The sequence below is a fragment of the Haemophilus sp. HMSC066D02 genome (genome assembly GCF_001810545.1).
Taxonomy (GTDB): Bacteria; Pseudomonadota; Gammaproteobacteria; order Enterobacterales; family Pasteurellaceae; genus Haemophilus_D.
Genome location: NZ_KV801808.1, coordinates 58084 through 110333, shown reverse-complemented (window position 1 = coordinate 110333; position 52250 = coordinate 58084). Strand labels below are relative to the sequence as shown.

Annotated in this window: 51 protein-coding genes (1 of these 51 running past the window's edge); 16 read left to right on the top strand and 35 right to left on the bottom strand. The window is 39.4% G+C overall.

All coding sequences use genetic code 11. The features are described 5' to 3' along the window. Positions 1-146 precede the first annotated feature (146 nt). The 3 genes from HMPREF2750_RS05950 to HMPREF2750_RS05940 all read right to left on the bottom strand — a co-directional run bounded on the left by HMPREF2750_RS05950 (position 147) and on the right by HMPREF2750_RS05940 (position 3292). The gene (locus HMPREF2750_RS05950; RefSeq protein WP_049383223.1) at positions 147-1139 is read right to left on the bottom strand and encodes an amidohydrolase family protein; all 993 of its coding nucleotides are present in this window, start codon (positions 1137-1139) and stop codon (positions 147-149) included. Positions 1140-1329: 190 nt separating this feature from the next. Further along, positions 1330-3072: a DUF3413 domain-containing protein gene (locus HMPREF2750_RS05945; protein WP_070583045.1), complete on the bottom strand. Its 1743-nt coding sequence runs from the start codon at positions 3070-3072 to the stop codon at positions 1330-1332. A gap of 1 nt (position 3073) precedes the next feature. Next, complete coding sequence (locus HMPREF2750_RS05940) at positions 3074-3292, bottom strand: YejL family protein (protein ID WP_005698664.1); 219 nt, start codon at positions 3290-3292, stop codon at positions 3074-3076. Between the two features lie 139 nt (positions 3293-3431). Between HMPREF2750_RS05940 and yejK the strand changes: the two genes are divergently transcribed. The 4 genes from yejK to cpxA all read left to right on the top strand — a co-directional run bounded on the left by yejK (position 3432) and on the right by cpxA (position 7098). Continuing rightward, on the top strand, positions 3432-4448 hold the full coding sequence (yejK, locus tag HMPREF2750_RS05935) for a nucleoid-associated protein YejK (RefSeq protein WP_070583044.1): 1017 nt from the start codon (positions 3432-3434) through the stop codon (positions 4446-4448). Between the two features lie 62 nt (positions 4449-4510). Beyond that, positions 4511-4924 (top strand): outer membrane protein assembly factor BamE, encoded by a 414-nt coding sequence (gene bamE, locus HMPREF2750_RS05930; protein ID WP_070583043.1) that lies wholly within the window; start codon positions 4511-4513, stop codon positions 4922-4924. 63 nt (positions 4925-4987) lie between these two features. Then, entirely contained in the window at positions 4988-5695 is a 708-nt protein-coding gene (locus tag HMPREF2750_RS05925; RefSeq protein WP_070583042.1) for a response regulator, read from the top strand. After that, a complete protein-coding gene (gene cpxA / locus HMPREF2750_RS05920; protein ID WP_070583041.1) occupies positions 5695-7098 on the top strand; it encodes an envelope stress sensor histidine kinase CpxA in 1404 nt (467 codons plus the stop codon). The genes HMPREF2750_RS05925 and cpxA overlap by 1 nt, the downstream gene beginning before the upstream one ends. Positions 7099-7137: 39 nt before the next feature. On the opposite strand, the gene HMPREF2750_RS05915 is transcribed toward cpxA, so the two are convergent. Next, positions 7138-9306 (bottom strand): heavy metal translocating P-type ATPase, encoded by a 2169-nt coding sequence (locus tag HMPREF2750_RS05915; RefSeq protein ID WP_070583040.1) that lies wholly within the window; start codon positions 9304-9306, stop codon positions 7138-7140. Beyond that, positions 9293-9502, bottom strand: a complete 210-nt coding sequence (locus HMPREF2750_RS05910) for a heavy-metal-associated domain-containing protein (RefSeq protein ID WP_049356372.1) — start codon at positions 9500-9502, stop codon at positions 9293-9295. The genes HMPREF2750_RS05915 and HMPREF2750_RS05910 overlap by 14 nt, the downstream gene beginning before the upstream one ends. A gap of 80 nt (positions 9503-9582) precedes the next feature. Between HMPREF2750_RS05910 and cueR the strand changes: the two genes are divergently transcribed. After that, positions 9583-9969: a Cu(I)-responsive transcriptional regulator gene (gene cueR, locus HMPREF2750_RS05905; protein ID WP_070583039.1), complete on the top strand. Its 387-nt coding sequence runs from the start codon at positions 9583-9585 to the stop codon at positions 9967-9969. Between the two features lies 1 nt (position 9970). Here the strand turns inward: cueR and metJ are convergent, their stop codons facing one another. Further along, entirely contained in the window at positions 9971-10288 is a 318-nt protein-coding gene (gene metJ / locus HMPREF2750_RS05900) for a met regulon transcriptional regulator MetJ (RefSeq protein WP_005696757.1), read from the bottom strand. A gap of 226 nt (positions 10289-10514) precedes the next feature. Between metJ and aqpZ the strand changes: the two genes are divergently transcribed. Beyond that, entirely contained in the window at positions 10515-11204 is a 690-nt protein-coding gene (aqpZ, locus tag HMPREF2750_RS05895) for an aquaporin Z (RefSeq protein ID WP_070583038.1), read from the top strand. Positions 11205-11318: 114 nt separating this feature from the next. On the opposite strand, the gene galU is transcribed toward aqpZ, so the two are convergent. From galU to HMPREF2750_RS05855, 8 genes are all read right to left on the bottom strand, one after another. Continuing rightward, positions 11319-12206 carry a UTP--glucose-1-phosphate uridylyltransferase GalU gene (gene galU / locus HMPREF2750_RS05890; protein WP_070583037.1) on the bottom strand — a complete coding sequence of 296 codons (888 nt, stop codon included), beginning with the start codon at positions 12204-12206 and terminating at the stop codon, positions 11319-11321. Positions 12207-12428: 222 nt separating this feature from the next. Continuing rightward, positions 12429-12620: a carbon storage regulator CsrA gene (csrA, locus tag HMPREF2750_RS05885; protein WP_049363188.1), complete on the bottom strand. Its 192-nt coding sequence runs from the start codon at positions 12618-12620 to the stop codon at positions 12429-12431. Between the two features lie 78 nt (positions 12621-12698). Beyond that, positions 12699-15323, bottom strand: coding sequence for an alanine--tRNA ligase (gene alaS, locus HMPREF2750_RS05880; protein WP_070583036.1), 2625 nt, complete (start codon positions 15321-15323; stop codon positions 12699-12701). A gap of 187 nt (positions 15324-15510) precedes the next feature. Further along, positions 15511-15936 carry a universal stress protein UspA gene (gene uspA / locus HMPREF2750_RS05875; protein ID WP_005698692.1) on the bottom strand — a complete coding sequence of 142 codons (426 nt, stop codon included), beginning with the start codon at positions 15934-15936 and terminating at the stop codon, positions 15511-15513. Positions 15937-16039: 103 nt separating this feature from the next. Continuing rightward, the gene (gene pepP / locus HMPREF2750_RS05870; protein ID WP_070583035.1) at positions 16040-17332 is read right to left on the bottom strand and encodes a Xaa-Pro aminopeptidase; all 1293 of its coding nucleotides are present in this window, start codon (positions 17330-17332) and stop codon (positions 16040-16042) included. A gap of 12 nt (positions 17333-17344) precedes the next feature. Continuing rightward, positions 17345-17893, bottom strand: coding sequence for a YecA/YgfB family protein (locus HMPREF2750_RS05865; protein WP_049368931.1), 549 nt, complete (start codon positions 17891-17893; stop codon positions 17345-17347). 111 nt (positions 17894-18004) lie between these two features. Continuing rightward, on the bottom strand, positions 18005-19651 hold the full coding sequence (gene groL / locus HMPREF2750_RS05860; RefSeq protein ID WP_070583034.1) for a chaperonin GroEL: 1647 nt from the start codon (positions 19649-19651) through the stop codon (positions 18005-18007). A gap of 22 nt (positions 19652-19673) precedes the next feature. Then, positions 19674-19964 carry a co-chaperone GroES gene (locus HMPREF2750_RS05855; protein ID WP_005629492.1) on the bottom strand — a complete coding sequence of 97 codons (291 nt, stop codon included), beginning with the start codon at positions 19962-19964 and terminating at the stop codon, positions 19674-19676. Between the two features lie 169 nt (positions 19965-20133). On the opposite strand from HMPREF2750_RS05855, the gene ureA reads away from it, so the two are divergent. The 8 genes from ureA to aspA all read left to right on the top strand — a co-directional run bounded on the left by ureA (position 20134) and on the right by aspA (position 27002). Further along, positions 20134-20436: an urease subunit gamma gene (gene ureA, locus HMPREF2750_RS05850; protein WP_070583033.1), complete on the top strand. Its 303-nt coding sequence runs from the start codon at positions 20134-20136 to the stop codon at positions 20434-20436. 51 nt (positions 20437-20487) lie between these two features. Next, on the top strand, positions 20488-20793 hold the full coding sequence (gene ureB / locus HMPREF2750_RS05845; RefSeq protein ID WP_005629499.1) for an urease subunit beta: 306 nt from the start codon (positions 20488-20490) through the stop codon (positions 20791-20793). Between the two features lie 11 nt (positions 20794-20804). Further along, on the top strand, positions 20805-22523 hold the full coding sequence (gene ureC / locus HMPREF2750_RS05840) for an urease subunit alpha (protein ID WP_070583032.1): 1719 nt from the start codon (positions 20805-20807) through the stop codon (positions 22521-22523). 69 nt (positions 22524-22592) lie between these two features. Continuing rightward, a complete protein-coding gene (gene ureE, locus HMPREF2750_RS05835; protein ID WP_070583031.1) occupies positions 22593-23150 on the top strand; it encodes an urease accessory protein UreE in 558 nt (185 codons plus the stop codon). Next, positions 23135-23842 (top strand): urease accessory protein UreF, encoded by a 708-nt coding sequence (locus tag HMPREF2750_RS05830; protein WP_070583030.1) that lies wholly within the window; start codon positions 23135-23137, stop codon positions 23840-23842. Before ureE ends, HMPREF2750_RS05830 begins: the two co-directional genes overlap by 16 nt. 82 nt (positions 23843-23924) lie before the next feature. After that, positions 23925-24560 (top strand): urease accessory protein UreG, encoded by a 636-nt coding sequence (gene ureG / locus HMPREF2750_RS05825; protein WP_070583029.1) that lies wholly within the window; start codon positions 23925-23927, stop codon positions 24558-24560. Positions 24561-24610: 50 nt separating this feature from the next. Continuing rightward, positions 24611-25423: an urease accessory protein UreD gene (locus tag HMPREF2750_RS05820; RefSeq protein ID WP_070583028.1), complete on the top strand. Its 813-nt coding sequence runs from the start codon at positions 24611-24613 to the stop codon at positions 25421-25423. 160 nt (positions 25424-25583) lie between these two features. Then, complete coding sequence (gene aspA, locus HMPREF2750_RS05815) at positions 25584-27002, top strand: aspartate ammonia-lyase (protein WP_070583027.1); 1419 nt, start codon at positions 25584-25586, stop codon at positions 27000-27002. A gap of 67 nt (positions 27003-27069) precedes the next feature. Here aspA and HMPREF2750_RS05810 read toward each other — a convergent pair whose 3' ends face one another. The 14 genes from HMPREF2750_RS05810 to pyrH all read right to left on the bottom strand — a co-directional run bounded on the left by HMPREF2750_RS05810 (position 27070) and on the right by pyrH (position 40739). Beyond that, positions 27070-27669, bottom strand: a complete 600-nt coding sequence (locus tag HMPREF2750_RS05810) for a DJ-1/PfpI family protein (protein ID WP_070583026.1) — start codon at positions 27667-27669, stop codon at positions 27070-27072. 35 nt (positions 27670-27704) lie between these two features. Continuing rightward, the gene (gene rnhB / locus HMPREF2750_RS05805; protein ID WP_070583025.1) at positions 27705-28307 is read right to left on the bottom strand and encodes a ribonuclease HII; all 603 of its coding nucleotides are present in this window, start codon (positions 28305-28307) and stop codon (positions 27705-27707) included. Beyond that, positions 28300-29469 (bottom strand): lipid-A-disaccharide synthase, encoded by a 1170-nt coding sequence (gene lpxB, locus HMPREF2750_RS05800; protein ID WP_070583024.1) that lies wholly within the window; start codon positions 29467-29469, stop codon positions 28300-28302. The genes rnhB and lpxB overlap by 8 nt, the downstream gene beginning before the upstream one ends. A gap of 95 nt (positions 29470-29564) precedes the next feature. Then, positions 29565-30353 carry an acyl-ACP--UDP-N-acetylglucosamine O-acyltransferase gene (gene lpxA, locus HMPREF2750_RS05795; RefSeq protein ID WP_070583023.1) on the bottom strand — a complete coding sequence of 263 codons (789 nt, stop codon included), beginning with the start codon at positions 30351-30353 and terminating at the stop codon, positions 29565-29567. 23 nt (positions 30354-30376) lie between these two features. Then, positions 30377-30826, bottom strand: a complete 450-nt coding sequence (gene fabZ, locus HMPREF2750_RS05790) for a 3-hydroxyacyl-ACP dehydratase FabZ (protein WP_075875086.1) — start codon at positions 30824-30826, stop codon at positions 30377-30379. A 96-nt stretch (positions 30827-30922) separates the two neighbouring features. Beyond that, positions 30923-31948, bottom strand: a complete 1026-nt coding sequence (lpxD, locus tag HMPREF2750_RS05785) for a UDP-3-O-(3-hydroxymyristoyl)glucosamine N-acyltransferase (protein ID WP_070583022.1) — start codon at positions 31946-31948, stop codon at positions 30923-30925. 12 nt (positions 31949-31960) lie between these two features. Next, positions 31961-32569 (bottom strand): OmpH/Skp family outer membrane protein, encoded by a 609-nt coding sequence (locus HMPREF2750_RS05780; protein ID WP_070583021.1) that lies wholly within the window; start codon positions 32567-32569, stop codon positions 31961-31963. A gap of 103 nt (positions 32570-32672) precedes the next feature. Continuing rightward, positions 32673-35051: an outer membrane protein assembly factor BamA gene (gene bamA, locus HMPREF2750_RS05775; protein ID WP_070583020.1), complete on the bottom strand. Its 2379-nt coding sequence runs from the start codon at positions 35049-35051 to the stop codon at positions 32673-32675. A gap of 26 nt (positions 35052-35077) precedes the next feature. Continuing rightward, positions 35078-36409 (bottom strand): sigma E protease regulator RseP, encoded by a 1332-nt coding sequence (rseP, locus tag HMPREF2750_RS05770; RefSeq protein ID WP_049365659.1) that lies wholly within the window; start codon positions 36407-36409, stop codon positions 35078-35080. Between the two features lie 8 nt (positions 36410-36417). Beyond that, a complete protein-coding gene (locus HMPREF2750_RS05765; RefSeq protein WP_005696781.1) occupies positions 36418-37284 on the bottom strand; it encodes a phosphatidate cytidylyltransferase in 867 nt (288 codons plus the stop codon). A gap of 11 nt (positions 37285-37295) precedes the next feature. Next, positions 37296-38015 (bottom strand): polyprenyl diphosphate synthase, encoded by a 720-nt coding sequence (gene uppS / locus HMPREF2750_RS05760; protein WP_070583019.1) that lies wholly within the window; start codon positions 38013-38015, stop codon positions 37296-37298. A 39-nt stretch (positions 38016-38054) separates the two neighbouring features. Beyond that, the gene (gene ispC, locus HMPREF2750_RS05755) at positions 38055-39254 is read right to left on the bottom strand and encodes a 1-deoxy-D-xylulose-5-phosphate reductoisomerase (protein ID WP_070583018.1); all 1200 of its coding nucleotides are present in this window, start codon (positions 39252-39254) and stop codon (positions 38055-38057) included. 89 nt (positions 39255-39343) lie between these two features. Continuing rightward, entirely contained in the window at positions 39344-39901 is a 558-nt protein-coding gene (gene frr, locus HMPREF2750_RS05750; RefSeq protein WP_005696784.1) for a ribosome recycling factor, read from the bottom strand. Positions 39902-40025: 124 nt separating this feature from the next. Beyond that, the gene (gene pyrH, locus HMPREF2750_RS05745) at positions 40026-40739 is read right to left on the bottom strand and encodes a UMP kinase (RefSeq protein ID WP_005696785.1); all 714 of its coding nucleotides are present in this window, start codon (positions 40737-40739) and stop codon (positions 40026-40028) included. 125 nt (positions 40740-40864) lie between these two features. On the opposite strand from pyrH, the gene HMPREF2750_RS05740 reads away from it, so the two are divergent. Next, on the top strand, positions 40865-42424 hold the full coding sequence (locus tag HMPREF2750_RS05740) for a phosphoethanolamine transferase (RefSeq protein WP_070583017.1): 1560 nt from the start codon (positions 40865-40867) through the stop codon (positions 42422-42424). A gap of 73 nt (positions 42425-42497) precedes the next feature. On the opposite strand, the gene tsf is transcribed toward HMPREF2750_RS05740, so the two are convergent. From tsf to mtr, 4 genes are all read right to left on the bottom strand, one after another. Next, entirely contained in the window at positions 42498-43349 is an 852-nt protein-coding gene (gene tsf, locus HMPREF2750_RS05735; protein WP_005699805.1) for a translation elongation factor Ts, read from the bottom strand. Positions 43350-43482: 133 nt separating this feature from the next. After that, positions 43483-44205 carry a 30S ribosomal protein S2 gene (rpsB, locus tag HMPREF2750_RS05730; RefSeq protein WP_005698638.1) on the bottom strand — a complete coding sequence of 241 codons (723 nt, stop codon included), beginning with the start codon at positions 44203-44205 and terminating at the stop codon, positions 43483-43485. Positions 44206-44374: 169 nt separating this feature from the next. Next, on the bottom strand, positions 44375-45148 hold the full coding sequence (locus tag HMPREF2750_RS05725; protein WP_070583016.1) for a class I SAM-dependent methyltransferase: 774 nt from the start codon (positions 45146-45148) through the stop codon (positions 44375-44377). A 65-nt stretch (positions 45149-45213) separates the two neighbouring features. Continuing rightward, a complete protein-coding gene (mtr, locus tag HMPREF2750_RS05720) occupies positions 45214-46470 on the bottom strand; it encodes a tryptophan permease (protein ID WP_070583015.1) in 1257 nt (418 codons plus the stop codon). Between the two features lie 121 nt (positions 46471-46591). Here mtr and HMPREF2750_RS05715 point away from each other — a divergent pair, with 121 nt between their 5' ends. Next, positions 46592-47371, top strand: a complete 780-nt coding sequence (locus HMPREF2750_RS05715) for a M48 family metallopeptidase (protein WP_070583014.1) — start codon at positions 46592-46594, stop codon at positions 47369-47371. A 126-nt stretch (positions 47372-47497) separates the two neighbouring features. On the opposite strand, the gene HMPREF2750_RS05710 is transcribed toward HMPREF2750_RS05715, so the two are convergent. The 3 genes in view from HMPREF2750_RS05710 to HMPREF2750_RS05700 are tightly spaced (at most 30 nt apart) and all read right to left on the bottom strand, a layout consistent with a single transcriptional unit that may run on beyond the window. Next, positions 47498-50602 carry a multidrug efflux RND transporter permease subunit AcrB gene (locus tag HMPREF2750_RS05710; RefSeq protein WP_070583013.1) on the bottom strand — a complete coding sequence of 1035 codons (3105 nt, stop codon included), beginning with the start codon at positions 50600-50602 and terminating at the stop codon, positions 47498-47500. A gap of 13 nt (positions 50603-50615) precedes the next feature. Next, a complete protein-coding gene (locus tag HMPREF2750_RS05705) occupies positions 50616-51812 on the bottom strand; it encodes a multidrug efflux RND transporter periplasmic adaptor subunit AcrA (protein WP_070583012.1) in 1197 nt (398 codons plus the stop codon). Between the two features lie 30 nt (positions 51813-51842). Next, positions 51843-52250 carry the 3' portion of a TetR/AcrR family transcriptional regulator gene (locus HMPREF2750_RS05700; protein WP_070583011.1) on the bottom strand. The gene runs 171 nt beyond the window's last position, so 408 of the gene's 579 nt are visible here — the last part of the coding sequence; the start codon falls outside the window, past its right edge; it ends in the stop codon at positions 51843-51845.

Here is a 52250-nt window from a genome sequence, read left to right as displayed (position 1 = left end):
CTGGTTCGAGACCGGTATCGCCCACCACTTTTCTTGAAGTCCTTTTTTAAATCAGTCAAATTAGCATTAGTTCTGTTTTATCTTATAAATAAAAACGGCCACAAAACTTTTCATTTTATGACCGCACTTCTATCTAATTTTTTGGATTAAACTGGCTCTAAACCTAGCACTTTACGTCCATTGATACTTGCTATATCAACCATTGCATCAAGATGTGGGAAGCGACAGCCAGCAGCAAGCAAGCTTAACTCTTGCCATAAATCCCCTTCACAAAGTGGCACCATATAATCACAGATATTATCCGTACCTAACGCGACTGTAATCCCTTCTGGAATCATTTCATCTGCCGGTGTCAAGGCATTATGGAAAGGCATCAAATCTTCTTTTCGGTTACTATCAATCCACGCCATTGGACAAGCAATCATCATCATTTTTGCCTGACGCATTTTTTCATAAAGTTTATAGCGGTATTCTTTGCTATGTGCACCAATGGAAATACCATGGATCGCCACGACTCTACCTTCCATACCATGTTCGATGGTTTTGTCACAAAGCTGCTCAGTTTCTTTTTCTTTCGGAGAATTGAATTGATCCACATGCACATGACACATAATGCCGCGAGATTTAGCCGTATCAAGTAAAATATCCATTGCTTCAAGACCGCGACCATAATCAAGCTCATCTCGATAAGGCAAGCCTCCAATCATATCCACCATATCTGAGCCAATATCAAACCATTTGCGTGCTTCTGGCTCAATGACCCCTTTTAAGGTCTGATTTGCAAATTTCAAAATGATGTCATGTTTATAGACTTCGCGAGCTTTGTGCGCAGCAATGATGGCTCGGTCTTCACAAATCGGGTCGATATCCACAAAAGTACCAAATGCCGTCACCCCTTGGGAAATCATCAGCTCAATCGATTGACAGAAACGGGCGTAATAATCATCAACACTTGATGTACGTTTAACTTCGTCCACTAAATCCCATTTTTGTTGAAGATTACTATTGTGATAAATGCCAATTTTTTCAGGTGTCATTGTAAAAGCACGATCTGCGTGAGCATGGGCATTAACCCAGCCACCTTTTTTAATGATTTCGTCTCGAATAAACGTTTTAAAGCTACGAACGTGATTTCTCATAATAACTCCGCCAAAAAAGAAAGGAAAAGAGAGACGAGAAGTGTATTAATTGAAAAGCAAACCCAATAAGGATCTGGTCTATTGTGAATTGTTTGCAATGTTATGAAAAATTCGCAGATTTTAATTAATAACATCTTTTCAGTCTTTCAACTGGGTGCAAAGTATAAAATTTTAAGCACAAAAAAGCTATCTATTTATTGACAAAAGAACGTTCTTGTTTAAAAACATCCAAGAACAACCCGAGTGGTGGACGGCTAGAAGATTGCTCAGTATAAGTGCGGTCAAATTTCTTATAGTTTCCTTTGCGATCAATATGATACTGTGTGCCATCCGGCTGAATAATGACATTCCAACGGAAATTCGATGCCAACACCCAAGGATCGCCATTAAGCTCAAATAAATTACGACCTTGCGCATAATCTGAAACAGGATTTTTCACTTTAAAGATCGACGACATCAATGCTGGCAATAAATCGGTATGACTTGTTAATTTTGTCACTTCTTGCACCGGTAAATCTTTCCAGTAAACAATAAACGGCACTTGGATTTCATCACGACCAAAATAATTTTCTTGTGCTTTTTCATCCAGCTTATTAAACGTTGTACCATGCTCTGCTGTAATAATAACAATGGTATTATCTAAAGAGACTGATGCTAAAGTGCCATCAATTTGTTGATCAATATCTGCAAGCGATTTGGTGTAATTTTCTTCCGTTTGATCTGCAATATCTAAATCCATATAAGCAAACCAAGGTCTATCCTCTTTTAAGAGAGATAAAACACCATTTATCTCTTCTTTTGGCGAAGAGGCTTTCACTTTAGGTAATTTCACATTACGGAACAAGGCTTGTTTAAATAAACTGTCTTTAAATGCCGTAGACGAATAAGCGACAAATTGATATTTCTCATCTTGTAACTTCTTAATTAATACCGACGACGTATGATTACTCAAAATACTGTCTGTATAATTCGCATTCAGTCCATAGAATAAGCCCACTAAGCCCGCATTGTTTGTATTGCCACTACTGTAATGATTCATAAATTGAGTCGAGCTTGTGGCAAATTCAAACAATTTAGGCATTTTCTCACCAGTCAGGGCATCATAACGTAAGCCTGAAACGGTAATCACGAGGATGTTTGGTTTGTTCTCAACTTGCTCAAACTGAAGGTCTTTTTTCGGATAATCAAGTTTTAATGCATCTAAACGCCCTTCTTGCTCTAAGCGCTGAGAGTATATTTCCGCATTAATGAACCCTTGTTTTTCCAAAAAGGTTCGAGCAGTCATTGGATAAGAAAGCGGGAAATTTGAGCGTTGCATGGTAATCGGACGATATAAAAATGCATCCGCCCAAGCGTAAATTAAATGTGTTGCAACAAAAGTAGATGTCAGCATTAATCCCACTTTCTTCAGCCATTTCTGACGCTCTAAACTACGTAATTTTTCCCAACTCCAACGGGAGAAAAGCATTTGGATTAGCAAAATAATCGGCATCGGTGCAAAGAAAATTTGCCAATCCCGTGAAAGATCGCCCTTTTCAGGGTTCACTAACAAATTCCAAACAATAGAAGAAAGGTGGATATTAAAGCGATTAAATACTTCTGTATCAAACAGCAGTAAAGTGGTGCAAATTGTCGCGATAATCACCGTTAGCCCACGGAAAGTACGGTGATTCTTTATGATAAAACTCAGCGGAAATATAACCAGCAAATACAAAGCAAAAACACAAAAGCTGAAATGGCCTAATAAGCTGATGAAAAAATAAATTTTGCCGAGTAAGGTGTCCGGCCAGTCAATGAGAAAAGCGTAACGACTGCCAATAAGAATTGCGATAATAATGTTAAAAAAAGCAAACCAGTGTCCCCACGAAATTTTTCGTGAGGTTTCTTCACGGTATTCACGTCCGTTGAATTTGCTCTTTTTAAACCAAAACATTTTATTTTATTTTTACCGAATTCATTAGAGAGTTGGCAAAGGCTTGTGCTAATGCTTCACGCTGTGCAGCTGGCACACTAGTGGTCAATAAATTACTGGCCATATTGCCTAAAGCGATAAGAGAAAGATCAACGGGCGCTTTGTGAGTTTCAAGCACGCTAATCATATCGTTAATGATGGCATTAACTTGCCCATCGGAATACTTTGAATGTTGAGCCATTTGGAATGTTTAAGCCTGTTCTAAATACAAAAAAACTTCTCATATCATACCCGATAATTTGCTCAATCTGAATAATTTCTTTTTTCTTGCATAAAAAGTGCGGTTATAATTTAAGGCAAATTTTATGAAGGAAAAAATTATGAGCATTACGGTTAATCAAATCGTGCTACATCAATTAGTTAAGCACGCTGAAAATGAAACCACTACGATGGAAAGCGTGTTGCGTGATGAGCTTCTCACCATTACGCCAGAAGTCGAACAAATGATGTTGCAATTACATCAAGGTTATCAAAATAAAGGCAAAGCTTTTGGTGTCTTCCAAGAGAACTCTATTTTTGCGCAAGATCTGAATCGTTTATTAGAAAATGAAATCAACTTTTTAAATTTCAGCCAACAATCTACGAAATTATTAGCGCAAGAATTGGGCAAATATAATTTTGCAGACAGCGGTACGCTTATCCTATGCCAATATAATTTTTTAGCGACGGATTATCTATTCATCGCCCTGTTAGATAGTCGTATCAGCATGTTAGTTGACGAAAATCTTGAAATTCACCGTACAGAATACTTAGATATCACACAATTTGATATTGCGGCATGTATCAACTTAACGGATTTACAAGTAAATGCAAACTCAAACCGCTACCTTACCTTCATTAAAGGTCGTGTTGGCCGTAAAATTAGTGACTTCTTTATGGATTTCTTGGGTGCAGAAGAAGGGTTAAATCCACAAGTTCAAAATCAATGCTTATTACAAGCAGTCAGTGACTACTGTGAACAAGGTGAACTAAATAAAGAACAAACCCAAGCAGTCAAAAAACAGGTATTTGAATACTGTAAAGGTCAATTAGCAAGCGGCGACGAGATCGCATTAACTGAACTTTCAGCTAATTTGCCGACTCTAAACGAGCGCCCTTTTGTCACCTTTACAGAAGAGCAAGATTACGGCTTGGAAGAAACGATTCCACCAGTACGTTCAGCCTTAAAAACATTAACGAAATTTTCAGGTTCCGGTAAAGGGGTGACATTAAGTTTTGATGCGGATTTATTGAATAACCGTATTGAATGGGATCCACTTACAGATACTTTAACAATCAAAGGGATACCACCAAATCTGAAAGATCAACTTCAAAAAGCATTAAAGTGCGATAATTAATTTGGCAAGATCATAAAGTTTCGGTATCATTCGACATAACTTTGCAGTAAAAGGTAAAAAATATGCAATTAAGAACATTTTTAGGTGCAGTTGTTTTAGCATTAAGTTTAACTTCTTGTTCAACAGTGCAAAAAGTCGTTTATCGTATTGATGTACCACAAGGTAACTATTTAGAAGCGACCACTGTGGCACAAGTAAAACCAGGCATGACAGCCCAACAAGTACAATATTTACTTGGCACACCGGTTTTAATTGATCCTTATAGTAACTTAACTTGGTATTACGTGTTCTTACAACAACACTCTTACCAAAAACCTGAACAGCACACATTTACAGTGAAATTCGATCAAAACGGTTTAGTGAGCAGTGCAGAATTAGATAAACCATTACCTGAAGTGGCAAAACAAGACGAAAATAATACTATTATCAGCACACCTGAAAACGCAGGCAAGAAAAGCTGGTGGAAATTCTGGTAGTCATAAAAAAATAGTACCTGCTTGTCATATCAAGCAGGTTCGTTGTATTACAAGGGAATAAAAATGTCAAAAATTCTATTAGTTGATGATGATATTGAACTAACAGATTTGCTTGCAGAAGTTTTACGACTGACTGGTTTTGAAGTCGAAATTGCAAATAATGGTCAAGAAGCATTAGACAAGTTAAATTCAAGTCACCAGTTAGTTTTATTGGATGTCATGATGCCTGTATTAAACGGCATTGAAACACTCAAGAAAATTCGTCAAACATCAAACGTCCCTGTAATGATGCTTACTGCACGTGGTGAAGAAATCGATCGTGTGTTGGGCTTAGAACTTGGTGCCGATGATTATTTGCCAAAACCATTTAACGATCGTGAATTGGTTGCCCGTATTAAGGCTATTTTGCGTCGTGCCGCTCCATCAGAAAAAGAAACACAAAATTCGACCACACTTCCATCTGAAGAAAATACATTGGAATTTGCTGGCTTAGTGCTTCACTCTGGTCTTCAGCAAGCCTCTTATAAAGGCCAAGATCTCGGTCTAACTGGCTCTGAATTTGCACTACTCCACAAACTCATACTTCGTCCGGGACAAATTGTCTCTCGTGAAGAATTAAGTATGAATGTGCTTGGCAAACACCTTTCTCCTTTCGATCGCTCGATTGATATGCATATGTCAAACTTGCGCAAAAAACTTCCAGAAAGAGACAATGGCTTACCATGGCTGAAAACGCTACGTGGTCGTGGTTATTTATTGGTTTGTGAATAATGCTTATTAAGAAATTCAGCTTAAATCAGCTCACTATACGCACATTCACTGTCTTTTGGTTAGCATTCTTTGCCATGACCGCGCTTTTGGTTGCCCTCCCTTATTTTGATAGCCGCTTATACTCAGATTTAAATCAAAATGAAATATCGAGCTATCAAAAGAAACTCGTCGAATCGATTCGTAACAATAGAATCAATGGTATCCTCGCAGGCGTTCCTGTGCTTCCAACTGATAAATTCGACTCAGCTCGTCCTGTTATCATGACGCCGGAAAAAGAAATCTTCGGCGCTTTAGGCGAAGAAAGAATGCATATTGCTCAGTTCGCACAAGAGTCAAGTAACTTTGCCCAACCACAACGTAAAACCTTTAAAGATATTCAAATTGCAGGACCTTTTAAAGTCTATATTGGTGACGCTGAACAATCCTCCGAATTATTCTTTGTATCTCGTGCAAACGGCCAACAAGAAATTCTACGGTATATGCTTGACCATCCCTGGGTCTTATTACTCTTAACCTTAATTATTACAACGCCTTTACTTTGGTGGTTTACACATACTATCGTCAAACCGATTACTAATTTACAAAAGGCGGCTAATAGCGTGGCATTAGGAAACTTTAAAGTTGATAATGAATTAGCAAATCATGGTCCATCAGAATTACGAGAAGTAGGTCAAAGCTTTAACAAGATGTCGATTGCGATTGATAATCTCATTTCTAATCAACACAATCTACTCTCCTCTATTTCTCATGAATTAAAAACACCACTGACACGTTTACAACTTTCCACAGCCTTGGTTCGCCATCAAACGGGTGATATTGAGCCAGTTAAACGCATTGAGAAAGAAATCCAACGAATGGACAAAATGATTAGCGAGTTGTTACTCATTTCTCGTCAACAAATGCATTCTCAAATGGAGCATAATTTATTCCCTATTAATCAGCTTTGGGATGATGTGATAAAAGATGCCTTATTTGAAGCTGAGCAGCGCCATATTACCTGCGATATCAATATTTCTATTTTACATCCTGAAAAACATATGATTTATGGCAACCTAAGTTTGCTCACCAGTGCGATTGAAAATATCATTCGAAATGCATTGAAATACACGAAAGATCGTATTTTCTTAACCATTGATTTACATAAAAATGAACAGGATGATAATTGTCTGCAAATTCGAGTAGATGATAATGGCTTGGGATTACCACCAGAAGAATTTGATAAAATCTTTAAACCATTCTATCGAGTTGATGAAACCAGAACACGAGCCACTGGCGGAACAGGACTAGGTTTAACAATTGTCTATAATGTAGTGAATGAACACAATGGAAAAGTATGGGCAGAATCCAGTAACTTAGGTGGACTTGCCGTCACGATTCAACTCCCATTATGGAAACAACATTAATCCAAAAATAAAAGGCGATATTTTCATATCGCCTTTTTCTTATTTAATTTTCACTCGTTTTAACCGCAATGCATTGAATAGCACCGAAAGCGAACTCATTGCCATCGCTGCCCCTGCTAAAACAGGACTTAAGTAGCCTAATGCCGCAAGTGGAATACCTAGTACATTATAAATCAAGGCAAAGAATAAATTTTGTTTTATATTCTTTAATGTTGCTCTGGAAATCATTAATCCATCAACTAACTGATCCACCGAATGCTGCATGAGTGTCGCCGATGCAGTTTGTTCTGCAACATCAGAACCCGATTTCATCGCAAAGCTTACGTTAGCCATTGCTAATGCTGGTGCATCATTCACACCATCACCAACCATTGCGACCACTTTGCCTTGCTGACGTAATCTCTCAATATAAGCCGCTTTGTCACGTGGACTGCAATTACCCTGTGCAGTTTTCACACCTACTTGCTGGGCAACATAATCAACGACAGATTGTTGATCACCACTCATCATCACCACATCAATATTATGTTGGTGTAAGCGTTGAATCGCTTGCAAACTATCCTCTTTTAGACTGTCTGCTAGCGCAAATGCACCGATTGGACTGTTATCTACAGATACCGCAACAACACTCGCGATTTGCCAAATTTGGGGTATATTATCTGGTAAGGTTAATTCACAATAAGTCGGCTTACCGACTTTAACCAAACCAACTCCTTCAATGTGAGCAGATATACCCTGCCCCACTTCTGAATGAACTGAAAGTGCGGTCGGAATTTCAAGTGATTTTTCCTGCGCAGCCAGGACTATCGCTTTAGCTAAAGGATGATTGGCATTTTGCTCAACGGAAGCTGCAATACGATACAAATCTTCCTCAGAATAGACCGCACTTTGTGGTTGCCAAACAGCGGCAATTTTGAGCTCTCCTTGAGTTATCGTTCCTGTTTTATCTAATACCACCGTATCCACATGCGCCGCCTCTTCCATAGATGCCGCATCTTTAAACCAAATCCCTGCATTGACTGCTTTCCCCATTCCCACCATTATGGCAGCAGGTGTGGCAAGCCCTAATGCACAAGGACAGGCAATGACTAACACAGCAACCGCATGAATTAAAGCGGTTACCCAATCTCCTTTTATCCACCAGGTTAATCCAAATGTCATTACGGAAATCAATAACACGGTAGGCACAAATACAGCTGAAACTTTGTCAGCAAAACGAGCAATAGGCGCTTTTGTACCTTGCGCCTCGGAAAGCGCTTTCATCATATCGCCCAATAGCGTTTGCTGTCCGAGTTGATTAGCTCGATAAATAAGACTACCTTGTGTCACCATTGCCCCTGCAAGCACAGGGCTTTGAGACATTTTTTCTAATGGGTGAGATTCACCGGTTAAATGACTCTCATCGCACCAACCACTCCCCTGTTCAACTACGCCATCAGCTGCAATACGTTCACCTTGATTAGCTCGTAAAATATCGCCTATTTTTACTTGATCGAGAGGAATCGTTTCCCAACGATTTTCACGTTGAACACTGACTTGTTTTGGGGTGAGTTGTAATAATAGCCCTAAACTGTTTAAGCTTTGTTTCTTCGTTCTTTCCTCAAGAAATTTCCCAAGGCTGACGAAACCGATGACCATCACCGATACTTCAAAATAGACATGAGATGCGCCATCATGCCCCATTGACTGATAATAAAACAGCATAAAGACCGAATAGAGATAAATCACCAACGTACCAGTACTCACGAGTACATCCATATTGGCCAAACCACCTCGAATACTACCAATCGCACCTTTATAAAAAGGAATGGCTAACCAAAGTTGCACAATGCTCGCAAGAACAAATTGCCACATTGGTGGTATCATCCAAGAATGATGATTAAACATCATCCCGCTCATTCCGATTAAAAAAGGAATGTTAATGAACAAAAGCAACCATAAACGCGGACTAATCTTCGTTTCATTAGGTGCGCTAGGCAGCACATTTTGCTTTAGAATGCCCTTATATCCCGCTTTTTGAATAATTGTCAAAATATCTTGTTCTGAAGCCTGAGATGAATCAAATACGACATGCGCTTCCTCTGCCGCAAAATTCACGCCCGCGTCAGAGACAAAATCATTTCGATTCAATACTTTCTCAATCCGATTAGCACAGGATTGGCAGGTCATCCCCTCGATTTGAATGACTATTTTTTTATTCTGTTGCATCAAAACCTGCCTCTTCAATTGTTTCAATTAATTGTGCAATACTAACCGCACTTTCATCAAAGGTAATCACCGCTTTACCGTCATCAAGTGTTACAACAGCTTTTTCTACGCCATTAAGCTCTTCCAACACTCTTGTGACGCTTTTCACACAACCACCACAAGTCATTCCTGTTACATGTAATGTAATTGATTTCATATTTACTCCTTAATTATTGATATAGATTGAAATTAAGCTTACTATAAACCTTAACATAAGGTTAAGGTCAAGGATTTTTTATGAACATTAGTGAAGTGGCAAAATTAGTGGGTTTATCAAGTAAACAAATTCGAGATTATGAGAAGTCTGGCTTATTAAAGCCTGCACAAAGAAGCCTTTCCGGTTATCGTCATTATGAAGAAAAGGATTTAGAGCGATTACGTTTTATTCGCCACTATCGAGATGTAGGGTTTTCACTCCAACAAATTCACCAACTTTTGCAATTACAGGATAATCCCAATCGTAGTAGCCGAGAAGTTAAAGCACTCACTACGCAGCATATTAAAACATTGAATGAGCAAATTCATCACTTGCAAAAAATGGTAGAGGAATTGGAACGATGGCATAACGCTTGTCAGGGCAATGATTGCCCTGAATGCAGTATTTTAGAAGGATTAAAAGGATAAATTAATATTCCCAGCTTTCAGGATCAATACCCAAATCGCGCATGATTTCTTTGGCATTTTCAGGAATCTCATCATGACGCTCTTTCATTAAATCTGCATCAGTCGGTAATGGCTGACCAGTAAAAGCATGTAAGAATGCCTCACAAAGCAATTCACTATTTGTTGCATGGCGCAAACTTTTCAACTGACGACGCGTACGCTCATTCGTCAAAATTTCCAATACTTTAATTGGAATAGAAACGGTAATTTTTTTGACCTGTTCGCTCTTTTTGCCATGCTCTGCATAAGGGCTAATATATTTGCCATCCCAGTTTGCCATAATGCACCTTAAATAACCTGATAATTTATCCGTATTTTAATGAAAAATAAGCAAAATGACAATCTAGACGGCTAAAAGTATAGCATGCTATTTCCCTTACATTTACTTACAAACATTTACAATAATTTGCAGAACCAAAACCCCTTATCTTTGACTAAATGCCTGTTGCATTCGCAATACATTATTGTTATTTGAAATAACGACATATTTAATATTGAGGTCTATTATGTCAAAAAAACTTTTTGCTGAATTCTTCGGCACATTTTGGTTAGTTTTCGGTGGTTGTGGTAGCGCAATTTTTGCCGCTTCTGTCAACCTTGGTATCGGTTATGTGGGCGTTGCATTTGCCTTCGGTTTAACCGTATTAACCATGGCTTACGCTGTAGGTCACATTTCTGGTGGTCACTTTAACCCAGCTGTAACACTTGGTTTAGTGGCAGGCGGTCGTTTCTCTGCGAAAGATGCTCTTCCATACATCGTTTCTCAAGTAGTTGGTGGTTTAGTAGCCGGTGCTGCACTTTATCTTATCGCATCAGGTAAAGCTGGCTTTGATGTGACTGCAGGTTTTGCATCTAATGGTTACGGTGAGCATTCGCCTGAAGGTTATTCCTTAGAAGCGGTATTCGTAGCGGAAGTATTATTGACTGCATTCTTCTTATTAATCATCATGGGTTCAACGCATAAAAATGCAGCTGCAGGTTTTGCGCCAATCGCAATTGGTTTAGGTTTAACTTTAATCCACTTAATCAGCATTCCTGTATCAAATACCTCTGTAAACCCGGCTCGTAGTACTGCAGTTGCAGTATTCCAAGGTTTTTGGGCAATCGACCAATTATGGTTATTCTGGGTTGCGCCAATTATCGGTGGTATTTTAGGTGGTATTATCTACCGCACTTTATTAGCGAAAAATAACTAAGGTTTCGTTTCATAGAGAAAGAAGAAGGCATCATTAGATGCCTTCTTTTTTTATCTTTTATATTGTGTAATCCAAATATATAAATAAAAACCACCTTTCGGCGGTTTCAGTCAATTATAAGGTTTTTACAAGATCTTTTAGGAAAGCTTTAAACTCTTTACCTAACTTATCATGACGAAGACCATATTCTACAAAAGCTTCCATATAGCCAATCTTGTCACCACAGTCAAAGCTTCTACCTGTCATGTGGAATGCTTCAACAGTCTCTTTCTCAATAAGCATATCGATCGCATCCGTTAATTGGATTTCATCGCCCACGCCAACAGGTGTTCTTTCTAATAAATCCCAAATCGCAGCAGAGAACACATAACGACCTACAACGGCAAGATTTGATGGTGCCTCTTCAACAGATGGTTTTTCAACAATACTGTTAATTTTAACGCTGTCACCACCTTTTAATTCTACGCCACCACAATCAGCAATACCATAGCTACTCACTTCATCAGCGGCAACAGGCGCTACCATAATTTGGCTTGCTTGTGTTTCTTTAAAACGTTTAATCATTGCTGAAAGATTTTCTTTCTTTTGATTTGCCGTAAAATCTGCTAAAAGCACATCAGGTAACACCACAGCAAACGGCTCGTTTCCAACAACTGGACGACCACATAACACCGCATGACCTAAACCTTTCGCATTCCCTTGACGAACGTGCATGATGGTTACATCTTTAGGGCAAATAGAACGCACCTCTTCTAGAAGCTGACGTTTAACACGCTTCTCAAGCATAGTTTCCAACTCAAAAGACGTATCAAAGTGGTTTTCAATCGCATTTTTAGAAGAATGTGTGACTAATACGATTTCTTTAATACCAGCAGCCACACACTCATTCACAACATATTGAATCAGTGGTTTATCCACAAGCGTTAACATTTCTTTTGGAATTGCTTTTGTTGCTGGCAACATACGAGTACCTAAACCAGCTACGGGAATAATAACTTTCATTGATTTTCCTTTTTGTTTTAATATGGAATGACCACACTTCTATACTAAAAGTGCGGTCATTATTTATTAAATTTTGATAGATTTAAGTTGGAAAAGTTCCTTCTCTACCTTTATAACTCAAATTTCCGTTATTTAAAATCTTGCAAACCAATGGGTTTAATTTTTTGAAAAACGTTAATTAAATTATAAATAGAATGTAAAACATTCATAAAACTCGTTGGTCTAAGATGCCCCATCTATATGTTCATCTTTTGACTGCAGAATTCGTTGGTAAATTTCCTCTCGGTGAACGGATACTTCTTTAGGCGCTTGCACACCGAGTTTGACTTGGTTTCCACGTACACTCAAAACCGTGATAGAAATATCGTCTCCAATGAGAACACTTTCGCCAACTTTTCGAGTTAAGATTAACATCTTTTATCTCCTTAGTTTGCATTTATTAGATATCCCTATCAATCAAGTAAAGATCGGCATCCCACCGACCTGCTTGTACTACAGATTATTGCTTAACCAGTTTTGTGCGACAGTTAATGCTAGATTCACATTTTCTGGTTGGGAGCCTCCTGCCATTGCCATATCAGGGCGACCACCGCCTTTCCCACCAACTTGCTGAGCCATTAAATTCACTAGCTCGCCAGCCTTCACTTTAGTAGTTAAATCGCTTGTTACGCCAACGACGAGGTTGACTTTATCATCTAAAATAGATGCAAATACAATTACGCCTGAACCAAGTTGATTTTTTAAATCATCAACCATCACACGTAACGATTTAGTTTCAATTCCGTCTAGTTGATGTACGATTACAGAAACATCATTAATTTTAACCGCACTTTTCACTAAATCGGACCCCGCTTGCATTGCGGCTTTTTCTTTTAATCCTTGTAATTCTTTTTCTGCTTTCTTCGCTTTATCTTGAAGTTGCTGAATTTTCTCAACAAGGGTATTAACGTCAGATTTAAATAAATCTGCACTTTGAGCAAGAATGCGTTGTTGATTATGTAACCAATTAATTGCATTTTCACCCGTTACCGCTTCAATACGACGAACACCTGCTGCAACTGCAGTTTCCGCCACAATTTTAAATAAACCGATATCACCAGTACGTTTAGCATGAATGCCACCACAAAGTTCAACGGAGAAATCACCCATTGTTAAAACACGTACCACATCAGCATATTTTTCACCGAATAGCGCCATTGCACCTTTTGCTTTTGCCGCTTCGATATCCATTACGTCCGTTTGAACCACATAATTCTCACGTACTTTTTGGTTTACCAACGTTTCAATTTCGTTAAGCTGTGCTTTGGTAATCGCTTCCGGATGAGCAAAGTCAAAACGTAATGCTGTATCGGATACTAATGATCCTTTTTGCACTACATGGTGACCTAAAACTTGACGCAATGCGGCGTGTAATAAGTGTGTTGCAGAATGGTTAAGTGACGTTTGATGACGTCTTGCTGCATCCACAACCGCATTGACTGTTTGTCCGACTTTTAAACTGCCTTGTTCTAACTCACCAATATGACCAAATACTTGACCATATTTTTGAGTATCTTTTACATTAAACTGAATACCTTGAGAGGTTAAATAACCACTGTCACCAATTTGGCCACCCGATTCTGCATAAAATGGAGTGTTTTCTAAAATTACCACAGCGCTTTGGCCTGCAGTAATACTCTCTACTGATTTACCATCATGGAAAAGTGCGGTCACTTTGGCTAAAGATTCTGATTCAGTATAACCTTCAAATTTCGTTTCACCTTCTACACGAATAACATTGTTGTAATCCATGCCGAATTGGCTTGCAGATTGTGCGCGTAAACGTTGTGCTTCCATTTCACGCTCAAAACCTGCTTCATCAATTGCAATATCACGCTCACGACATACGTCTGCAGTTAAATCAAGTGGGAAGCCATAAGTATCATAAAGTTTAAAGGCTACTTCACCTGATAACACACCATCTTTCACTTGAGCTAGCGCATCATCTAATAAGCTTAATCCGCGCTCTAATGTACGAGCAAATTGTTCTTCTTCTAAACGAAGTAATTTTTCGACATTGGCTTGTTTTTCTTTAACTTCTTTGCCAGCTTCCGCCATGACTTCAATTAAGGTTGGCACAAGTTTATAGAAGAAGGCTTCTTTTGCCCCTAACAAGTGGCCATGACGCACTGCACGACGAATAATACGACGTAATACATAACCACGACCTTCGTTTGATGGAATCACACCATCTGCAATTAAATATGCACAAGAACGAATGTGGTCAGCAATTACGCGTAATGATTTATTAGTTAAATCTGTTGTTCCTACTATTTCTGCTGTTTTTGCAATTAATTTTTGGAAAATATCGATCTCATAGTTAGAGTTTACGTGCTGTAATACAGCAGAAATACGCTCTAAACCCATCCCGGTATCAACCGATGGACGTGGTAATTTTTCCATTGTACCGTCTGCTTGACGGTTAAATTGCATGAATACCACGTTCCAAATTTCGATATAGCGGTCACCATCTTCTTCTGGTGAGCCTGGAGGCCCACCCCAAATGTGATCACCGTGATCGTAGAAAATTTCAGTACATGGACCACAAGGACCTGTGTCACCCATTGCCCAGAAGTTATCTGATGCATAAGGCGCGCCTTTGTTATCACCGATACGAATAATACGCTCTGCTGGCACACCGACTTCTTTATGCCAAATATCATAAGCTTCATTATCGGTTTCATACACGGTTACCCATAATTTTTCTTTTGGTAACCCGAGCCATTGTGGAGAGGTTAAGAACTCCCACGCAAAATTAATTGCATCATGTTTGAAATAGTCGCCAAAGCTGAAGTTGCCAAGCATTTCAAAGAAAGTATGGTGACGCGCCGTATAACCGACGTTTTCTAAGTCATTATGCTTACCACCTGCGCGCACGCAACGTTGTGCAGTTGTCGCACGTGAGTAAGGACGTTTGTCCATACCAAGGAACACGTCTTTAAATTGGTTCATACCGGCATTAGTGAAAAGCAATGTCGGATCATTTTCAGGCACAAGTGAACTACTTGCGACGACCTGATGCCCCTTGCTATGGAAAAAATCAAGGAATGACTGTCTAATTTCTGCTGTTGTTTTCATTGATAAAACCTTGTGTCTCTATCTCGATCACGATTTATAAAAAAGCTTACTATTCTTGCATATTTTAACCTAGAGAAAAAGGCTTTTTCACTGATCTTAAAAAAGAAAACCGCACTCTACTGCATTAATTGAGAAGTGCGGTTACAATTTACGTTATTTTAATAGGGCTAAAAATAATTTTTGATCACTATTCGTCGCGAAGTGGCACAACCAACATATCAATTTTAATGGTATTCATCACTTGACGTGTTGAAGACATTAATTTACTCCAGAAATCTTGGTGATGACCTGTCACTAGTAGATCTACATCATACTGATCAATAGCGTCCGTCAAAACTTGACCTAAATCACCGCTACCGCTCAATTTTTCTTTTATTGGATAACCAGCATGTTCCGCTAAATTAATTAGCGCCTTTTGGGTTTCGCTCGAGATTCTATCTTGCATTGATGACATATTGACATCAATTAAACCAGTATAGAGATCCGAGAAGTTTACATCTACATGAATAATGGAAAGTTGCGCATCATTACGTTTTGCAATTCCCACGGCTTTTTTGAGTAGAAATTCACTTTCGTCAGAAAGATCTACCGCAACTAAAACGTGTTTGTACATAATCGACTCCTTACTGATTTGATTGGTCTTTTTTATCTAACTGTATATTAGCACCTTAACTGCACAAAAAACTTGCACTAGATCACAATTTTGAGAATTCTTCTCAATTTTTCATTAAATTCTCAATGTCATCAATTTCTTTTGGAGCCGCTGCAGTCAGATTTTTATTGCCATATTCTGTCATTAGCAAGTTATCCTCAATACGCACACCAATGCCTTTATATTGCGCTGGCACATCCGCCTCTTCTGAAATATAAATACCTGGCTCAACAGTGATGATCATCCCCACTTCAAGCGTACGGCTACGATCATCATCATAGCGACCAACATCGTGCACATCCAAGCCAAGCCAATGGCCTAAACCATGCATATAAAATTGGCGATAGGCTTTTTCTTCAATCAGCTTATCTACATCCCCTTTCAGAATACCTAAATCCACCAAGCCTTGAGTCTTAATACGAATCACTTCGTCATTTGCCAGTTTAATTGAATTACCTGGCACTAATAGCTCAATCGCACGTTTTTGTGCTTTTAACACTAATTCATAAATCTCACGTTGTGGCTGAGTAAATTGACCATTCACTGGGAACGTACGCGTGATATCGCCTGCATACATAGCAAACTCACACCCTGCATCAATCAACACAAGATCGCCATCTTTTAATGATTGATCATTTTCGGTGTAGTGCAAAATACAGGCATTATCGCCCCCGGCAATAATGGAATTGTAAGACGGGAATCTTGCCCCATGACGATTAAATTCATGCAGAATTTCGCTTTCAATTTCATATTCAAAACGATTTGGATGAGTTACTTGCATCGCCTTAATATGCCCAAATGCCGTAATCTGTCCTGCTTGCTGCATTAAGCGAATTTCATTTGGTGATTTAATTAAGCGCATTTCACTTAACATCGGCTGCCAATCAAAAACAGCGTAAAATTTCACCGCACTTTCAGCTAATAATTTATCGCCCCAAGGATGACGATCTGCCACATGATAAAGTGCGGTCAATTTTTCCGTTAATTTTGGAAATTCAGTTTTGAAATCATCAATAGAATAGGCTTCATCGACATTGAGTTTTTGCGGTGCGCGCTCAACACCTAATCGACGACCATTCCATGTCTCAAGTAAAGGATCTCGCGGACGAAGAAATACCACTGTCTTTTCCGCATCTTCCGTTTTAATCAATAACAACGCGGCATTGGGTTCATTAAAACCCGTCAAATACCAAAAGTAACTGTCTTGACGGAAAGGAAAATCACAGTCGTTATTACGACGTTTTTCAATTTCGGAAAATAGCAACAAGGCAGAATTTGGCTGCATTTGTGCGAATACTTTTTGACGACGTTCTGTAAATTCCTCTTGCGGTAATGCCGCCACGTATGCGAGATCCATGTTTCGCTCCTTTTAATGTAATATCGGTTTTATTTCTTGTGCATCATCGTTGAAATGGGTGTAAAACAACATCGCAATGGTGCGAACATATTCAATAATTTCTTCTAAGGCTTCGGCAAGCTCTTCTTCGTCATCATCTTCTTCATAACCGAGCTGGCAAATATCTTGTAAATCATCTACCGCTTCGCCAATTTCGCCTTTTTCTTTACCCAATTCAGTCTGAACAAGCCCTAAACCCAATAAAAATTGGTTTGCCCAGTCTGATAGGCTGTCTGCGCGAGCAAACACGCTCTCATCTTCGGTTAATCCCAATTCAAAATCAAACCCTTCTACATCCCCTAAGGTTTTACCAATCTGTTCATAGATTTCGGTAATTGGCTGAATTAATGCGGTTGGATAGGCGTGGTTATCGTTACTGAATTGATATAAAAGCGGTAACCAGCTTTGATCTTTCAGTCCACCACAAATTAAGCCGCTCAAAAAGCCATGTAATTCAGTTGCATTAATACCAATACCGGCAGATTTGAGTTGTTGATTAAGTTCAGTTTGGGAAATTGTCATTGTTATACCTATAAAATCATCGAAAACCATTAAAGTGTAGCACCACACAAATAAAAATGCGATCGCATTTCTATAAAGAAAAACGATCGCACTTTCTTTTGCGAAGGGGAATTACATCATTCCGCCCATGCCTCCCATACCGCCCATGCCGGCAGCACCTAAATCGGCTTTATCATCTTTTGGAAGATCGGTCACCATACATTCTGTAGTGATCATTAAGCCCGCTACAGAAGCCGCGAATTGTAACGCAGAACGAGTGACTTTAGTTGGATCTAAAATACCCATTTCGATCATATCGCCGTACTGTTCAGTACCTGCGTTATAACCAAAGTTTCCTTCGCCATTTTTAACCGCACTTGCCACAACCGATGCTTCTTCACCTGCGTTGGTGACGATTTGACGAAGTGGCGCTTCCATTGCACGTAATGCAAGTTTGATACCTACATCTTGTTCTTCATTATCACCTTTTAAGGTTGCTGCGACTTTAGTTGCAGCACGAACTAATGCAACACCACCACCCGCAACGATACCTTCTTCTACCGCTGCACGAGTTGCGTGTAATGCATCATCCACACGATCTTTTTTCTCTTTCATTTCAACTTCAGTTGCTGCACCTACTTTGATTACAGCCACACCGCCAGCAAGTTTAGCTACGCGTTCTTGAAGTTTTTCTTTGTCATAATCAGACGTTGATTCTTCGATTTGTTGACGAATTTGCGCTACGCGACCTTTGATTTGTGCTTCATCACCCACACCATCGATAATCGTGGTGTTATCTTTGTTGATGACAACACGTTTTGCTTGACCTAAATCTTCTAATGTTGCTTTTTCAAGCTCCATACCGATTTCTTCAGAAATCACGGTACCTGCTGTTAAGATCGCAATATCTTGTAACATTGCTTTACGACGATCACCAAAACCTGGCGCTTTTACTGCTGCCACTTTCACGATACCACGCATAGTGTTCACTACTAAGGTTGCAAGTGCTTCACCTTCGATATCTTCAGCGATAATTAATAATGGTTTACCTGCCTTCGCTACACCTTCTAATACTGGAAGTAATTCGCGAATGTTTGATACTTTTTTATCCACTAAAAGAATGTATGGGTTGTCCAATTCAACAGTTGCTGTTTCTGGTTTGTTGATGAAATAAGGTGATAAGTAACCACGATCGAATTGCATCCCTTCCACAACGGCTAATTCATCGTCAAGACCTGTACCGTCTTCTACAGTAATCACGCCTTCTTTACCCACTTTTTCCATTGCTTGAGCAATTAATTGACCCACAATACTGTCTGAGTTAGCTGAAATTGTACCCACTTGCTCAATTTCTTTAGAAGTTTCGCAAGGTTTAGATAAATTTTTAAGCTCAAAAACAACCTCACTTACCGCTTTATCGATACCGCGTTTTAAATCCATTGGGTTCATACCTGCCGCCACAGCTTTTAAGCCTTCATTTACGATAGCTTGAGCAAGAACTGTCGCGGTCGTTGTACCGTCACCGGCTGCATCATTGGCTTTAGAGGCAACCTCTTTCACCATTTGCGCACCCATATTTTCAAATTTATCTTCTAATTCAATTTCACGTGCGACAGATACACCATCTTTAGTGATGGTTGGCGCACCAAATGATTTATCTAAAATGACATTACGACCTTTAGGGCCAAGGGTCACTTTTACTGCATCTGCTAATACATTCACGCCTTTAAGCATTTTTACGCGTGCATCGTTACCAAATTTTACGTCTTTTGCTGCCATTTTCTTTTTTCCTTAATTTAAATTATTCAACAATCGCCAAAATGTCGTTTTCAGAAATGATTAACACTTCTTCACCATCGATTTTTTCACTTTTCACGCCATAACCATCATTGAAAATAACTGTATCGCCAACTTTCACATCTAAAGGTTGAACAGTACCATTTTCCAAAATACGACCTTTACCCACTGCTAATACTTTCGCACGGGTTGATTTAGTCGCCGCTGAACCGGTTAATACGATACCGCCAGCTGAACGAGTTTCTACTTCTTCACGTTTAATGATTACACGATCGTGTAAAGGACGAATATTCATGATTAATTTCCTTCTTAAAAATTAGTTAACGCACTCCCTATATAAGGAGGTTTTTTATGATTTCAAGGGGGATTATAAAAAAAATTGAATAAAATATTTTTCCTATTCTGTCGTTTTTTACGTAAAATTCGGCTCATCTTGCATAATAAACAAGAAAAGGAATAACAATATGCATTTAACATCAAGAGAACAAGAGAAATTGATGCTCTTTTTAGCCGGTGAGCTAGCCGCAAAACGTAAAGCGCGTGGCTTAAAATTAAACTATCCTGAAACAATCGCGTACATTGCAAGTCATTTACAAGAAGCAGCGAGAGATGGTATGAGTGTGGCGGAAGTCATGCAATATGGTGCAACGTTGCTCACTATTGAAGATGTGATGGAAGGCGTCGCTGAGATGGTTAATGAAGTACAAATTGAAGCAACTTTCCCAGATGGCACGAAGCTTGTTACCGTACACAATCCGATTAGATAATAAGTACAAGCGGTTAAAAATCGGAAAAAATTTACAACTAAGGAATTAAAAATGATCCCAGGTGAATACCAATTAGCTGAAGGCGATATTATTGCCAATGTTGGCAGAAAAACCGTCACAATCGAAGTAACCAATTCAGGCGACCGCCCAATTCAAGTCGGTTCCCATTACCATTTCTTTGAAACCAATAATGCCCTTAAATTTGACCGCACTTTAGCGCGTGGAATGCGATTAAATGTTCCATCCGGCAATGCAGTACGTTTTGAACCGGGTGAAGTGAAATCAGTTGAGTTAGTGGCTTTTGGTGGCTCGCAAACTATTTACGGCTTCCATAATCAAATTGATGGCAAATTATAAGGTAGGGCAAGATGGCATTAACAATTTCAAGAGCGCAATATGTAGCAACTTATGGCCCAACCGTTGGCGATAAAGTCCGTTTAGGTGATACCAATTTATGGGCAACCATTGAACAAGATTTCCTGACCAAAGGTGATGAGTGTAAATTTGGTGGCGGTAAAAGTGTACGCGACGGCATGGCGCAAAGTGGTACGGCAACTCGCGATAATCCAAATGTATTGGATTTTGTGATTACCAATGTGATGATCATTGATCCCAAATTAGGCATTATCAAAGCCGATATTGGTATTCGCGATGGTCGTATTGTTGGTATCGGACAAGCAGGTAACCCTGACACCATGGATAACGTCACGCCAAACATGATTATCGGTGCTAGCACGGAAGTACATAATGGCGCACATTTAATTGCGACCGCTGGCGGTATTGATACGCACATTCACTTTATTTGTCCGCAACAAGCACAACATGCGATTGAGAGCGGTGTTACCACGTTAATTGGTGGCGGAACGGGCCCGGCTGATGGTACTCACGCGACTACTTGTACACCCGGCGCATGGTATATGGAACGTATGTTCCAAGCGGCAGAAGCTTTACCAGTCAACGTGGGCTTTTTCGGCAAAGGAAACTGTTCAACGTTAGATCCGCTACGCGAACAAATTGAAGCGGGTGCATTAGGCTTAAAAATCCACGAAGACTGGGGTGCTACGCCTGCAGTAATTGATTCTGCCTTAAAAGTGGCAGATGAAATGGATATTCAAGTGGCAATTCATACCGACACGCTAAATGAAAGTGGCTTTTTAGAAGATACCATGAAAGCGATTGATGGACGTGTGATTCACACCTTCCACACGGAAGGCGCTGGTGGCGGTCATGCGCCTGACATCATTAAAGCGGCTATGTATCCAAACGTATTGCCAGCTTCAACCAACCCGACTCGTCCGTTTACTAAAAACACTATTGATGAGCATTTAGATATGTTGATGGTTTGCCATCACTTAGATAAACGAGTGCCGGAAGACGTAGCTTTTGCCGATAGCCGTATTCGTCCTGAAACTATTGCAGCAGAAGATATTTTGCATGATATGGGCGTCTTCTCAATTATGAGTTCAGATTCTCAGGCAATGGGACGTATTGGCGAAGTCGTTATTCGTACATGGCAAACGGCAGATAAAATGAAAATGCAACGTGGTGAGTTAGGTAATGAAGGAAACGATAACTTCCGCATTAAACGCTACATTGCGAAATACACCATTAATCCAGCAATTGCACATGGTATTTCGGATCATATCGGTTCGTTAGAAGTGGGTAAAATCGCAGATATCGTGTTATGGAAACCAATGTTCTTTGGGGTTAAACCGGAAGTGGTGATTAAAAAAGGCTTTATCAGCTACGCAAAAATGGGCGATCCAAATGCCTCTATTCCAACCCCACAACCGGTGTTCTATCGTCCAATGTACGGTGCACAAGGCTTAGCAACAGCACAAACAGCGGTATTCTTTGTTTCCCAAGCCGCTAAAAAAGCCGATATTCGTGCAAAATTCGGTTTACACAAAGAAACCATTGCCGTGAAAGGGTGCCGCCGCGTGGGTAAAAAAGATCTCGTTCACAACAATGCTACGCCTGAAATTACGGTGGATCCAGAACGTTATGAAGTACGTGTAGATGGTGAGTTAATTACCTGCGAACCCGTGGATACGGTGCCATTAGGACAACGATATTTTATGTTCTAATAAAAATACACGCTATTCAATAATAAAGACAGTGCGTGTCATACACGCACTACTTTCGAATTTATAAATATGAAAATCCTCAACCCCATTCTGCCTATTATGGATACCATTTTAGGCGATTTAACTAGCCTTCAAGCTGAAGGCAAAATTACCCATCAAACCATTGAACGTGTGGCATTGCAGTGGTATGAAAGTGAGCGCAATATTTTACGCAAAACCACAAATACGGGGCGCGAAGTTGCCTTTCGCTTGCTAAAAGAAGGACAACGTTTAAAACACGATGATGTGGTTTTTATCAGCGATGAATTAGTGATTGCAATTGAAATTTTACCGAGTGAAGTGATTGTGCTATCGCCGAAAACCTTGCCTGAAATGGCTCGAGCTTGTTATGAAATAGGCAATAAACATTCGCCGCTGTTTTTAGATGGCGATGAAGTAACATTGCCTTACGATAAGCCGATGTTTGAATGGTTACAAGCGGCAGGATTTCATCCACGAAAAGCGGAACGTCGTTTAAGCCAAGCATTAAGAGCAAATTCTGCACAAGGGCACGGGCATTCACATAGTCATTCGCACGATCATCATGGCTATCACCATCATGGAGACGGCAATTGGCACCAACATTAAACCGAAGCCTGGCAGATTTAGGCGCATTGTTGCACTTGGTTGACCCGACTTTGCCAATCGGGGGCTTTAACCATTCAAACGGTTTAGAAACATTTGTTCAACAAGGTGTTGTTTCGACGAAACCAAGCCTAGAAGAATATGTGCAAATCCAGCTTTTGCAAAACTGGGTGTATAACGATGGCGCTTATCTTTCGCTCGCATTTGAAGCCATGGCTACCAATGATTTTGAGCGTTTGTGCGAATTAGACCATTCGCTATCTGCGACCAAAATTGCGCGAGAAAGTCGCGAAGGCAGTTTTAAACTCGGTGTGCGGTTATTAAAAATTTTTATCCGCTATGAACAACACCCAATGTTGAGCCAATTTCAGCAAGCGATTCAGAATAAAACCGCGCAAGGCTATTTCCCGATTGTGTTTGCGATGGTAGCGCAAGCAATGGGGCTCAGCAAAGCAGATACCTTGTATGCGTTCTACTACAATGCAGCAGTCGGCACCATTACCAATGGAGTGAAACTCATTCCGCTCAGCCAAATGGATGGGCAAGATATTCTGTTTGATTTGCGTGGTGTGCTCTTGCAAGCTGTTGAATTAAGCCTTGAGCCTAATCTTGATTGGCTGGGTGCAACAACTCTCGCAAATGACATTCGTTCCATGCAGCATGAAGTGCTTTATACGCGACTTTATATGTCGTAAGAGCGGTCATTTTTTATTAAATTTTTACATATCGCAGAGGTGATAAGAATGAGCCTCTACGATAATCAACAAAAGGAACATTATGCGTAACTACATTAAAATTGGCGTAGCAGGCCCTGTTGGCGCAGGCAAAACCGCGTTAATTGAAAAACTAACTCGTGAAATGGCAAGCCGTTATAGCGTAGCGGTGATCACCAATGATATTTATACCCAAGAAGATGCGGAATTTTTAACGAAAAATAGCCTACTTCCGCCTGAGCGAATTATGGGCGTGGAAACGGGCGGTTGCCCCCATACGGCAATTCGTGAAGATGCGTCTATGAACTTAGAAGCAGTTGATGAAATGGTTGCACGCTTTCCTGATGTAGAAATCGTCTTTATTGAGTCTGGCGGTGATAACTTATCGGCCACCTTTAGCCCAGATTTAGCCGATGTGACGATTTTCGTGATTGACGTCGCACAAGGTGAAAAAATCCCGCGTAAAGGTGGTCCTGGTATTACTCGTTCTGATTTATTAGTGATTAACAAAACTGACCTAGCGCCATTCGTTGGTGCTGACTTAAGCATCATGGAACGCGATGCGCGCCGTATGCGTAATGGTCAACCATTTATCTTTACCAACTTAATGAAGAAAGAAAATTTAGACGGTGTGATTGGTTGGATTGAAAAATACGCCTTATTGAAAAATGTAGAAGAGCCGAAAGCATTAGTGAGATAAATCATCCTTCCCTCTTCTTTTAAAAGGGAATTTTACAAATTTAATCGGTTATGAACAGTACGCTAAAACTCTCAACTAAACTTTCTTCAAGCGGTAAAACTCAGCTTGCGGAGTATTTTGCTACTCCCCCTTTCAAAGTGATGACGTTGCCTGCTTATTCGGATGCTTGGACGAATGGACTTAATGCTATTCAGATGTCTTCTTCGCCAGGACTCTTATCTGGGGATCATATTGATATTCAAATAACACTTGAAGAATCGACCGCACTCTCTTTAAATACACAGGCTTTTACCCGTGTTCAGGCAATGAATGAAGGCGATTTTGCTGAACAAAACACCTTCATTCAGCTTGAAGAGAATAGCCGCTTATTTTATTTGCCCCACCCATTAGTATTGCATAAGAATTCTGCATTTAAGCAAAAAACATTCATCAATATGCAACCTAATAGCGTTCTGATTTATGGAGAGATTGTGGCTATTGGTCGAGTAGCAAACAATGAACGTTTTGAATTTCGTCAATTTTCTTCTCATCTGAAAGTTCAGCTTTTGCAAAATAATGGGCAAACTAAACCGCTTGTATTGGATTGTATTCAATGGCAACCAGCACAAATGAAATTGACCGCATTAAGCCAAATGGAGGATTTTTCACATCAAGGCTCATTGGTTTATCTCAATTTGCTGAAAACACCAACTGAAGTTAAACAAATCGTTCAAACACTTAAACAGCAGGAAAGCGAAAAATCACTACTTATTGGCATTTCTCAATTAAATGAAGGTGGGCTTATTGTTAGAGTGCTTGGGCATCGTGCTGAACTCATCCAGAAACTGTTTGAGAAAATAGCTGAACAACTAAAATCAGCATAAAATTAATATAGCTGAATAAATTTCCCCTAAAAAAATTTATGCGAGAAATGAAAATATCTCTTATACGTCTTATTTGAAATGTGATCCATGTCAAATTTATTTTCTATGTAAATTCCTATAATTACCTCAAATTAATTAACAACCAAAAAAGGTGATTAAAATGACTCAATACAGAAAAGAAGTGGATTTATTAGGTGAACGTGATGTGCCAGCTGATGCATACTGGGGTATCCATACCTTAAGAGCGGTTGAAAACTTCAATATTTCTAATGTAACCATTTCTGATGTACCGGAATTTGTTCGCGGTATGGTGATGGTAAAAAAAGCAACTGCCCTAGCGAATGGTGAATTAGGTGCTATTCCAAGTGATATTGCAAAAGCGATTGTAGCTGCTTGTGATGAAATTCTTACCACGGGGAAATGCTTAGATCAATTCCCATCTGATGTATATCAAGGTGGTGCGGGTACTTCTGTCAATATGAATACCAACGAAGTGGTTGCTAACCTCGCGCTTGAAAAAATTGGTCATAAAAAAGGTGAATATGATGTTATTAACCCAATGGACCACGTGAACGCTAGTCAATCTACCAACGATGCGTATCCTACCGGTTTCCGTATTGCGGTATATAACAGCATTTTAAAACTTATCGACAAAATCCAATACTTACATGATGGTTTCGATAATAAAGCAAAAGAATTTGCTAAAATTTTAAAAATGGGTCGTACCCAATTACAAGATGCTGTACCTATGACTGTTGGTCAAGAGTTTAAAGCGTTTGCCGTATTACTTGAAGAAGAAGTACGTAACTTAAAACGTACCGCTGAGTTACTCCTTGAAGTCAACCTTGGTGCAACAGCAATCGGTACTGGTTTAAATACACCAAAAGGTTATACAGAATTAGTAGTAAAACACCTTGCTGAGGTAACTGGATTACCTTGCGTACCAGCTGAAAACTTAATCGAAGCAACATCTGACTGTGGTGCTTATGTCATGGTTCATGGTGCATTAAAACGTACCGCAGTAAAACTATCTAAAGTATGTAACGACTTACGTTTACTCTCTTCTGGTCCACGTGCAGGTATTAAAGAAATTAACTTACCTGAATTACAAGCGGGTTCTTCTATCATGCCTGCAAAAGTAAACCCAGTTATTCCAGAAGTGGTGAACCAAGTATGCTTTAAAGTAATTGGTAACGATACTACCGTTACTTTCGCATCTGAAGCGGGTCAATTACAATTAAACGTAATGGAACCAGTGATTGGTCAAGCAATGTTTGAATCTATCGACATCTTAACCAATGCTTGCGTGAACTTACGCGATAAATGTGTAGACGGTATTACTGTAAACAAAGAAATTTGTGAAAACTATGTATTCAACTCAATCGGTATCGTGACTTACTTGAATCCATTTATCGGTCACCATAATGGCGACTTAGTGGGTAAAATCTGTGCTCAAACCGGTAAAGGCGTACGTGAAGTTGTATTAGAAAAAAGTTTATTAACAGCAGAACAATTGGATGACATCCTTTCTGTAGAAAACTTAATGAACCCAACTTACAAAGCGAAATTAAATAAATAATCTCGCTGAGGTATAAAAAGAGCGGTCAATTTTGACCGCTCTTTTGTTTAATCTAAAACTAAATCTATTATTTATATCCATGGATTCGAGCAAAATTATCTACACTAGGATCTTTTTGCCAATGATATTCGGTGTGGTTAGCAATGTCTTGAGCCAAGTCACTGCCGTAATAATCAGCAATAAACCCAAGCGCCATATCCATACCAGCAGAAACGCCTGATGAAGTGTAAAACTTGCCATCTTTCACCCATCTTGCAACGGGTTCCCATTTTACAGCTGGGCGACATTGTTTTACCCATTCAAAAGATTTTTTATTAGAAGTCGCTTTTAAACTATCTAATCGCCCCGTACAAGCCAATAATGCTGAACCTGTACAAACACTTAAACACACCTCTGACTCATCAATCCACTTACCAAGCTGATTAATAAATTGTTCATCTTTTACTAACTGACGAGTTCCTTGCCCTCCTACAACTAATAACACACTATGAGGCAATAAATGTTCTAGTTTTTCTGTTTCAATATGAAACCCTTGTTTACTACGAACTAATCCCCCTACTTGAGAGACATAGTAAAGTTTAACATTAGGGACTCTTGCTAAAAACTCAACAGGTCCCATTAGATCTAACGTTTCATAGTCATCAAAGACAAGGCAATAAATGTCCATTTTATATTATTCAATCTTAAAATCTTTCAAGCTAACTAGTCTTCCATGCCTAATGCTTTCTTCACAGGCGAAAAACTTCGACGATACTCTGGTAGAGGACCCAGTTCCGCTAATTTTTCTAAGTGTAATTTGGTCGGATACCCTTTATGTTGAGCAAAAGCATATTCTGGATACTTTTTATCTAACGCTTCCATTTCCTGATCGCGCGCGACTTTTGCCAAAATAGAGGCTGCACTAATTTCAGCCACAAGTGAATCTCCTTTCACTACCGCTTGCGCAGGCAAACCAAGATTAGGCGGAATACGATTGCCATCTACCAACACTAAGTGCGGTTGAATTTTTAAGGCTTTTACTGCTCGCTCCATAGCTAACATAGAGGCATGAAGAATATTCAATTCATCAATCTCGGCTGGCTCTGCTCGTCCCATTGCCCAAGCTAAGGCTTTCTCTTTAATTTCTGCTGCGAGTGCAAGCCGTTTTTTCTCACTGAGTTTTTTAGAATCCGCCAAACCAGCAATCGGCTTATTCGGATCTAAGATCACTGCGGCTGTGACAACAGCCCCCACTAAAGGGCCTCGGCCAACTTCATCCACTCCTGCAAATAATTGATAACCTTCAGGATACACAAAATCAGTCATGCTTTTGCTCCAATAAATCAATTACAGCTTGTGCAGCTTGACTATCCGCATCACATTGAATTAATTTGTGTAATTCAGTAAAACGTTGAATCAAAACACTGCGAGATTTGACCGCACTTTCGTCATCACCCAAATACTGCGAAAGTTGCTCTGCTAATTTTTGCGGTTCGCAATCTTCTTGAATCATTTCTGGCACAAGCATTTCATCTGCTAATAAATTAGGTAATGAAATATATTTTGTTTTAACTAATCGTTTTGCCAAGAAATACGTGAACGGTTTCATTCGATAGCCTACTACCATTGGCGATTTGCACAACATCGCTTCAAGTGCAGCCGTACCTGAAGCAAGTAAAGTGGCTTCAGCAGCAATCATCACTTGGCGTGCTTTACCATCAATTAAATGTATATCGAGATCAGGTGCAATCTGCGCCTTTATTTCCTCAAATTGCTGGCGACGTTTTTCATTCACTAAAGGGACTAAAAACTGCAAGTCTGGATATTTTTCTTTTAATAATAATGCGGTTTTTAAAAATGGTTCTGAGAGGAATCCAACTTCGCTGCCACGACTCCCCACTAAAATGGCAAGATAACGTCCTTTTTCATCAATACCTAAGGTCTGGCAAGCTTCCGCTCTATTTGGTTTTAATGGAATCGCATCCGCCATGGTATGGCCAATAAAACGGCAAGGCACATTAAAACGATCATAAAAAGCTTTTTCAAAAGGAAGAAAAGCCAATACTTGATGAGTTGCTTTGGCAATTTTGTAAATACGATTTTGACGCCAAGCCCATACAGATGGACTCACATAATGAATCGTCTTAATCCCTTTTTCTTTTAATTTCAGTTCAACGGTGAGATTAAAATCCGGTGCATCAATACCAATAAATACATCCGGTTTAATATCAGAAAGTTGTTCGATGATACTACGACGAATTTTTAGCAATCGCGGCAAATGTTTGAGGACTTCTACTAGCCCCATGACCGAGAGCTCTTCCATATCAAAAAAGCTTTCAAAACCTTGAGCAATCATTCGCTCGCCACCAATCCCGACAAATTTAGCTTGCGGATAGTGGCGTTTAAGCGCTTGAATGAGGCCTGCACCAAGAATATCACCAGAGACTTCACCGGCAATAATCGCAATAGTCGGATTTTCTTTTATCATTAAATTTATCCTAAAAAACGACCGCACTTTGAACAAATCATAGTGCGGTCTCTTTGTTATTCATCATTTTCTCTTAACGAGAAAAGAAACGTTAATTAACGAATAATGCCACGAGTAGAACGTTTGAAGAATTCCACAAAGAAACTAATTGCAGATTCTGTTTGCGCAATTTGTTCAATTTCAGGCAACACTTCTTCAAGGGTTTTACCACTGCGGTAAATCATTTTATAGACGTTACGAATCGCGTGCATGGTTGGTTTATCAAAACCACGACGTTTTAATCCTTCAAGGTTAACACCGAAAGGTTGTGCATGGTTACCTTGAGCCATAACATAAGGCGGCACATCTTGGCTAACCATAGAACCACCACCTAGCATAACGTGTGCCCCTACGATCACAAATTGGTGAATCGCAGACATACCACCAACAATTACGAAATCATCTAATTCAACATGACCAGCAAGTGTTGCATTATTTGCTAAGATACAGTTATTCTTGATTTGGCAGTCATGGGCAACATGTACGTTCACCATGAGTAAATTGTTATTACCAATACGTGTTACACCACCACCTTGGATAGTGCCGCGATGAATCGTCACATGCTCGCGAATACGGTTTCCATTACCAATAACGGTTTTTGTTGCTTCGCCCTTATATTTTAAATCTTGGTTTACTTCACCAATGCTGGCAAATTGATAAATCTGGTTATCTTCACCAATCACGGTATCGCCTTTCACGACAATGTGAGAATTTAAAACAGTACGTGCTTTAATCTCAACGCTCCCTTCAATAATACAGAAAGGACCGATAACAACATCTTCGCCAATAACTGCGCCATCAGCGACAAGCGCGGTTGGGTGAATTTTTGCACTTGGGTGGATCATACTTACCCCTTAATTTTCTTTAATTATCGACGAGCACACATTAATTTGGCTTCACAAGCTACTTCACCGTTTACGGTTGCAATACCCGTGAATGCTGTAATACCACGACGTTCTTTAATCACTTGAACGTTCAATTCCATTTGATCTCCAGGTAATACTGGGCGTTTGAAACGCGCTTCATCAATACCTGCGAAATAGAATAATTCACCACCTTTTAATTCATGGGTTTTAAATGCAAGTAATCCCATTGCTTGTGCCAAAGCTTCAAGAATTAACACTCCTGGTAAAATCGGTTCACTCGGGAAATGACCCGTAAAGCAAGGTTCGTTTACACTGATATTTTTAATTGCTTTTAACCACTCACCTTCTTTGTAGTCCAACACGCGATCCACTAATAAAAATGGATAACGATGTGGCAATAAGGTCATAATTTCTTTTGCTTCAATCACTTTACTTACTTGATTCTCTGACACGTCTAATACCTTTAAAATAAATAATAATAAAACATTGAGATTATACGATATTTCTGTATAAAAATAAAACGCACCCTAAGGTACGTTTTAAAAATCTTAGCCAAGTTTTTTCTCAAGGGCTTTCAGTCGTTTATTCATACCATCAATCCCTAAGGTAAGTGCGGCTGTTTTTCGCCACTCTTTATTGGTTTGTAATGGAATGCCCGATGAGTAAACGCCTGGTTCAGTAATTGGACGCATCACCATACCCATACCTGTCACAGTTACTTTATCACAGATTTCCATGTGACCATTAATCACACTTGCTCCGCCAATTAAACAATAACGCCCCACTTTTAGGCTACCCGCCATAATGACACCGCCAGCTACTGCTGTACCTGTGCCAATATGAACGTTATGCGCAATTTGACAAAGGTTATCAATAATGACGTTATCTTCAATGACTGTCGCATCTAAGGCGCCACGGTCAATACAAGTGCAAGCACCAATTTCGACATTATTACCAATGATCACTTGACCAACTTGTGGAATTTTCACCCATCGACCACGATCATTTGCATAACCAAAACCATCACTACCGATGACTGCTCCTGATTGAATTAAGCAATTTTGTCCAATTTCTACTTCATGATAAACGCTTACATTTGCCCAAAGCTGTGTGCCCGCACCAATTTTTGTGAATTTACCCACAAAACAACCCGCGCCAATAATCACGTTATCGCCTAATACAACACCTTCTTCAATAACGGCATTTGCACCAATTGATACATTTTCACCAATTGAAGCTTTTTCAGAAATAACTGCACTTGGGTGGATATTTTGAGCCGCTTTCGGGGTAGTATCCATATATTGAGCTAATACTGCATAAGCAACATAAGGATCTTTAACGATAAGTAAATTACTTTCAGGTGAGCAAAATTCCACATCTGCTTCTGACACGACAAGAATACCTGCTTTAGATTCGGCTAATAAAGGACGGAATTTTGCATTAGAAATGAAGGTAAGCTGGTTAGGTTCTGCTTTTGACAATGCGGCAATATTATTAACGACAACGTCGGCGTTACCGCGAAGGGTACCGCCGACTTTTGCTGCTAATTCCTGTAAAGAATAGGATTTTTGCATTATGAGAACCTATTATTTTTTCTCTTCAGTTTTTGCTGGAACGGCTTTTTCAGTTGTTGGAATAGATTTTAATACTTCTTCAGTAATATCTTTACCATCTACTGCAAATACGACAGAGTTTGCATCTAAAACATAAGTATAACCTTTTGTTTTTGCTAAGTTATTCGTTGCAACTTGAATGCTTTCTAATAATTTACCACGCTCTTCAGTTTGACGTTTTTCGTTTAACTCTTGGAACTCTGCCACTTTTTTATCTTGCTCTTCCATTAATTTATTTAATGCAGCTTCTTCATCTGAACCAAATTTAGTGATTTCTTCTTGGCGTTTTTGAATTTCAGCTTGACGTAAACGAGGTGCATCTTTTTGTAAAGCTGCAACTTTTGCTTCTACTTTTTTACGAGATGCTACGATTTTGTCATCAATTTCTTTCTTACTTGCAGCAAGTTTGTCCGCCATTGGTTTGAATTCTGCATCTAACTTATCTGCTACAGCTTGACGATCTGGGTGGTTTTGGAATAAGTAACCCGCATTGATGAATGCGATATTTTCATCTGCAGCAGCAAAACCTGATGCAAGTGCAAGACCTAAAGAAAGTGCGGTAACTTTTACTACGTTTTTCATGTTTGAATTTCCTTAAATTAGTTTAGTAAATATTTCTGTGCCAGCTAACTCACTGACACAGAACGTGGATTTTGACTTAAATAGAACGTAAAAGTTCAATTTATTAGAAAGAACCACCAATACTGAATTGGAATTGTTCTACATCATCATTTTCATATTTTTTGATTGGTTTCGCATAAGAGAATACCAATGGCCCAATTGGTGATTGCCATTGGAAAGCAACACCAGTTGAAGCTCGGACTCGACCTGCTTTACTGTAATCAGGTAATGTTGCATAAATCGGAGATGATTTTAAGCCTTCTTTATCTGATTTCCATTTTGTATTCCAAACGCTCGCTGCATCAACGAAAAGTGAGGTTCTTACGCTATTTTGGCTTTTATCTCCCACAAATGGGGTTGGAACAATAAGTTCGACACTTGCTGTAGCCATTGCGTTACCACCAACGACATCAGTACTTTGATACCATTGGCCATATTTGTCTTGATAAATCGCATTAGGGCCTACCGCACCGTAAGCAAAGCCACGTAATGAACCGATACCACCAGCCGTATAAAGTTGATAGAACGGTACACGTTTGCCACCTAAGCCATTTGCATAAGAAGCGGTTGCTTTTCCAGATAATACCCAACGATGATCACGATCTAATGGGTAGAAACCTTGAAGCTCAGCGCTTAATTTATAATATTTATTATCAGATCCTGGAATGGTGACACGACCACCTAAACTTGCTTTTACCCCTTTAGTTGGGAAATAGCCACGGTTTAGACTGTTGTAGTTCCAACCAAATGAGAAATCAAAATCATTAGTTTTGATTGAGTTTCCAGTTAAATTCATTGACTTCATATATAAATCACGGTTGTATTCATACGCGAAGTTACTGATTTTATTATAAGTATAACCTAATCCCACATAATATGAGTTGTTCTCATTAACAGGGAATCCTAATGTGACATTACCACCGTAAGTTGTACGTTTATAGGTTGATGAAGTATCACTTTTCGAGTTATCGTAAGTTTCATAGAATACGTTTCCACCTAAACTTACCCCATCTTTAGTAAAGTATGGTTCTGTATAACCCAAGTTTACACTTGTACCATAGTCATTACGTGTACCGGCTAAACTTACCGCTGCACCTGTTCCCAAGAAGTTGTCTTGTTTCACGCTTGCTTGATAGCTGATACCACTCTCTGTACCATAACCGATACCAAAGTTAATACTACCGGTATTACGTTCTCTTACTTTATATACAACATCGACTTCATCATTAGAACCTTGAATTGGTTCAACACGATTCTCTACACTCTCAAAGAAACCCGTTCTATCTAAACGCACCTTACCTAATTCAACTAATTGAGAATTATACCAAGTTCCTTCTTGCTGACGCATTTCTTGACGTAATGTACTATCAGCAGAAACCGTATTACCTTCAAAACGAACTTGACGTACAGATAAACGACGTCCCGCATCAACAACAAAGGTTAATGCTAATGTTTTATTCGCATCATCAAAAGTTGGCATGGTATTCACTGTTGCACTACCGTAACCACGTTCACCTAATTTATCTTTAATTAAGCTTTCAACATTTTGCACATCCGCACGACTGAATGTATCGTTTAAGTGAAGTTCACCTAATAATGGTTGTAATTCATCAGCCATACCACCTAAGTTACCAACAATACGCGCAGAACTTAAGTTATATTTTTCACCTTCACTTACATCAATAGTGACATCAGCCTTTGTATGCTCTTCATTTAACTGAACATCTGTTTTGGTCACTCTTGCTTTAGCATAACCATTATTTTGGTAGTAGTCTTGGATAGCTTGAATATCTTTGTCAAACTGGGAACCATCAAACTTATTCCCCCAAAGTTTCCACCAAGAATCTGGTTGAAGCTCCATTTGTTCTTGTAACTTACTGCTAGAAATCGCTTCATTTCCATTAAAAGTTACTGAACGAAGTTTTGCTGTATCATCTTCATCAATTTGAAGCGTAATTTCTGCACGGTTATTTGGTAAAGTTGTCACGATCGGATCAACTTTCGCATTATAACGACCTACACTCTTATAATGTTCTCTTAAGGTTTTCGCAAACTCTTCTAATTTCGCACGATTTAAGACATCACCACTTTTGAAACCATTTGCATCAAGGTTTTGTTTTAATGCTTCTGTTGGAATAACTGAATTACCTTTAATATTCACTTCAGAAATGATTGGTTTCGCAATAACGCTCACAACTAATGCATCGCCATCCTGGAAAGCTTTAACATCATCAAACTGTCCACTTACGAATAATGAACGTACAATATTGGCTACATCTTTATCCGTTACACGCTGACCGCTACGAACAGGAAGACTGGCTAGAATTTGTTGTTCTAAGTCTCCTTGAGCACCGTCAACACGAATGTCTTTTGCTACAAATGGTGCCGCAAATACACTCGTTGTAGTACCGAATAATAAACTTGCGATTAGAAGTTTTTTCATCGACTTTATCCTATAAAAAACAATAGTTATAAACGTAAGAAATCATTAAAAAGCACAAAAATTGTTTGAATTAACAAGATTGTAAGCCCTATACGATAACTTAAATTTTGTACCCGTTCTGAAACAGGTTTTCCTTTGATAGCTTCCGCCGCCAAAAATACGAGATGTCCACCATCTAAAACTGGCAACGGAAATAAATTCATTATGCCTAAATTAACACTAATTAACGCGAGAAAACTTAAGAAATAAATCACGCCAGCGTTAGAAGATGCACCTGCGCCTTGAGCAATTGAAATTGGCCCAGCTAAACTGGAAAATGAAAGCTCACCACTAAACAATTTCCCGATTGCCTTCACAATAAACCAAGAAATTTGGCCTGTCTTTTCCACACCTTTTTGTAGAGCATCAAGAATACCATATTTTAATTCAGTTCGATACTGTTCGCCAACTTTTAAGAACGTCGGACTTAACCCAACAAACCATTTACCATCTCGATTCTTCTCTGGTTGCAAGGTTTTGTCAAAAATTTCCTGATTACGTTCGACCTTGATTGTAAAAGGTTGACCTTGTTGTACCAATGCAACAAAAGCTTTCCAATCAAGAGCGGTCGAATTTTCTGCTAAAATTTTATCGCCAATCAATAAGCCTGCTTTTTCAGCTGGTGAGTTTTCCACCACTTTTGATAATGTCATCTCCACTTTACTTGAAACGGGATTGATCCCTAATGTTTCAAATGCTGTTTCTTTATCTGGCTCAAATGTCCAATTTTGCAGATTAATGGTTCGTTGATAAGGTTGGTCTTCACCAAAAGGTGTTAATGTGAGTTCAACAGAATCAGAACCTAACTTATCAGTGAGCAATAAATTAATGGTTTCCCAATCAGGGGTATTCTTCCCATCAATTGCCAAAATCTGGGTATTCGGTTCAATTTGAGCTATTGCTGCCGGTGAATTTGACATGACGTTTTCAATGACCGGTTTAACACTCGGAATCCCTACAGAATAAATCACCCAATATGCCAAAATCGCAAAAATAAAATTAGCAAGCGGGCCTGCAGAAATGACAAAAGCACGTTGAGCGACAGATTTACTTTCAAATGCCTGCGATTTTAATTCTGCTGGAACTTCTTCATTTCGCCCGTCAAGCATTTTGACATAACCACCAAGCGGAATGGCAGAAATAGCAAATTCAGTGCCCAATTTATCTGTGCGTCGCCAAATCACTTTACCAAAGCCAATCGAAAAACGATGAACTTTAATACCGCACTTTCTTGCTGCCCAAAAGTGGCCGTATTCGTGTACGGCAACCAGCACAGCAATTGCAACAATAAATGAGCCAAGCGACCACAAAAACGACATGTTCTATCCTATAACACAAAGAAATAGAAGTATGTGAAGAATGGTACTGCTGCCGTTAAGCTATCAATACGATCTAAAATACCGCCATGACCTGGAATTAATTGACTACTGTCTTTAATGCCTGATTCACGTTTAAACATACTTTCCGCTAAGTCACCCAATACAGAAATAGCCACAGTTGCCACAGAAAGCACAACAAAACCACTCATTGCACGACTACCTAATAAGGTTTCACCTGAGAAATGGATAAATACAAATGCCAGTACAGCTGCAGTGATCATGCCTCCAAATACGCCTTGCCATGTTTTCCCTGGTGATACTTTAGGTGCAAGTTTGTGCTTACCAAAAGCTCGTCCGGCAAAATATGCACCAGAATCAGCGGCCCATACCAATACAAACACATAAAGCAATAAGAATAAACCATGATGTGGATCTGCTGTATAATTATCTAAGCGTAAACGTAAGACTGCTGCCACAAAAGGAATCAACGTAGAAAAAGCAAACAGGAGTTGTAAAGGAATATTTTTCCCCCAAAACTTCGCTGAGCTTGGATAAGTCACCACTAATACTAATGCAAGTGCCCACCAACCGACAGAGTTTAACAATAACAACGGTAAGTAGTTTTCAAACACTCGGCCAGCATCTAAATAATTACCTTCGTTATAAAGCCAAAGGAAGATAAATGCGCCTAAAAATGCAGCGATACAAAGGCGCGCCAAAGGATTTTTAAAACGAGCAAATTGAGCCCACTCCCAAATACCAAGCGTGGCCACAAAGCCTAAGGCTAGGGCAAAATAAAATGGGGTAAATAAGAACAAGGCACATAATACCAAAGCAATCAACACAATGGCTGATAATACACGTTCTTTAAGCATAAGTTCTCCGCTTATTCTGTCCCGCCAAAACGGCGATGACGTTGTTGATAGCAGGCAATTGCCTGATTAAAATCTTTTTCACTAAAATCTGGCCAAAGCACATCTAAAAAACACAATTCCGCATACGCAATTTGCCAAAGTAAGAAATTACTAATGCGTTGCTCACCGCTCGTCCGAATTAACAAATCAACCGGCGGCTCATCTTGTGTGACTAAATGTTGCTGGAAAAGTGATTCATTGATATCACTCACCGAAATCTCATTATTTTTTACTTTTTCAGCTAATTGTTGAGTCGCTTGAACAATATCCCAACAACCACCGTAATTCGCCGCAATATTTAAAGTCAGTGCGGTATTATTTCCCGTTAAATTTTCTGCTTTTGCGATCTTCTCTTGCAATTTTTCACTAAAACGAGAAACATCACCGATAATCTTTAAACGAATATTATTTTTATGTAATTTTTTGACTTCTCGATCAAGCGCTTGCATAAAGAGCGACATTAAAGCGCTCACTTCTTGCTCAGGGCGATTCCAGTTTTCGCTGCTAAACGCATATAACGTCAAAAATTTGATGCCAGTTTGTCGTGCATAGCTCACCGCACGGCGAACAGCCGCCACCCCATTTGTATGGCCAAAAATACGCAGCTTATTTTGTTGTTTCGCCCAGCGCCCATTACCATCCATTATGATGGCAACGTGTTCGGGAATATTATTGTTATCAAGTTCTTTCATTCTAAAATATTCGGATTTATAACCGCACTTTGGTGTATTCTACATTAACTTTTTAATCAGCGAAGCTGCTAATTCACGTGCTTGCTTATCTACGGCTAATACATCATCAATGCTTGAAATTATAGAAGATGGCATTTGTTCAACTGATACTTGGTTAATTTTCGCAATATCCGTAAATTTAATATAACCATCTAAAAAGGCTTGTACTGCAATTTCATTTGCTGCATTCATAGCGGTTGTCGCATACTGCCCTTCTGCAAAAGCATCGATCGCTAATTTTAAATTGGGATAACGATTAAAATCAGGTTCGATAAATGTCAATTCTTTGATTTTAAAGAAGTCTAATGGTTCCACACCACTGACCGTACGATTTGGATAAGCCATGGTTTCCGCAATGGGCGTGCGCATATCCGGATTGCCCATTTGAGCAATGACCGAACCATCTACATAACGCACCATTGAATGAATAATAGATTGAGGATGAATAATCACTTCCATTTCATCAGCCGATGCATTGAAGAGCCAGCGGGCTTCAATGTACTCTAAACCTTTATTCATCATCGTGGCAGAATCCACGGAGATTTTTTTACCCATTGACCAGTTTGGGTGGGCGACGGCTTGTGCGGGAGTAATATGTTCAAACTCATTTAATGGCGTATAACGGAAAGGCCCACCAGAACCAGTTAAGACAATTTTACTAACGCCCAATTCTTTCAAAGGACAGAACCCAACTTTTTCTTGTGCTTCAGGCGGTAAGGATTGAAAAATCGCATTATGCTCGCTATCAACAGGCAATAATTTTGCTTTTGACTGCTTTACTGCATCAATAAAGATCTGGCCACAAGTCACTAACGATTCTTTATTCGCAAGCAAGACTCTCTTACTTGCTTTTACCGAAGAAAGGGTCGGCAATAATCCCGCTGCCCCAACAATGGCCGCCATAACTTGATCAGCGTCTGGATGTGCTGCCAACTCACAAATGGCTTTCTGCCCAGCTAAAACTTCCGTTTTAATGTGATGCGAAGCTAATTTTTCTCGCAATACCTTTGCCGCATTTTCATCATCTAATGCAGCAAAGTGTGGTTGAAATTTCACGCATTGTTCAAACATTGTCTCAACATTTTTGCCCCCCACTAACGCAAAGGCATGATATTTGTCGGGATTATGTTCGATAACAGAAAGGGTGCTATGACCAATAGAACCCGTTGATCCTAAAATAACAAGATTTTGTTTTTGCATAAAATTTCGACCGCACTTTGTGCTTTTATTTCTTCATCAGAATAGAACAAGGGCAGACACTTGGTCTGCCCCAAAACATGGTTCGACAATTAGAAATCCATTAATTCTTTTTCTTTATCAGCTAAGATCTCATCCACTTTTTTGATATAGCTATCAGTCACTTTTTGAATGATTTCTTCTGCTTTGTGTTGATCGTTTTCGCTGATTTCTTTGTCTTTTAATAATGCTTTGATTTTATCATTTGCATCACGACGCACGTTACGAATCGCGACTTTACCTTGTTCACCTTCGCTTTTTACGATTTTGATTAAATCACGACGACGTTCTTCAGTTAATGGAGGAAGAGGTACGCGAATCGTTGTACCCGCTGAAGATGGATTTAAACCTAAATCAGAAGTTAAAATCGCCTTTTCTACTGCGCTGATTAAAGAACGGTCAAATACTGTTACCGCTAAAGTACGCGCATCTTCTGCAACAACGTTAGCCAATTGACGAAGTGGTGTCGCTGCACCATAGTATTCCACTTGGATAGCGTCTAATAAGCTAGGTTGTGCACGACCTGTACGGATTTTTGCAATATGTCCACGCAACGCTTCGAGGCTTTTTTCCATACGAGCTTCAGCATCTTGTTTGATTTCATTAATCATTCATCTGTCCTTTTCAATAAATAAAGATAAAACACAGTGATTTTACTGGATTTTTAGGGAGTTTTGAATAAATTTATTCATAAAAAAGGCGAGATACTTTCTCGCCGTTTTATTCGTTTAAAAATTAACTAATCGTTGTACCTTCTTCTGTACCGAGTACAACTTTGCGTAACGCACCTGGTTTACACATATTAAATACACGAATTGGCATACCGTGGTCACGCGCAAGTGTGAATGCGGCTAAATCCATTACTTTTAATTCTTTATCAATCACTTCTGCATAAGATAATTTATGGTATAGCTTTGCGTTAGGATTTTTTGCTGGATCGCAATCATACACACCATCAACTTTAGTCGCTTTTAAAACGATATCCGCTTCAATTTCGATACCGCGTAAGCATGCCGCCGAATCTGTGGTAAAGAACGGGCTTCCCGTACCTGCAGAGAAAATGACTACACGTTTTTCACGTAACATTTTAATCGCTTCAGACCAGTTATAGGTATCGCAAATACCATTTAATTGGAAAGCAGACATTAATTTTGCATTCACATCTGCACGGTGAAGCGCATCACGCATCGCCAAGCCATTCATCACAGTTGCAAGCATCCCCATATGGTCGCCCACCACGCGATTCATACCGGCTTTAGCTAATTTTGCGCCACGGAATAAGTTACCACCGCCGAGCACAACACCAACTTCCACGCCCATTTCAATTAATTCTTTAATCTCTAACGCCATACGATCAAGGATTGAAGGATCGATACCGAAGCCCTCGTCTCCTTGTAATGCTTCACCACTTAATTTCAATAAAATACGTTTGTAAATTGGTTGGCTCATTTGTCTTTTCCTTTGTCGGTTACAAAATTTGGCTTATTCTAGCAAAAGAGCGAAAAAGTTAAAAATGGAAATTGGTCAGAAAAGTGCGATAAAATATCGCCGTTTTGATTTTATAGGTAAACTTTATGAAGATTTCAAAAACCTCACAAATTTTAACCGCACTTTTTTCTTTGGCTTGTGCCATTGCTGCCGGTTATTTGATTTTACGAGGTTCAGGGATGTTTCCTGAACCATCTATTAGTCTGATTTTACTCACTGCTATTTTCATTATTTTATTAAGTAGTAGCCGAAAATCTTTCTATTTTATTTTATTACCCTTAGTTTGCTTACACGCAATTTATACGCCGACAGGCTTAAATTTTGGTGCGCCAAGCTACCAATATATCGCGTCGGTTCTTGCAACAGATATGTTAGAGACCAAAGAGTTTCTCATGCAAATCCCTGTGAGCAGCTATTTAGCGGCATTGGCTATTCCAATTTTAGTCTTTTTACATTATAAAAGTGCGGTCAAATTTGGGGTGAAATTTTATCGCAATAAAACATTCATTGCCCTCGCTACCCTGTTGATTGGCTACAACTTACCGATTGCTGCGCCATTAAAAGAAACAATAGATTCGAGTGTAGAAATTGTTAATGAATGGCAAAAATTGAAAAAAATGTCACAGGAAAGCAGCTGGGGACAATCCACATTAGAAAATTCTAAATACCAAGATTATGTGATTATTTTGGGTGAAAGTGCGAGAAAAGATTACTTGCATGCGTATGGATACCCCGTCAATGACACGCCCTTTATGTCATCAGCAAATGGTACACTGATTGATGGCATGACATCCGCCGGAACTAACACTGTCGCCTCATTGCGCTTAATGTTAACGTTACCGGATAAAGAAAAATGGGAACCCAACTATGATTTAAGCTTAGTGGATCTCATTAAGTCTGCTGGTCTGAAAACCTACTGGCTGTCTAATCAAGGTTTCTTAGGTGAATACGACACGCCGGTCGCGTCTCTAGCCTCAAAATCTGATGAAACCATTTTCTTGAAAAAAGGTGGGAGCTTTAATTCGACAAACTACAGCGATTTTGATTTAATCCCTAAATTTGCCCAAGTTTTAGAAGATCCAACGCAAGGTAAACGCTTTATTGTATTACACATTTACGGTTCGCATCCGCTTGCTTGCGATCGCGTTGAAGATTACCCGAAAATTTTCAATGATAATGACATTGAGAAAAAGAACGAATACTTAAATTGCTATATTACATCCATTAAGAAAACCGATGATTTTATTAAGAAAGTGTATGAAACGCTCAAAGAAAACGAGCAAAAAACACACCGCACTTTCTCGATGATTTATTTTTCAGATCATGGTTTATGTCATCAAGAAGATGATAAACACGGTGTAACCTTGTTTAACCAAAACTGTCACAGCCAATTACATCATAATATTCCGCTCTTTAAGATTTCATCTGATGATACGGCACGTAAAGAATACAAAGCCTTTAAATCTGGTTTGAATTTCTTAGAAGGTATTGCTAATTGGATTGGAATTAAAAATCCGAAGCTCACATTAGAAGAAGATTTATTCTCTGAACAAGCTGACAAAGATGACTATGGACTGAAAAAACTGATTGAAGAAAAATATCGTAAAGATGCAGACCCTGCTATCGATATTCGTCCAAAGAAATAGATAATCTCAAATTTAAGACAACAAAAAAAGCCGATATTCAATATCGGCTTTTTTTATATCTCAATGGAGAAAATTAAGCGTTACCGCCAGTGATTTTTGCAACTTCAGCTGCGAAATCTTCTTCTTTTTTCTCGATACCTTCACCCACTTCTAAACGGATGAAGTTAGACACTGAAGTGTTTACTGATTTTAAGAAGTCACCTACAGATACAGAAGGATCCATTACGAATGGTTGACCTGTTAATGAAACTTCACCAGTGAATTTCTTCATACGGCCTTCAACCATTTTCTCTGCGATTTCTTTTGGTTTACCAGAGTTAACTGCGATATCAATTTGAATTTGACGCTCGTGTTCAACAACATCTGCAGGTACATCTTCTGGGTTCACGAATTCTGGTTTAGATGCCGCTACGTGCATTGCCACTTTTTTAAGTTCATCTTCTGAACCTTCGCCTGCAACTAATACACCGATTTTTGCACCGTGTAAGTATTGAGCAATAACTTGACCTTCTAAGTAAGCAACACGACGGATGTTCATGTTCTCACCGATTTTAGCCACTAATGCAGCACGTTTTTCTTCAAATTGTGCTTGTAATGCTTCGATAGTGGTGCCTTTGTGTGCTGCTGCGAAATCAGCTACTTCGTTTGCTAAACCTAAGAAGCCAGCATCTTTTGCTACGAAGTCAGTTTCACAGTTCATTTCAACTAATACACCGAAACCATTTTGTACACGAGCAAGGATAACACCTTCAGCTGCAACACGACCTGCTTTTTTAGCGGCTTTAGCTTGACCAGATTTACGCATGTTGTCGATTGCTAACTCGATATCACCGTTTGCTTCAACTAATGCTTTTTTACATTCCATCATACCGGCACCGGTACGTTCACGAAGTTCTTTTACTAATGATGCTGTGATTTCAGCCATTTTAAAAATCCTCTGTCGAAAGTACGATTCATTTTGACCGCACTTTTAGATAAAAATATAGGGGCTAAATTTTAGCCCCTATGCCAATTAATCGTTTGATTATTAAGGGCTTCGCCTTATTGCAAAACTTAAATTATTCTGCGTCAGCGGCTAATTCTTCAGCAACTTGCGCTTCGTTACCACGACCTTCTTTAACCGCTGCTGCAGCTGCAGAAACGTAAAGTTGGATAGCACGAGTCGCATCATCGTTACCAGGGATAACGAAATCTACGCCAGCTGGAGTTGAGTTAGTATCAACGATAGCAAACACAGGAATACCTAGGTTGTTTGCTTCTTTAACAGCGATATGTTCGTGGTCTGCACCGATAACGAATAACGCATCTGGTAAGCCGCCCATATCTTTGATACCGCCAAGGCTTAATTCAAGTTTTTCCATCTCACGGGTACGCATTAACGCTTCTTTTTTGGTTAATTTGTCAAAAGTACCGTCTTGAGATTGAGTTTCTAAATCTTTTAAACGTTTAATTGATTGACGAACGGTTTTCCAGTTAGTCAACATACCACCTAACCAACGGTGGTTTACATAATATTGTTGACAGTCTAATGCTGCAGCTTGTACTGCTTCTTGAGCCGCGCGTTTAGTACCAACGAATAATACTTTACCGTTGTTGCTAGCAATACGGGTTAATTCCGCTAAAGCTTCATTGAATAAAGGTAAAGTTTTTTCTAAGTTGATGATATGAACACCGTTACGAGCACCAAAAATGAAAGGTTTCATTTGTGGGTTCCAGTAACGAGTTTGGTGTCCGAAGTGTACGCCCGCGTTGATCATGTCGCGCATTGAAACTTGTGCCATAATATTTTCCTTTTGTTGGGGTTGAGCCTCCACATATCAGCTAATCGACCGTTTGGCACCCCGATTAAGCCTTAATGATATGTGTGTGTTGTTAATAATTAAAAACGCTGCTTTTGAAACCCAAAAACAGCGGTGCGATTTATACCATAAAGTGCGGTCAAAAACCAGTTTATTTTGTCAAATTTATTACTTTTCTTGCTTTAATAAACAATAAAGGGGGACGATGCCGCAAATCTTTAAATTCATCATGCCATTGTGGCTGCTCGGCTAACATGGGTTCAGCCATTTGTTCAATTTGAAAACCTGCAGCAATTAAATCATTAATAATCGTTGCCGTCGTACGGTGATAGGTTTTAAAAGGTTGTTGAAACCAATTCCGCTCTCTTAGCCCTTCATCACGGTAATGATTTAAACGATAAGCGACTTGCTGCTTTTTCTCATTTTTTTCCCAGCGCTCCCCTTCTTTATGGCAAGTGGTAATCGGATGCTCTTGGGAAAAAACTAATGTACCATTAGGCTTAAGTTTGTTGGCAATAGAAGCTAATAAAGCAGGAAAATCTTCAATATAGTGAAAAGCAAAAGAGCTGGTAATAACATCAAAATCACTTTCTGGCAATTCTGACAATTTTTCCATCGGTAGTGGATATAACGAAAAACATCCAGAAAATTGACCGCACTTTTGTAAATCTTTTTCGGCTTGTTCGAGCATTTTAACTGAAAGATCTGTTCCCACTACTCTCTCCGCATCGCGTTCTAGATAGAGTTGCAAATGTCCGCCCGTTCCACAGCCTAGATCGAGTAATTTTTTCCCTTGTAAATCAGGTAATAGGGAAAGCATCGTTGGCTTTTCCACTATTTCATTGAGACTGATGGGATTAGATCGAAGTTTTTGATAAAGCGCAAAGAAGTTTTCTTTATCGTAAACACTCGTTTTGTTATTCATCTCATTTCCTATGCAAAATTAAAAAGGGCGTATTTGATACGCCCCTACTATATTAACGTGAAAACTTATCCTGCGAAACTTGCAAACCATCCTAAGTTTGCGCCTACTTGTGCCACAATATTTAACACACCGAATAAGATCACAAAGCCAATCATAAAATTACCACCATAGACTTTATAAGTCGCATTTGGGAATTTTTGACGACTGGCTTTAGCAAGCAGTGCTGGTACGATTGCTGCCCAAATGGTTGCAGCTAATCCGGCATAACCAATAGCGATCACAAAGCCATAAGGGAATTGTAAACTTAACAATAGTGGCGGTAAGAATGTCACCAATGTGGTTTTGGTTCTGCCTAATAAGCTGTCATCAAATTTAAATAAATCAGCAATATAATCAAATAACCCTAAAGTCACCCCTAAGAATGAAGTCGCAATAGCCATATAAGCAAAGAAATTCAACACAACGGCAATGTATTCTACTTCAATGTATTTGTGTAACGCTTCTAATAATGCTGATACATCGCCACCTTTTGCAATCACCGGAGCAAACTCGGTACGCGGTAAATTACCTTGCACCGCAAGCTGCCATAAGATGTAAATCACTAAGGCTAAGCCCGTACCGATAAAGATCGATTTCATTACACGACTACCATCGCGATCGTAATATTTTACGAGACTAGGTACATTTCCGTGGAAACCAAAAGACACTAAGCAAACAGGAAGTGCGGTCAATAAATAAGGTAAATAAGTTTGCTCACCTTCTGCAATGCTATTGAATAACACCTCTGTTTTCACAGAGCTCAATAAACCTGCAGTAGAAAGGAAGAAAGCAACTACCATTCCAACAATCAATACCGTTGTGAAACGATCCACAGCTTTAGTAGAAAGCCATACGAAAGCTGCAAGAATAAAACAGAAAATTAAGGATCCAGAAGTACGTCCAATATCGACCGCACTTTCAGCAGAACCAAAGGCTTGATTGAGCAAGTTTTGTGTAATACCGCCACCAGACGTGATATAAGCATAAGTCAAAATATACAAAACAAAAGCCACAGAAAGGCCGTTGATAATATTCCAACCTTTTCCTAACAAATCTTTCACTATGGTGTCAAAGCTTGAGCCGGTAGGATAATGTAAGTTAGCTTCTAAAATCATCAAACCTGATGTAGTCATACAAAACCAGGTGTAAACCAAGGCCAAAATAGAGCCGATAAACCATACACCGGCCGTTGAGGTTGGGTTAGCGAGCATGCCAGCACCAATCGCGGTACCGGCAATAATCATGGCGCCGCCTAATAAAGAAGGAGATTTTTTTATTGTCATAGTAAAGTCCTAAAATAAAAATTTGCACTATTATAGTAGTACAAATTTAAAAGACAATCTTTTTGTATCGACAAAACGCAATAAATTCATATAATCAGCCATCTCAACAAAAGGATAATTTATGAAAAAACAACTCAAAAGTTTTGCTTTTGCTGTATTAGCAGGGGCGGTTATCACGTCTTGTGCGGATTCTGCTTCAATTAATCAAGAGGCAGCAAGCAGCTATACACAAGAAATGGGGAAAATTCGCTCACAAGGTGCGATTGATACTACATCAAATACTGCAAGACGTATTCATCATGTCTTTAACAAAATGGTGCCTTATGCAAACCAAGAAAATGAAACAGGCTTGGAGTTTAATTGGCAAATCAATGTCATTAAATCTAAAGAGCTCAATGCTTGGGCTATGCCGGGAGGGAAAATGGCTTTCTACACAGGTTTAGTGGATACTTTACAACTAAACGATAATGAAATCGCGGTTGTAATGGGTCATGAAATGGCACACGCATTAAAAGAACACGGTAAAGCTAAAGCTAACTTCGGTACGATAAGCGCTATTGCAGGTGCAGTTGGTGGAACAGCATTATCTGCCGTAGTCGGGGCAGATATGACAGATTTAGTCACACTGACGAAAGACTTTGCGTTAGATAAGCCTTACTCTCGTAGTGCAGAAACTGAAGCCGATGAAGTGGGTCTCATGTTAATGGCTCGCTCAGGCTACAATCCACAAGTCGCACCTGGTTTATGGCAAAAAATGGCTAAAGCCTCTGGTGGTTCTAAAGGCGCACTTGATGTGTTAGCTTCTACTCACCCGAGTGATGAATCTCGTCAAGAAAACTTACAACGCTTATTACCAGAAGCGATGGAACTTTATAAAGCGGCAAAAAATAAAAATGGCTAAATAAAACAGTCAAAAAATTGACCGCACTTTACAAATAAAAAGCGAACATCATGTTCGCTTTTTTTATACTGAAAAGAAAACCGCACTTGAAAAATCAAGGTGCGGTTTATTTTATGCCATGTTTAATTAATGTTGTTCGTTAATGTGACCTTCAATGGGTTTCACATTTTCATCGAACTCCGGCAATGGTTTGTGTTCGCTCGCGATGTAAGAATAAATCACAGGCAACACAAATAAGGTAAACAATGTACCAATTGCTAAACCAGCCACGATAACAATACCGATACTGAAACGAGATACCGCACCAGCCCCTGTTGCATAAAGCAACGGTACAAGACCGGCAATCATCGCAGCCGTTGTCATCAGAATTGGACGTAAACGTACTTTAGCCGCTTCAGTAATGGCTTCAATACGTGTTTTACCATGATTTAACTGCTCTTCTTTCGCTACTTCACACATTAAAATACCATGTTTCGTGATAAGACCAACTAAGGTAATCAAACCAACCTGTGAGTAGATATTTAGCGTTGTCCCTGCAATGCCAATAAATCCGAAGGCATTTAAGGCTAACAATGCGCCACTCACTGCTAACGGAACAGAAATCATAATCACAATTGGGTCGCGAATTGATTCAAACTGAATCGCCAAGACTAAGAAAATAATCACTACCGCAAGTAAGAACGTTACAGCAAGTGCATTACCTTCTTGTACTAACTGACGCGCTTCACTTTTAAAGTCATAGTTATAACCTTGCGGTAAGGTATTTTTCGCATTGTCTTGCAACCATTGGATTGCATCACCAATTGAAGTCCCAGGCATCGGTACAGCACTAATCACCGCAGAGTTTAACTGACTGAAACGAGGCAATGTACTTGGTTGCGGTTCCAATGTAGCTGTCACCAAGCTGCTTAATGGCACAGAGGTACCATTTGCCGCAGTGACGTAATACTTATTAAAACTTTCCGGTGATAAACGATTGTCACGTTTTACTTGGGAAATGATTTTATAAGCACGACCGTCAATATCTACACGTTCAATGGTTGCGGCAGATAAGAAACTACCTAAAGTACGGCTGATTTGTTGCATCGTAATACCGTAAGTTCCTGCTTTTTCACGGTCAATCTTAATACGCATTTGAGCAGTATCAAATTTAAGATCGAGATTGGTATAAACAAACTTACTGGATTTCCGCATATCCTCTAAGAATTTACCCGCCACATTTGCTAAATCACCGTAGTCTTGTGATGTGCTGATCACAAAACCAATTGGAGGACCTTGCTCTCCTGTATCAATTTCTGGGAACGCAAAGCCTTGTACAGACACTTCAGGAATGGATTTTGCTTTTTCATTCAACTCATTCATGATAGCTGTTTGGCTTTTTGAGCGTTCTTTCCAATCTTTTAAAGTCACAACGTTTAAAGATTGGTTAGAGCTTGGTGCCCCTGCAATCGTCATCGCAAACTGTACTTCTGGCGTATTGGTTAAAATCTCTTGATAAGGTGTCATCGCATTTTGCACGTAATCTATGTTTACGTTAGAAGGTGCAGAACCGACTGCTATAAATGCCCCTTTATCTTCTGTAGGTGTTAATTCACTTGAAAGTGATTTAAACAACACGGGTAAGGTGGCAAAGATGATTGCCGCAAACATCAACATACATTTACGGTTTACCATCACCAAATCAAGAACATACGCATAAGCCGAATTCACTTTACTAAGGGTATGCTCTACTCGTTGTTCCAATTTACTTGGAGCCTCGTTGGATTTCAGCAATTTACTCGTCATCATTGGTGAAAGCGTTAATGCTACGATACCGGAAATAAATACTGCTCCAGCAAGGGTTAAAGCAAACTCTTTAAACAACGTACCCGTAATACCGCCCATTAACGCCATTGGAGAATATACTGCAATCAAGGCAATGGTCATGGAAATAACCGGAACGGCAATTTCACGCGTACCTATAATCGCCGCACGGAATGGCGTTTCACCTAACTTAATGTGGCGGTCTACGTTTTCCAATACCACAATCGCATCATCCACCACCAAACCGATGGCTAGAATCAATGCTAGCAAAGTCATCAAGTTAATTGAGAAATCAAATGATTGAAGCAACATGATTACCCCAATTAATGAAATCGGAATAGTGATAACCGGGATTAAAATCGCGCGGAATGAACCAATAAACATGGTAATCACCACCAACACGATTATCGTTGCCTCAACAATCGTTTTGATTACTTCATTAATTGAGTTATTAATCGCAATTGTACGGTCATATAAGATGTCAGATTCAATAGCATCCGGTAGATTATTTTTAATACTGTCATATAGCGGACGTACTTTCGCCGCTACCGTTAATGGGTTTGCTGACGAGGTTGGGTTAATCGCTAATACAACAGAATCTGCGCCATTGGCTACCGCACGTGAGCTATCGCTTGATTTATTTAACTCAATATCAGCGATATCGCGTAAACGTACTAACTTATCACCGTTAGACGTCACAATTAAGTTACCTAATTCTTCAACCGATTTTGTCGTGGTTTCTACTTTGTTTTTATAGGTTACAAAATAGCCATTATCATTACCTGCTGCTGTTTGAACGTTATTCGCTGATAATGCGGACATCACTTGTGTGGCAGAAAGGTTTTGAGCCGCCATTTTTTCTGGGTCTAACCAAACACGAAGAGCGTACTCTGATGCACCAAAAATATCTACACTTGCCACCCCTTCTACGGTAAAGAATTGTGGTTTTACTACACGTTGAATATAGTCTGTTACTTGGCTTGCATCGAGTTTGTTAGAACGGAAACTAATATACATAATCCCCGAACCACCGGTTGATGAAGAAATCGTTGGATCTTCAATACCACTTGGCAATTCAGAACGAACCGAGTTAACTTTGGCTAACACGTCTGCCAAGGCCGCATTTGGATCCGTATTTAATTTCATTTTTACGGTGACAGTTGACGTACTTGGGCTAGAGCTTGAAGACATATAGTCTACATTATCTGCTTGCGCTACCGCCTCTTCAATTTTGGAAGTAACAAACGCTTGAATTAAGTTTGCATCCGCCCCTGGATATACTGTGGTCACCGTAATCACCGTCGTGGTCATTTTCGGATATTCGCGCACAGCCAATTTCGAGATCGCTTGTAATCCTAAAATAATGATTAACAAGCTAATCGAAAGCGCCAAAACAGGACGACGAATAAATATATCGGTAAATTTCATTCGCTTTTCCTAATTAAAGATTCGTTTTATTCGCAGGTTGCTCAGTACCTACGCCCACTTTATCTGCAACAGACACTAATGAGCCGTTACTTAAGTTTTGCTGACCGCCAGTCACAATTTTATCGCCCACTTTGACTTCATCGCCTTTTAATTGTGCATAAATGCCTTGACGATCTTTCGTAAACACAGTGATTGATTTTGCACGGTACATATTTGCCGCTTTTTCTGCGCCGCCTAATTTCTCAATATCTTCATCAGAAAGTGCGGTCAAAATATAAAGCGATTCACCATACATGTTGTAGCTCACTGCCACTTGTGGCACAACAATTTGATTATGCTCAGTTGGTAAAGCAACATTTAAGCGAGTAAACATACCGGATAATAATTTTGCACCATCTTCTGTCTCAAATGTTGCTTGAACATCAACTAAACCCGTTGAAGAATTAATTGCTGGCTCAATTGCAGTAACCTTCGCGGCAAAAGTTTCACCTTTACGCGCATCTGCCGTAGCCGTTACTTTTTGACCAATATGCAATTTATCTAATAGGTTTTGAGCAATCGCAAAATCCACTTTCATAGAAGAACGATCTTCCACACGCACAATTTCAGTACCGTTTGAAACATATTGACCAACATTCACTTTCACGATACCGGCTTTACCATCAAATGGTGCCACGATTTGGCGACGCTCAATTGTTGCTTTTAATGACTCAATATTTGCCGCTTGTGCTTCATAAGCTGCTTTTGCATTATCTAATTCTTGACGAGAAACAGCCCCGCTGCCCGCAAGGTTTGCATAACGTTGATAAGTTTGACGCAATGACACCACCTGAGCTTGTGCGGCTTGTAAGCTTGCACGCTCAACTGAGCTATCTAACTCAACTAACAAATCCCCTTTTTTCACGCTCTGTCCATTTTGCACGAGCACTTTAGACACGGTTCCTGCACTTTGAGCGCTTAACATCGCCCCTTGATTCGGACGAACAATACCTGTCGTTTCAATGATTGGCGTCCATTCTGAAGCCTTAACTGTCATTGCAGTCACAGGAGAGGCTGTTTCTGGTTTATTTGCCAAGAAATCAGCAATGCCTTTTGCCTTCATTTGATTAAGGAAAATCATTGCGGCAAAAATTAACACAAATACGCCTAACGCTAATTTCAAAAAGAAAACGTGTGAACGCTTTGGTCTATTAGTTTGAGTTATACTCATTTGGAAAACTCCATTAAGACAATAAAATTACTACTTCTGAATTGCACGCCAAGAGCGTTCAATGACAGATTCTAATACCACATCGGTAACCGCTATACCGAGAAATTTGTTATCTGAGGCTAAAACTATTGCAGTATCTAGACTCAGCAAAAATAACATATGAGGATCTAAATCAGCTAACACATTTGCAGCTTGTCCTTTTATACAAAATCGCTTCCAGCATGAATTCTCCAATGTTTTGAAGATTTCAATAAATTCCGGCAACGATTGATATTGATTCATATTTGACAAAATTGTGGGATTTTCTTGAAGAAAATGCCAAATATTCCACCACATTTTTCTATATTGCTCGAAAAAAGATTGGTTTTCATCAAAACCTTCTTCAATCGATACTACAAACTTATTAAACACTCGATGGGCAAATTTTGCTAATAACTC

Coding starts and splice junctions, on each gene's coding strand:
- HMPREF2750_RS05950 (WP_049383223.1), bottom strand. CDS start 1,139: ATGAGAAATCACGTTCGTAGCTTTAAAACGTTTATTCGAGACGAAATC.
- HMPREF2750_RS05945 (WP_070583045.1), bottom strand. CDS start 3,072: ATGTTTTGGTTTAAAAAGAGCAAATTCAACGGACGTGAATACCGTGAA.
- HMPREF2750_RS05940 (WP_005698664.1), bottom strand. CDS start 3,292: ATGGCTCAACATTCAAAGTATTCCGATGGGCAAGTTAATGCCATCATT.
- yejK (WP_070583044.1), top strand. CDS start 3,432: ATGAGCATTACGGTTAATCAAATCGTGCTACATCAATTAGTTAAGCAC.
- bamE (WP_070583043.1), top strand. CDS start 4,511: ATGCAATTAAGAACATTTTTAGGTGCAGTTGTTTTAGCATTAAGTTTA.
- HMPREF2750_RS05925 (WP_070583042.1), top strand. CDS start 4,988: ATGTCAAAAATTCTATTAGTTGATGATGATATTGAACTAACAGATTTG.
- cpxA (WP_070583041.1), top strand. CDS start 5,695: ATGCTTATTAAGAAATTCAGCTTAAATCAGCTCACTATACGCACATTC.
- HMPREF2750_RS05915 (WP_070583040.1), bottom strand. CDS start 9,306: ATGCAACAGAATAAAAAAATAGTCATTCAAATCGAGGGGATGACCTGC.
- HMPREF2750_RS05910 (WP_049356372.1), bottom strand. CDS start 9,502: ATGAAATCAATTACATTACATGTAACAGGAATGACTTGTGGTGGTTGT.
- cueR (WP_070583039.1), top strand. CDS start 9,583: ATGAACATTAGTGAAGTGGCAAAATTAGTGGGTTTATCAAGTAAACAA.
- metJ (WP_005696757.1), bottom strand. CDS start 10,288: ATGGCAAACTGGGATGGCAAATATATTAGCCCTTATGCAGAGCATGGC.
- aqpZ (WP_070583038.1), top strand. CDS start 10,515: ATGTCAAAAAAACTTTTTGCTGAATTCTTCGGCACATTTTGGTTAGTT.
- galU (WP_070583037.1), bottom strand. CDS start 12,206: ATGAAAGTTATTATTCCCGTAGCTGGTTTAGGTACTCGTATGTTGCCA.
- csrA (WP_049363188.1), bottom strand. CDS start 12,620: ATGTTAATCTTAACTCGAAAAGTTGGCGAAAGTGTTCTCATTGGAGAC.
- alaS (WP_070583036.1), bottom strand. CDS start 15,323: ATGAAAACAACAGCAGAAATTAGACAGTCATTCCTTGATTTTTTCCAT.
- uspA (WP_005698692.1), bottom strand. CDS start 15,936: ATGTACAAACACGTTTTAGTTGCGGTAGATCTTTCTGACGAAAGTGAA.
- pepP (WP_070583035.1), bottom strand. CDS start 17,332: ATGGATCTCGCATACGTGGCGGCATTACCGCAAGAGGAATTTACAGAA.
- HMPREF2750_RS05865 (WP_049368931.1), bottom strand. CDS start 17,893: ATGACAATTTCCCAAACTGAACTTAATCAACAACTCAAATCTGCCGGT.
- groL (WP_070583034.1), bottom strand. CDS start 19,651: ATGGCAGCAAAAGACGTAAAATTTGGTAACGATGCACGCGTAAAAATG.
- HMPREF2750_RS05855 (WP_005629492.1), bottom strand. CDS start 19,964: ATGAATATTCGTCCTTTACACGATCGTGTAATCATTAAACGTGAAGAA.
- ureA (WP_070583033.1), top strand. CDS start 20,134: ATGCATTTAACATCAAGAGAACAAGAGAAATTGATGCTCTTTTTAGCC.
- ureB (WP_005629499.1), top strand. CDS start 20,488: ATGATCCCAGGTGAATACCAATTAGCTGAAGGCGATATTATTGCCAAT.
- ureC (WP_070583032.1), top strand. CDS start 20,805: ATGGCATTAACAATTTCAAGAGCGCAATATGTAGCAACTTATGGCCCA.
- ureE (WP_070583031.1), top strand. CDS start 22,593: ATGAAAATCCTCAACCCCATTCTGCCTATTATGGATACCATTTTAGGC.
- ureG (WP_070583029.1), top strand. CDS start 23,925: ATGCGTAACTACATTAAAATTGGCGTAGCAGGCCCTGTTGGCGCAGGC.
- HMPREF2750_RS05820 (WP_070583028.1), top strand. CDS start 24,611: ATGAACAGTACGCTAAAACTCTCAACTAAACTTTCTTCAAGCGGTAAA.
- aspA (WP_070583027.1), top strand. CDS start 25,584: ATGACTCAATACAGAAAAGAAGTGGATTTATTAGGTGAACGTGATGTG.
- HMPREF2750_RS05810 (WP_070583026.1), bottom strand. CDS start 27,669: ATGGACATTTATTGCCTTGTCTTTGATGACTATGAAACGTTAGATCTA.
- rnhB (WP_070583025.1), bottom strand. CDS start 28,307: ATGACTGATTTTGTGTATCCTGAAGGTTATCAATTATTTGCAGGAGTG.
- lpxB (WP_070583024.1), bottom strand. CDS start 29,469: ATGATAAAAGAAAATCCGACTATTGCGATTATTGCCGGTGAAGTCTCT.
- lpxA (WP_070583023.1), bottom strand. CDS start 30,353: ATGATCCACCCAAGTGCAAAAATTCACCCAACCGCGCTTGTCGCTGAT.
- lpxD (WP_070583022.1), bottom strand. CDS start 31,948: ATGCAAAAATCCTATTCTTTACAGGAATTAGCAGCAAAAGTCGGCGGT.
- HMPREF2750_RS05780 (WP_070583021.1), bottom strand. CDS start 32,569: ATGAAAAACGTAGTAAAAGTTACCGCACTTTCTTTAGGTCTTGCACTT.
- bamA (WP_070583020.1), bottom strand. CDS start 35,051: ATGAAAAAACTTCTAATCGCAAGTTTATTATTCGGTACTACAACGAGT.
- rseP (WP_049365659.1), bottom strand. CDS start 36,409: ATGTCGTTTTTGTGGTCGCTTGGCTCATTTATTGTTGCAATTGCTGTG.
- HMPREF2750_RS05765 (WP_005696781.1), bottom strand. CDS start 37,284: ATGCTTAAAGAACGTGTATTATCAGCCATTGTGTTGATTGCTTTGGTA.
- uppS (WP_070583019.1), bottom strand. CDS start 38,015: ATGAAAGAACTTGATAACAATAATATTCCCGAACACGTTGCCATCATA.
- ispC (WP_070583018.1), bottom strand. CDS start 39,254: ATGCAAAAACAAAATCTTGTTATTTTAGGATCAACGGGTTCTATTGGT.
- frr (WP_005696784.1), bottom strand. CDS start 39,901: ATGATTAATGAAATCAAACAAGATGCTGAAGCTCGTATGGAAAAAAGC.
- pyrH (WP_005696785.1), bottom strand. CDS start 40,739: ATGAGCCAACCAATTTACAAACGTATTTTATTGAAATTAAGTGGTGAA.
- HMPREF2750_RS05740 (WP_070583017.1), top strand. CDS start 40,865: ATGAAGATTTCAAAAACCTCACAAATTTTAACCGCACTTTTTTCTTTG.
- tsf (WP_005699805.1), bottom strand. CDS start 43,349: ATGGCTGAAATCACAGCATCATTAGTAAAAGAACTTCGTGAACGTACC.
- rpsB (WP_005698638.1), bottom strand. CDS start 44,205: ATGGCACAAGTTTCAATGCGCGACATGATCAACGCGGGCGTACACTTC.
- HMPREF2750_RS05725 (WP_070583016.1), bottom strand. CDS start 45,148: ATGAATAACAAAACGAGTGTTTACGATAAAGAAAACTTCTTTGCGCTT.
- mtr (WP_070583015.1), bottom strand. CDS start 46,470: ATGACAATAAAAAAATCTCCTTCTTTATTAGGCGGCGCCATGATTATT.
- HMPREF2750_RS05715 (WP_070583014.1), top strand. CDS start 46,592: ATGAAAAAACAACTCAAAAGTTTTGCTTTTGCTGTATTAGCAGGGGCG.
- HMPREF2750_RS05710 (WP_070583013.1), bottom strand. CDS start 50,602: ATGAAATTTACCGATATATTTATTCGTCGTCCTGTTTTGGCGCTTTCG.
- HMPREF2750_RS05705 (WP_070583012.1), bottom strand. CDS start 51,812: ATGAGTATAACTCAAACTAATAGACCAAAGCGTTCACACGTTTTCTTT.